40 protein-coding genes, 4 tRNA genes and 1 riboswitch are annotated in these 42,063 nt (G+C 59.8%); of the genes, 14 read left to right on the top strand and 30 right to left on the bottom strand.

Annotated elements, in window-relative coordinates; translation table 11 throughout:
* Positions 1–151: 151 nt before the first annotated feature.
* From J2Y56_RS26765 to J2Y56_RS26750, 4 genes are all read right to left on the bottom strand, one after another.
* Positions 152–228: transfer RNA gene (locus J2Y56_RS26765), tRNA-Asp, on the bottom strand.
* A gap of 15 nt (positions 229–243) precedes the next feature.
* Positions 244–319: transfer RNA gene (locus J2Y56_RS26760), tRNA-Val, on the bottom strand.
* A gap of 199 nt (positions 320–518) precedes the next feature.
* Positions 519–595: transfer RNA gene (locus tag J2Y56_RS26755), tRNA-Asp, on the bottom strand.
* A 19-nt stretch (positions 596–614) separates the two neighbouring features.
* Positions 615–690: transfer RNA gene (locus J2Y56_RS26750), tRNA-Val, on the bottom strand.
* 161 nt (positions 691–851) lie between these two features.
* Here J2Y56_RS26750 and rdgC point away from each other — a divergent pair.
* The 3 genes from rdgC (at position 852) to sugE (ending at position 3,329) form a co-directional block, all read left to right on the top strand.
* Positions 852–1,772 carry a recombination-associated protein RdgC gene (gene rdgC, locus J2Y56_RS26745; protein ID WP_007945202.1) on the top strand — a complete coding sequence of 307 codons (921 nt, stop codon included), beginning with the start codon at positions 852–854 and terminating at the stop codon, positions 1,770–1,772.
* A 157-nt stretch (positions 1,773–1,929) separates the two neighbouring features.
* Entirely contained in the window at positions 1,930–2,895 is a 966-nt protein-coding gene (locus tag J2Y56_RS26740) for a bile acid:sodium symporter family protein (RefSeq protein ID WP_310339027.1), read from the top strand.
* 119 nt (positions 2,896–3,014) lie between these two features.
* On the top strand, positions 3,015–3,329 hold the full coding sequence (gene sugE, locus J2Y56_RS26735) for a quaternary ammonium compound efflux SMR transporter SugE (protein ID WP_027922462.1): 315 nt from the start codon (positions 3,015–3,017) through the stop codon (positions 3,327–3,329).
* 108 nt (positions 3,330–3,437) lie between these two features.
* Here sugE and J2Y56_RS26730 read toward each other — a convergent pair whose 3' ends face one another.
* The 3 genes from J2Y56_RS26730 to J2Y56_RS26720 form a co-directional block, all read right to left on the bottom strand.
* Positions 3,438–5,312 carry an MFS transporter gene (locus tag J2Y56_RS26730; RefSeq protein ID WP_310353737.1) on the bottom strand — a complete coding sequence of 625 codons (1,875 nt, stop codon included), beginning with the start codon at positions 5,310–5,312 and terminating at the stop codon, positions 3,438–3,440.
* Between the two features lie 98 nt (positions 5,313–5,410).
* Positions 5,411–6,562 carry a TDT family transporter gene (locus J2Y56_RS26725; RefSeq protein WP_310353734.1) on the bottom strand — a complete coding sequence of 384 codons (1,152 nt, stop codon included), beginning with the start codon at positions 6,560–6,562 and terminating at the stop codon, positions 5,411–5,413.
* Between the two features lie 106 nt (positions 6,563–6,668).
* A complete protein-coding gene (locus J2Y56_RS26720; protein ID WP_310353732.1) occupies positions 6,669–6,980 on the bottom strand; it encodes a cupin in 312 nt (103 codons plus the stop codon).
* 219 nt (positions 6,981–7,199) lie between these two features.
* Between J2Y56_RS26720 and J2Y56_RS26715 the strand changes: the two genes are divergently transcribed.
* Entirely contained in the window at positions 7,200–10,670 is a 3,471-nt protein-coding gene (locus tag J2Y56_RS26715) for a PAS domain-containing hybrid sensor histidine kinase/response regulator (protein WP_007945194.1), read from the top strand.
* Positions 10,671–10,784: 114 nt separating this feature from the next.
* Here J2Y56_RS26715 and rmuC read toward each other — a convergent pair whose 3' ends face one another.
* Positions 10,785–12,149, bottom strand: a complete 1,365-nt coding sequence (rmuC, locus tag J2Y56_RS26710; protein WP_162830876.1) for a DNA recombination protein RmuC — start codon at positions 12,147–12,149, stop codon at positions 10,785–10,787.
* A gap of 175 nt (positions 12,150–12,324) precedes the next feature.
* Positions 12,325–12,648: a sel1 repeat family protein gene (locus tag J2Y56_RS26705; protein WP_310353729.1), complete on the bottom strand. Its 324-nt coding sequence runs from the start codon at positions 12,646–12,648 to the stop codon at positions 12,325–12,327.
* Positions 12,649–13,600: 952 nt separating this feature from the next.
* Here J2Y56_RS26705 and J2Y56_RS26700 point away from each other — a divergent pair.
* From J2Y56_RS26700 to J2Y56_RS26690, 3 genes are all read left to right on the top strand, one after another.
* Positions 13,601–13,825, top strand: a complete 225-nt coding sequence (locus J2Y56_RS26700; protein WP_007945191.1) for a hypothetical protein — start codon at positions 13,601–13,603, stop codon at positions 13,823–13,825.
* 276 nt (positions 13,826–14,101) lie between these two features.
* The gene (locus tag J2Y56_RS26695) at positions 14,102–14,584 is read left to right on the top strand and encodes a hypothetical protein (RefSeq protein ID WP_007945189.1); all 483 of its coding nucleotides are present in this window, start codon (positions 14,102–14,104) and stop codon (positions 14,582–14,584) included.
* A 146-nt stretch (positions 14,585–14,730) separates the two neighbouring features.
* Positions 14,731–16,002, top strand: a complete 1,272-nt coding sequence (locus J2Y56_RS26690) for an OmpP1/FadL family transporter (protein WP_007945187.1) — start codon at positions 14,731–14,733, stop codon at positions 16,000–16,002.
* Between the two features lie 89 nt (positions 16,003–16,091).
* On the opposite strand, the gene J2Y56_RS26685 is transcribed toward J2Y56_RS26690, so the two are convergent.
* The 14 genes from J2Y56_RS26685 to cobO form a co-directional block, all read right to left on the bottom strand.
* Positions 16,092–16,643 carry a glutathione peroxidase gene (locus J2Y56_RS26685; RefSeq protein ID WP_007945186.1) on the bottom strand — a complete coding sequence of 184 codons (552 nt, stop codon included), beginning with the start codon at positions 16,641–16,643 and terminating at the stop codon, positions 16,092–16,094.
* A 55-nt stretch (positions 16,644–16,698) separates the two neighbouring features.
* Positions 16,699–16,821 (bottom strand): hypothetical protein, encoded by a 123-nt coding sequence (locus tag J2Y56_RS26680; protein WP_007945185.1) that lies wholly within the window; start codon positions 16,819–16,821, stop codon positions 16,699–16,701.
* Positions 16,818–18,026, bottom strand: coding sequence for an MFS transporter (locus J2Y56_RS26675; RefSeq protein WP_310353724.1), 1,209 nt, complete (start codon positions 18,024–18,026; stop codon positions 16,818–16,820). The genes J2Y56_RS26680 and J2Y56_RS26675 overlap by 4 nt, the downstream gene beginning before the upstream one ends.
* Before the next feature lie 53 nt (positions 18,027–18,079).
* Entirely contained in the window at positions 18,080–18,484 is a 405-nt protein-coding gene (locus J2Y56_RS26670) for a MarR family winged helix-turn-helix transcriptional regulator (RefSeq protein WP_007945183.1), read from the bottom strand.
* Positions 18,485–18,592: 108 nt separating this feature from the next.
* A complete protein-coding gene (locus tag J2Y56_RS26665; protein ID WP_310353722.1) occupies positions 18,593–19,324 on the bottom strand; it encodes an adenosylcobinamide-GDP ribazoletransferase in 732 nt (243 codons plus the stop codon).
* Between the two features lie 2 nt (positions 19,325–19,326).
* A complete protein-coding gene (gene cobC / locus J2Y56_RS26660; RefSeq protein ID WP_007945181.1) occupies positions 19,327–19,902 on the bottom strand; it encodes an alpha-ribazole phosphatase family protein in 576 nt (191 codons plus the stop codon).
* The gene (cobT, locus tag J2Y56_RS26655) at positions 19,899–20,954 is read right to left on the bottom strand and encodes a nicotinate-nucleotide--dimethylbenzimidazole phosphoribosyltransferase (protein WP_310353720.1); all 1,056 of its coding nucleotides are present in this window, start codon (positions 20,952–20,954) and stop codon (positions 19,899–19,901) included. Before cobT ends, cobC begins: the two co-directional genes overlap by 4 nt.
* The gene (gene cobU / locus J2Y56_RS26650; RefSeq protein ID WP_150778607.1) at positions 20,951–21,472 is read right to left on the bottom strand and encodes a bifunctional adenosylcobinamide kinase/adenosylcobinamide-phosphate guanylyltransferase; all 522 of its coding nucleotides are present in this window, start codon (positions 21,470–21,472) and stop codon (positions 20,951–20,953) included. Before cobU ends, cobT begins: the two co-directional genes overlap by 4 nt.
* Before the next feature lie 150 nt (positions 21,473–21,622).
* On the bottom strand, positions 21,623–23,074 hold the full coding sequence (locus J2Y56_RS26645) for a cobyric acid synthase (protein WP_310353718.1): 1,452 nt from the start codon (positions 23,072–23,074) through the stop codon (positions 21,623–21,625).
* The gene (gene cobD / locus J2Y56_RS26640) at positions 23,071–24,063 is read right to left on the bottom strand and encodes a threonine-phosphate decarboxylase CobD (protein ID WP_310353716.1); all 993 of its coding nucleotides are present in this window, start codon (positions 24,061–24,063) and stop codon (positions 23,071–23,073) included. The genes J2Y56_RS26645 and cobD overlap by 4 nt, the downstream gene beginning before the upstream one ends.
* A complete protein-coding gene (cbiB, locus tag J2Y56_RS26635; RefSeq protein WP_310353711.1) occupies positions 24,056–24,964 on the bottom strand; it encodes an adenosylcobinamide-phosphate synthase CbiB in 909 nt (302 codons plus the stop codon). Before cbiB ends, cobD begins: the two co-directional genes overlap by 8 nt.
* On the bottom strand, positions 24,961–25,611 hold the full coding sequence (bluB, locus tag J2Y56_RS26630; protein WP_310353709.1) for a 5,6-dimethylbenzimidazole synthase: 651 nt from the start codon (positions 25,609–25,611) through the stop codon (positions 24,961–24,963). The genes cbiB and bluB overlap by 4 nt, the downstream gene beginning before the upstream one ends.
* A complete protein-coding gene (locus J2Y56_RS26625; protein ID WP_310353707.1) occupies positions 25,608–26,990 on the bottom strand; it encodes a cobyrinate a,c-diamide synthase in 1,383 nt (460 codons plus the stop codon). The genes bluB and J2Y56_RS26625 overlap by 4 nt, the downstream gene beginning before the upstream one ends.
* Positions 26,987–27,598 (bottom strand): cob(I)yrinic acid a,c-diamide adenosyltransferase, encoded by a 612-nt coding sequence (gene cobO, locus J2Y56_RS26620; RefSeq protein ID WP_310353706.1) that lies wholly within the window; start codon positions 27,596–27,598, stop codon positions 26,987–26,989. The genes J2Y56_RS26625 and cobO overlap by 4 nt, the downstream gene beginning before the upstream one ends.
* Positions 27,599–27,678: 80 nt before the next feature.
* Positions 27,679–27,914: riboswitch (cobalamin riboswitch) on the bottom strand.
* 157 nt (positions 27,915–28,071) lie between these two features.
* Here cobO and J2Y56_RS26615 point away from each other — a divergent pair.
* On the top strand, positions 28,072–28,656 hold the full coding sequence (locus J2Y56_RS26615) for a hypothetical protein (protein ID WP_310353705.1): 585 nt from the start codon (positions 28,072–28,074) through the stop codon (positions 28,654–28,656).
* Between the two features lie 67 nt (positions 28,657–28,723).
* Complete coding sequence (locus J2Y56_RS26610; protein WP_310353703.1) at positions 28,724–30,037, top strand: sorbosone dehydrogenase family protein; 1,314 nt, start codon at positions 28,724–28,726, stop codon at positions 30,035–30,037.
* Positions 30,038–30,160: 123 nt separating this feature from the next.
* On the opposite strand, the gene J2Y56_RS26605 is transcribed toward J2Y56_RS26610, so the two are convergent.
* The 5 genes from J2Y56_RS26605 to J2Y56_RS26585 form a co-directional block, all read right to left on the bottom strand.
* Positions 30,161–30,694 (bottom strand): C40 family peptidase, encoded by a 534-nt coding sequence (locus J2Y56_RS26605; RefSeq protein ID WP_007945167.1) that lies wholly within the window; start codon positions 30,692–30,694, stop codon positions 30,161–30,163.
* A 165-nt stretch (positions 30,695–30,859) separates the two neighbouring features.
* Positions 30,860–31,486 carry a C40 family peptidase gene (locus tag J2Y56_RS26600; RefSeq protein WP_007945166.1) on the bottom strand — a complete coding sequence of 209 codons (627 nt, stop codon included), beginning with the start codon at positions 31,484–31,486 and terminating at the stop codon, positions 30,860–30,862.
* Between the two features lie 226 nt (positions 31,487–31,712).
* Positions 31,713–32,417: a DnaA regulatory inactivator Hda gene (hda, locus tag J2Y56_RS26595; protein WP_150778598.1), complete on the bottom strand. Its 705-nt coding sequence runs from the start codon at positions 32,415–32,417 to the stop codon at positions 31,713–31,715.
* Positions 32,418–32,645: 228 nt separating this feature from the next.
* Positions 32,646–33,719 (bottom strand): AI-2E family transporter, encoded by a 1,074-nt coding sequence (locus J2Y56_RS26590; protein WP_007945164.1) that lies wholly within the window; start codon positions 33,717–33,719, stop codon positions 32,646–32,648.
* Positions 33,720–33,757: 38 nt separating this feature from the next.
* Complete coding sequence (locus J2Y56_RS26585; protein ID WP_310338992.1) at positions 33,758–34,831, bottom strand: DUF2066 domain-containing protein; 1,074 nt, start codon at positions 34,829–34,831, stop codon at positions 33,758–33,760.
* A 371-nt stretch (positions 34,832–35,202) separates the two neighbouring features.
* Here J2Y56_RS26585 and purM point away from each other — a divergent pair, with 371 nt between their 5' ends.
* Genes purM through J2Y56_RS26570 form a run of 3 tightly spaced genes read left to right on the top strand, consistent with a single transcriptional unit; the run spans position 35,203 to position 37,633 of the window.
* A complete protein-coding gene (gene purM, locus J2Y56_RS26580) occupies positions 35,203–36,261 on the top strand; it encodes a phosphoribosylformylglycinamidine cyclo-ligase (protein ID WP_007945162.1) in 1,059 nt (352 codons plus the stop codon).
* Positions 36,261–36,911, top strand: a complete 651-nt coding sequence (purN, locus tag J2Y56_RS26575) for a phosphoribosylglycinamide formyltransferase (protein ID WP_007945161.1) — start codon at positions 36,261–36,263, stop codon at positions 36,909–36,911. The genes purM and purN overlap by 1 nt, the downstream gene beginning before the upstream one ends.
* Positions 36,912–36,919: 8 nt before the next feature.
* Positions 36,920–37,633 (top strand): DUF3108 domain-containing protein, encoded by a 714-nt coding sequence (locus tag J2Y56_RS26570; protein ID WP_310353697.1) that lies wholly within the window; start codon positions 36,920–36,922, stop codon positions 37,631–37,633.
* 64 nt (positions 37,634–37,697) lie between these two features.
* On the opposite strand, the gene J2Y56_RS26565 is transcribed toward J2Y56_RS26570, so the two are convergent.
* Both J2Y56_RS26565 and J2Y56_RS26560 read right to left on the bottom strand, forming a co-directional pair.
* Entirely contained in the window at positions 37,698–38,873 is a 1,176-nt protein-coding gene (locus tag J2Y56_RS26565; protein ID WP_150778594.1) for a PLP-dependent aspartate aminotransferase family protein, read from the bottom strand.
* Positions 38,870–40,246, bottom strand: a complete 1,377-nt coding sequence (locus J2Y56_RS26560; protein ID WP_150778593.1) for a cystathionine beta-synthase — start codon at positions 40,244–40,246, stop codon at positions 38,870–38,872. The genes J2Y56_RS26565 and J2Y56_RS26560 overlap by 4 nt, the downstream gene beginning before the upstream one ends.
* A gap of 260 nt (positions 40,247–40,506) precedes the next feature.
* On the opposite strand from J2Y56_RS26560, the gene J2Y56_RS26555 reads away from it, so the two are divergent.
* Both J2Y56_RS26555 and J2Y56_RS26550 read left to right on the top strand, forming a co-directional pair.
* Entirely contained in the window at positions 40,507–40,923 is a 417-nt protein-coding gene (locus J2Y56_RS26555; protein WP_007945157.1) for an OsmC family protein, read from the top strand.
* A 61-nt stretch (positions 40,924–40,984) separates the two neighbouring features.
* A complete protein-coding gene (locus J2Y56_RS26550) occupies positions 40,985–41,851 on the top strand; it encodes a pirin family protein (protein WP_007945156.1) in 867 nt (288 codons plus the stop codon).
* The last annotated feature ends 212 nt before the right edge of the window (positions 41,852–42,063 follow it).

Raw genomic sequence — 42,063 nt, 5'->3', positions numbered from 1 at the left:
GATGTAAGCCATAACAAAGAAAATGCCCCGTATCTTTCGATTACGGGGCATTTTCTTAAACCGCGATGCAGATTGCTAGGTTTTCACACAGTCTGATTAAGCGGGCTTTCTGTGTGGTGACCTGGCGTTCAGCGTTCCAGGTGACCGAATATGGCGCAGCGGACGGGACTCGAACCCGCGACCCCCGGCGTGACAGGCCGGTATTCTAACCGACTGAACTACCGCTGCGCGTAGCGTTGAAAGTGGTGGGTGATGACGGGATCGAACCGCCGACATTCTGCTTGTAAGGCAGACGCTCTCCCAGCTGAGCTAATCACCCTTTACCTTCGTTGCGGGGCACATTATGCCACATGTTTTCGTAAAGTGTTGATTTAATTGAATTATTTTTCAAATAAATCCGAAAACCGGTGAAACGATGCAACCTGCAGGAACAACGAACAATCTACAGACAGAAAAAAACCCGCGTTAGCGGGCTTTTCCGTGGTGACCTGGCGTTCAGCGTTCCAGGTTACCGAATATGGCGCAGCGGACGGGACTCGAACCCGCGACCCCCGGCGTGACAGGCCGGTATTCTAACCGACTGAACTACCGCTGCGCGTAACACTGAATGCGAATGGTGGGTGATGACGGGATCGAACCGCCGACATTCTGCTTGTAAGGCAGACGCTCTCCCAGCTGAGCTAATCACCCTTCACGTTCGGTGTGGCGCGCATTCTACGGAGCGACCTCACCTCTGGCAAGCACTTTTTTAAATAATTTTCTCAGGCCTTCCAAAGGCTTAGCGAAGGGTTGGCCTATGGCGCCGCTAAGAGAATAATGCCCCCCTTTGTATATAAGGAGAGACTTACCCCATGTGGTTCAAAAACCTGCTTATCTATCGCCTGACCCAAGATCTGCCTGTTGATGCCGAGGCGTTGGAAACTGCACTGGCCACCAAACTGGCGCGTCCATGTGCAAGCCAGGAGTTGACCACCTACGGTTTCGTCGCGCCATTCGGTAAGGGCGAAGATGCGCCGCTGGTCCATGTCAGCGGCGACTTCCTGCTGATCTCTGCGCGTAAAGAAGAACGCATTCTGCCGGGCAGCGTCGTGCGCGACGCCGTGAAGGAAAAGGTCGATGAGATCGAAGCCGAGCAAATGCGTAAGGTCTATAAAAAGGAACGCGATCAGATCAAGGATGAAATCATCCAGGCGTTCCTGCCGCGCGCCTTTATTCGTCGCTCCTCGACATTTGCCGCCATTGCGCCGAAACAGGGCCTGATCCTGGTCAACTCGGCCAGCCCGAAACGTGCCGAAGACTTGCTGTCGACCCTGCGTGAAGTGATCGGCACCCTCCCAGTACGCCCATTGACCGTAAAAATGTCGCCGACCGCCACCATGACGGAATGGGTCACCACCCAGAAAGCTGCGGACGATTTCTTTGTGCTGGACGAATGCGAGCTGCGTGACACCCACGAAGACGGCGGCATCGTGCGCTGCAAACGTCAGGACCTGACCAGCGAAGAAATCCAGCTGCACCTGAGCACCGGCAAAGTGGTCACTCAGTTGTCGCTGGCCTGGCAAGACAAGCTGTCTTTCGTGCTCGACGACAAGATGGTGGTCAAGCGCCTGAAGTTCGAAGACCTCCTGCAAGACCAGGCGGAACAGGACGGTGGCGAAGAAGCCCTTGGCCAGTTGGACGCCAGCTTTACCCTGATGATGCTGACTTTCGGCGATTTCCTGCCGGCGCTGGTTGAAGCACTGGGTGGCGAAGAGACCCCGCAAGGAATCTGATCACCTGATTCTGCAGTCTTTATAAAAAGATCGCAGCCTGTGGCAGCTCTTATATTGGAAGGTATTTCCTTAATAGGAGCTGTCACAAGTTGCGATCTTTTTTTGCGAGCGGCGTATGCTTAGCTCCCTAACGCTTTCACATAATAAGGATCAAGCCATGCGCGCACTGGCTGCATTGAGTCGTTTTGTCGGCAACACCTTCGCTTACTGGGTACTGATTTTCGCGGTCGTGGCCTTCCTGCAACCGGCATGGTTCATCGGCCTCAAAAGCGCGATCGTGCCGTTGCTGGGTCTGGTGATGTTCGGCATGGGCCTGACCCTCAAACTTGAAGACTTCGCCGAAGTTGCCCGCCATCCATGGCGCGTGGCCTTGGGCGTGGTTGCGCATTTCGTGATCATGCCCGGAGTGGCGTGGTTGCTCTGCCAGGTATTTCATCTGCCGCCGGAAATCGCCGTCGGCGTCATTTTGGTCGGTTGCTGCCCAAGTGGCACCTCCTCGAACGTGATGACCTGGCTGGCGCGCGGCGATCTGGCACTGTCGGTGGCCATTGCCGCTGTCACCACCCTCCTCGCCCCGCTGCTGACCCCGGCGCTGATCTGGCTGCTGGCTTCGGCCTGGTTGCCGGTGTCCTTCATGGAGCTGTTCTGGTCAATCCTGCAAGTGGTGCTGTTGCCGATCATCCTCGGTGTGGTGGCTCAACGCGTACTGGGCGCCAAGGTTCGCCACGCGGTGGAAGTGTTGCCGCTGATCTCGGTGGTGAGCATCGTGATCATCGTCACCGCCGTGGTGGCCGCCAGCCAGGCGAAGATTGCCGAGTCCGGCCTGCTGATCATGGCGGTAGTGATGCTGCACAACAGCTTCGGTTATCTGCTGGGCTACTTCACCGGGCGCCTGTTTAAGCTGCCGTTGGCCCAACGCAAATCGCTGGCGCTGGAAGTCGGCATGCAAAACTCCGGGCTGGGTGCCGCGCTGGCCAGTGCACACTTTTCGCCGCTGGCGGCAGTGCCGAGTGCTTTGTTCAGTGTGTGGCACAACATTTCCGGGGCGCTGCTCTCGACGTATTTCCGTCGAATGAGCGAGAAAGAAGACCGTGAAATCGCTGCGCGGCAGGTAACCGAATAAGCCGAAAACTTGATCCCCAGGTTAATGATGGGCACTCTATCGCGCAACGCGAGGACGACCTCGCGGCTCGATCGAGTCATTAATCTGGGGACGACCCCGTCAATCGATGGAGGTCTTTCATGTCCTGGATCATCCTGTTTTTCGCCGGCCTGTTCGAAGTCGGCTGGGCCGTTGGCCTGAAGTACACCGACGGTTTCAGCCGCCCTCTTCCCACCGCGTTGACCGTTGCGGCCATGGCCATCAGCCTTGGCTTGCTGGGCCTTGCCATGAAAGAATTGCCGCTGGGCACAGCCTATGCGATCTGGACGGGTGTGGGTGCGGTCGGCACGGTGATTGCCGGGATCATTCTGTTTGGTGAATCGATGGCGCTGTTTCGGCTGGCCAGTGTGGCGTTGATTATTGCCGGGTTGGTTGGGCTCAAGGTCAGCGCTTAGCTTTTAGACCGCCATCGCGAGCAGGCTCACTCCTACAGGGGATTTGTGACCGACACAGATCACCTGTAGGAGCGAGCCTGCTCGCGATGGGGCCAGAACAGTCACCAACTATTTAACGGTGCCGCGCAAATCCCCCACCATCGCCTGCAACGCTGCAGGCTGCGCCGCCTCAACGGTCACTGCCGGCCCCGCCACCAACGTCACCCGCGACCACAACCGACGAAACAACCCCTTGCCCGGATCGCGGCTGAAAAAACTCCCCCACAACCCCTGCAACGCCAGCGGAATGACCGGCACCGGTGTTTCTTCAAGAATCCGCGTCACCCCGCTCCTGAATTCGTTTATCTCTCCGTCGGCGGTCAACTTGCCTTCCGGGAAGATGCACACCAACTCGCCTTCCTTCAGATACTGCGCAATACGCTTGAAGGCTCTTTCGTAGATTTGAATGTCTTCCTGACGCCCCGCGATCGGAATCGTCCCCGCCGTGCGAAAGATAAAGTTCAGCACGGGCAGGTTGTAGATTTTGTAGTACATCACAAAGCGAATCGGCCGACGCACTGCGCCGCCGATCAGCAGGGCGTCGACAAAGGACACGTGATTGCACACCAGCAGCGCCGCGCCTTCATCAGGTATCAAATCAAGATTGCGATGCTCCACGCGGTACATGGAGTGGCTGAGCAGCCAGATCATGAAACGCATGCTGAATTCGGGGACGATTTTGAAGATGTAGGCGTTGACACCGATGTTCAGCAGCGACACCACCAGGAACAACTGCGGAATCGACAGCTTGACCAGGCTCAACAAGATGATCGAGACAATCGCCGACACCACCATGAACAGCGCGTTGAGAATGTTGTTGGCGGCAATCACCCGCGCCCGCTCGTTCTCGGCGGTGCGCGACTGGATCAGCGCATACAGCGGCACGATGTAGAAACCACCAAAGATCCCCAGGCCAAGGATGTCGATCAACACCAGCCAGGTGTGAGCAAACCCAAGGACTTCAACCCAGCCATGGCCCGTCACACTGTCTGGAATCCCACCGGAATGCCACCACAGCAGCAAGCCAAACACGGTCAGCCCGAACGAGCCAAACGGCACCAGGCCGATCTCGACTTTGCGCCCGGAGAGTTTTTCGCACAGCAGCGAACCGAGCGCGATGCCCACCGAGAACACCGTCAGAATCAGCGTCACCACGGTTTCGTCGCCGTGCATCCACTCTTTGGCATAAGCCGGGATCTGCGTCAGATAAATCGCCCCGACAAACCAGAACCACGAGTTGCCGACAATAGAGCGCGATACGGCAGGCGTCTGTCCGAGGCCCAACTTCAAGGTGACCCAGGACTGGCTGAAAATATTCCAGTTCAGGCGCATTTGCGGCGAAGATGCCGCCGCCCGTGGAATGCTGCAACTGGCCAGGTAGCCGAGCACGGCAACACCGATGATCGCGCAAGAGACGATGGGCGCGTAGTGACTGGACGACATCATGATCCCGGCGCCGATGGTCCCGGCGAGAATCGCCAGGAAGGTGCCCATCTCCACCAGTCCGTTGCCGCCGACCAGTTCTTCTTCACGCAGGGCCTGAGGCAGGATCGAGTATTTCACCGGCCCGAACAGCGCCGAGTGGGTGCCCATCGCAAAGAGCGCCACCAGCATCAACGACAGATGATCAAAGATGAAACCGACGGCGCCGACCGCCATGATGACGATTTCGCCGAGCTTGATCAGACGGATCAGACGGTCCTTGGCGAACTTCTCGCCGAATTGCCCGGCCAGTGCCGAGAACAAAAAGAACGGCAGGATGAACAGCAGCGCGCAGAGGTTGACCCAGATCGAGCGGTCACCGTCGAGGGTCAGTTTGTACAGAATGGCGAGGATCAACGACTGCTTGAAGAGGTTGTCGTTGAACGCCCCGAGGGACTGGGTCACGAAAAACGGCAGGAAGCGCCGGGTGCGGAGCAAGGTGAACTGTGAGGGGTGACTCATCTTCCATGTGTCCCTGATGTTGGGTTGCGAGTGGCGTGGATACCCGTATTGGAATGTCGAACGGCGATCCAGGCCACACACTACCTAATCTTTGCAGGTTATTTCTTTAATCCTGCAATGCACGGCGACACAAACAGTTCGCCCCGCCATGCGCCTTGCAGCGTCCGCCGGGCAACGATCAGCCACATCACCGACAGTAGCGCCACCAGCACACAGCCGAAGATGCTGAAAAAAGTCAGGCTCAAGATGCTGGCCAGTTTCAATGTCGCCAGTGAGTACACCCCCAACGGAAAGGTAAACCCCCACCAGCCGAGGTTGAACGGGATGCCGCCGCGCAGGTAACGCAAGGTAATCAACACCGCGACCATCATCCACCACAAGCCAAAACCCCACAGCGTAATCCCGGCCACCAGCCCCAGGCCAGCGGCGATTTCACCGATACCCGGCAGGCCGTTGGCGGCGAAGATGGCCGGCGCATCCGCCCCCAGCAGCAACATGCCCAACGCCCCGGTGCCAATCGGGCCCAAAGCCAGCCAGCTGGAGGCCGCCATGTTTTCGTGGGGCAGTTTATGCAGTGCCATGCGCAGCAACAGGATCGTCAGAATGCTGAAAGCCACCGGCAGAGAAAAGGCCCACAGCACGTAACTGGTCACCAGCATCACCAGTTGCGAATGGGCATCCGCCAAGTGCGGCGCCAGCAGGCCACCGCTGGCAGCCGCGACTTCTGCGGCCACCACCGGCAACAGCCAAACGGCCGTCATTTGGTCGATGCTGTGCTCCTGAAGGGTGAACATCATGAAGGGAATCAGCACACCGCACGCCAGCGACATCGCCACATCCAGCCACCAGAGCACTTCAGCGACATGAATCACACCGTCGCCCCAGCGTGGCAGGCCAAACACCAGGAAGCCGTTAATGATGGTCGTGAGGCCCATGGGAATGGTGCCGAAGAACATCGACACCGTCGAATGGCCGAAAATCCGCCGGGCTTCGTCAAAGAACAGCACCCAGCGCGCCGCGTACAGGGCGGTGAACACCACGAACAGGAAAATATTCAACAGCCATAACCCTTCGGCGAGCACACGCAAGCCGGGCATGGCGAGGGGCAATTGCGCCAGCGCCAGTGCCAGCACTCCGGTGCCCATGGTCGCGGCGAACCAGTTGGGCGTGAATTGACGGATGACTTCACGCGGGTGCTGCAAGTGGCTGAACGGTTTGATACCGGTTTTGACGCTGTGGGTGCATGTCATGGCGAACTCCTGGTCCTCTGGTGAGGTAGAGCCCATGGTAGAAGCAAATCGAATATCTATATAACGGGTAATATCTCTATAAGTTATCTGTTTCGCAGATATAGCGTCACACGCTGCCTTCCGATTCGATCACCAGAATCCGCACAGCTCCCTGTGGATGCGCCACATGCTCGGTGCCAACGGACGCATAAAAGATGTCGCCGACCTCCAGCAACGCCTGCTTCTCAATGCCCGCTTCGCGATACCGCATCTGCACTTGCCCATCCAGCACCACGAACACTTCCTGGCCATCGTTGACGTGCCATTTATACGGCTGGTCCGTCCAGTGCAAACGCGTGGTGATGCCATTCATACTGGCAATGTCCAGCGCGCCCCAGGCACGCTCAGCGGTGAAGGATTTGCTGCGGATGATCTTCAAGGGGGGCGGTCCGTCGAATGAATGGCGACACCAAGGCTAGCGATCAACGCACATTAGCGCTACAGACTTTCAATGATCGCTGACGCACCACTGGAGGTTGACACACAACCTGCGACACACCACCAGGCCACGACCTTGGTCGACACTGACTAACCGCGGCGGTCGTGCGAGACTGTCTGACCGGGCGGGAGTCCCGGGTGTCTTTTGTCTGGAGTTCCCATGTCGCTGTCCAGCGGGCTGATCGCCGCCGTCGCCCTGGCCTATATGGCCATCATGTTCGCCATCGCCTTTTACGGTGACCGTCGCAGCACGCCGTTGCCGCCGCGTGTGCGCGCGTGGGTGTACAGCCTGTCGCTGGCGGTCTATTGCACCAGCTGGACGTTCTTTGGGGCCGTGGGCCAGGCGGCGGAACAGCTCTGGTCTTTCCTGCCGATCTACCTCGGGCCGATCCTGCTGCTGGTGGGCGCGCCGTGGGTCCTGCAAAAAATGGTGATGATCAGCAAGCAGGAAAACATCACCTCCATCGCCGACTTTATCGCCGCCCGTTACGGCAAATCCCAGTCGCTGGCCGTGGTGGTGGCACTGATTTGCCTGGTCGGTGTGTTGCCCTACATCGCCTTGCAGCTCAAAGGCATCGTGCTCGGGGTGAACTTGCTGATTGGCGCGGGTGCCGACGCCATGGGGGTTCGCGCCCAGGACACGGCATTGATTGTGTCGCTGGTGCTGGCGCTGTTCACCATCGTCTTCGGTACCCGCAACCTCGATGCCACGGAACACCACCGTGGCATGGTGCTGGCGATTGCGTTTGAGTCACTGGTCAAGCTGTTTGCGTTTCTCGCCGTCGGCGCGTTCGTCACGTTCGGTCTGTACGACGGGTTCGACGATTTGTTCAACCAAGCCATGCTCGCCCCCCGCCTCGAGCAATACTGGAAGGAAACCATCAACTGGCCCTCGATGGTGGTGCAAACGGGCGTAGCGATGATGGCGATCATCTGCTTGCCTCGGCAGTTCCATGTGACGGTGGTGGAAAACATTGACCCTCAGGATTTGCGCCTGGCCAAATGGGTGTTCCCGGCGTACCTGGCGTTGGCGGCGTTGTTTGTCGTACCCATCGCCCTCGCCGGTCAGATGATGCTGCCCAGTTCGGTTTTGCCGGACTCGTTTGTCATCAGTTTGCCGCTGGCGCAGTCCCACCCTGCCCTCGCCTTGCTGGCGTTCATCGGCGGCGCCTCGGCGGCGACCGGCATGGTGATTGTCGCCAGCGTGGCGCTATCGACCATGGTCTCCAACGACATGCTGTTGCCGTGGTTGCTGCGACGCAACAACGCCGAGCGGCCGTTCGAAGTGTTTCGTCAATGGATGCTCTCGGTGCGCCGCGTGAGCATCGTGGTGATTTTGTTGTTGGCCTACGTCAGTTATCGCCTGCTGGGTTCGACCGCCAGCCTGGCCACCATCGGCCAGATCGCCTTCGCCGCCGTGACGCAACTGGCCCCGGCCATGCTCGGCGCGCTGTATTGGAAGCAGGCCAACCGTCGCGGCGTATTTGCCGGCCTCGCCGCCGGGACATTCCTGTGGTTTTACACGCTGGTCTTGCCGATTGCAGCCCGCGGCCTCGGCTTGTCGCTGGGCACCTTCCCAGGTTTGGAATGGTTGCACAGCAACCCGTTGAACCTGCCGATCACCCCGCTGACCCAAGGCGTGGTGCTATCGCTGGCGGGCAACTTCACGTTGTTTGCCTGGGTGTCGGTGTTGTCGCGCACACGGGTGTCGGAGCACTGGCAGGCGGGCCGTTTCATCGGTCAGGAAATCAGCGCACGCCCCAGCGCCCGTTCGATGCTGGCGGTGCAAATCGACGATCTGCTGCAACTGGCGGCGCGATTCGTCGGTGAAGAACGCGCGCGTCAGAGTTTCATCCGTTTCGCCTACCGCCAGGGCAAAGGCTTCAACCCGAATCAAAACGCCGATGGCGAATGGATTGCCCACACTGAACGCTTGCTCGCGGGTGTGCTCGGCGCGTCTTCGACGCGTGCGGTGGTAAAAGCGGCCATCGAAGGTCGGGAAATGCAGCTGGAGGATGTCGTGCGAATCGCCGACGAGGCCTCGGAAGTGTTGCAGTTCAACCGCGCGCTGCTGCAAGGCGCTATTGAAAACATCACCCAGGGCATCAGCGTGGTCGACCAGTCGCTGAAGCTGGTGGCCTGGAACCGGCGTTATCTGGAGCTGTTCAACTACCCGGACGGTCTGATCAGCGTCGGACGACCAATTGCCGACATCATTCGCTACAACGCCGAACGCGGTCTGTGTGGACCTGGCGAGGCGGAAGTCCACGTTGCCCGGCGTTTGCACTGGATGCGTCAGGGCCGCGCCCACACCTCCGAACGACTGTTTCCCAACGGGCGGGTGATCGAGCTGATCGGCAATCCGATGCCTGGTGGTGGTTTCGTCATGAGCTTCACCGACATCACCGCGTTCCGCGAAGCCGAACAAGCACTGACCGAAGCCAACGAAGGCCTGGAGCAGCGGGTGGCCGAGCGCACCCGAGAATTGTCGCAACTCAACGTTGCGCTGACGGAAGCCAAGGGCACCGCCGAGTCCGCCAACCAATCGAAAACCCGCTTTCTCGCGGCCGTCAGCCATGACTTGATGCAACCGCTAAACGCCGCTCGCCTGTTCTCCGCAGCGTTGTCCCACCAGGACGATGGCTTGTCCGGCGAGGCGCAGAAACTGGTCCATCACCTGGACAGCTCGTTGCGCTCGGCCGAAGACTTGATCAGCGACCTGCTGGACATTTCCCGCTTGGAAAACGGCAAGATCAACCCCGATCCCAAGCCCTTCGCGCTCAACGAACTGTTCGACACCCTCGGTGCCGAGTTCAAGGCGCAGGCTCAGGAACAAGGGCTGACCTTCCGTGTTCGGGGCAGCACGTTACGGGTCGACAGCGACATCAAACTGCTGCGACGGATCCTGCAAAACTTTCTGACCAATGCTTTCCGCTATGCCAAAGGGCCGGTGCTGCTCGGCGTTCGACGACGCAAGGGTGAGTTGTGCCTGGAGGTCTGGGACCGGGGACCGGGCATTGCACAGGACAAACTGCAGGTGATTTTCGAAGAGTTCAAGCGCCTCGACAGCCACCAGACTCGCGCCGAGAAAGGTCTGGGGTTGGGCCTGGCGATTGCCGATGGTTTGTGTCGCGTACTGGGTCATACCTTACGCGTACGTTCCTGGCCGGGGCGCGGCAGTGTGTTCAGCGTCAGTGTGCCGCTGGCCCATGCACAAACCGTGGCGCCAACCCAGCCCACCGAACTCAACGGCCATGTGGCGAGCGGCGCGCAGGTGCTGTGCATCGATAACGAAGACAGCATTTTGATCGGCATGAACAGCCTGCTGACGCGCTGGGGATGCCAGGTCTGGACGGCGCGTAACCGCGAGGAGTGTGCAGCGCTGCTCAATAACGGAATGCGTCCGCAATTGGCACTGGTGGATTACCACCTCGACCATGGCGAAACCGGGACCGAGCTGATGGCGTGGTTGCGCACTCAACTGGGCGAGCCGGTGCCAGGGGTGGTGATCAGCGCCGATGGCCGGCCGGAGACGGTGGCGCAAGTGCATGCGGCGGGGCTGGATTATTTGACCAAACCGGTGAAGCCGGCGGCGTTAAGGGCGTTGTTGAGCCGGCATTTGCCGTTGTAGCGCGCCGGGTTTTAGTCTTGCAGGGCAGAAAATTCCGCCATCGCGAGCAGGCTCGCTCCCACAGGGTTTTGCGCAGTTCATGTGGGAGCGAGCCTGCTCACGATGCTTTTCGGATTACTCCGGCAACTCGACCAAGCCATCCACATCGGTCATCGCCCGCTCCAGCAAGTCTGCCGGCAAGCTCTTGCTCGCGCGCGCGCCGAGCAACTTCAGCTGTTCGCTGCGGCTGACGAGATTGCCGCGGCCCTCTGTCAGCTTGTTGCGCGCAGAGCTGTAGGCTTTGTCCAGTTGCTGCAAGCGATTGCCGACTTCGTCCAGATCCTGAATGAACAACACGAATTTGTCGTACAGCCACCCGGCGCGCTCGGCGATTTCCCGGGCATTCTGGCTCTGCCGTTCCTGCTTCCACAGGCTGTCGATGACCCGCAGCGTGGCCAATAACGTGGTGGGGCTGACGATCACAATGTTGCGGTCGAACGCCTCCTGGAACAGCGTCGGCTCCGCCTGCAAGGCGGCGGAAAACGCCGCTTCGATTGGCACGAAGAGCAACACGAAATCCAGGCTGTGCAAGCCGTCGAGCCGTTTGTAATCCTTGCCGGCCAGGCCTTTCACGTGATTGCGCAGCGACAGGACGTGCTGTTTGATGGCGATCTGGCCGATGGCATCGTCTTCGGCCGCCACGTACTGCTGATAGGCCGTCAGGCTGACCTTGGAGTCGACCACCACCTGCTTGTCGCCCGGCAGGTAAATAATCACATCCGGCTGGAAGCGTTCACCGTCCGGGCCTTTGAGATTGACCTGGGTCTGGTATTCACGGCCCTTCTCCAGACCGGCGTGTTCAAGCACTCGCTCGAGAATCAGCTCGCCCCAATTGCCCTGGGTTTTCTGCCCTTTGAGGGCGCGCGTCAGGTTGGTGGCTTCATCGCTCAGGCGCAGGTTCAGCTGTTGCAGGCGCTCCAGTTCCTTGGCCAGCGAGAAACGCTCGCGGGCTTCGGCCTGATAACTTTCCTCGACGCGTTTTTCGAAGGATTGAATGCGCTCCTTCAAAGGATCGAGCAACTGACCCAGTCGCTGCTGACTGGTTTCGGCAAAGCGTTGCTCACGCTCATCGAAAATCTTGCCCGCCAGTTCGGCGAACTGCGCTCGCAGCTCGTCTCGTGAACCTTGCAGATCGCTGAGACGCTGCTGATGGCTTTCCTGCTGCTCACGCAACTCGGCGTTGAGTGAAGCCGCCTGCGTGTCCAGGCGACGCAGCTCAGCCTCTTTACCCGCGCGCTCAATATTCCAGGCGTGAGCCGCATCGCGGGCGTCGTCGCGTTCGATTTGCAGCAGTTCAACTTCACGGCGCGCGGCGGCGAGGTCTGCCTGCCGGGCGGCGTTAGCCTGGCTCAGGTCACCGATTTCATCGCGACAGGCGTCCAGTTGGGCATTCAGGCCGTCCTGCGCCAATTGCGCCATCGCCAGACGCTCTTCCAACAGTGCCGCCCCGGCTTGCGAGACGCTCGCACGACGCTGAATTTGCCAGGCCAGTACCAGCAACGGCAGACCAGCGCCCGCCAGACCGAGTAATAGGCTGGTCAAGTCCATAGCCATAGGGATTCCTGCCGATGAGATAAAGCTTGAAGGTTAACCAAGGCCGCCAGACTTGGACAGCTCAGTCTTCGATCAGCCCCAGTTCCTGTTGGGCGCGCGCGTCCCCTGCTCGCGCGGCCTGGCGCAACAGGTCCTGACCAATGCGCCGATCCCGGGCATTGCCGCATTCGCGACACATCAGCTGCCCAAGTCGACTTTGCGCGGCCACGACGCCTTCACGGGCGGGCTGTTTGAGCAAACGTCCGGCGAAGTGTTTGATGTTGGGGTGTTCCCCAAGACGCGGACTGTCCAGCAGCCACTCAGCCACGCGCATCGAAAAGCGCTTGGGCGGGGCCACATTGGGAGGTGTGGAGGTAGGAGCGATTGGTACTGAGCGAAACTTCATAAAGCACTGTGGGACAGATCGGAAGGCGCGCAACTCTACTCTTTTTTTCTTACAGGTAAAGCCCAAAAAAACCCAGCACGCCCGTCCTAGAGCAAGCGCTCGGGACAATCCACAGAAGCTGTGGATAACTCAGTGGACAACCGCCCTTGAACTCGCGCAAAGCCCTGTGGGACGGGGCTCGCAGTCAAACTGACGATTTTTTCACCAGTAAAAAAAAGCGATGTTTTTCATTGACTTAAATTTTCAATACAGGCACCCACTACGTCCCGGACCTGAATGACAGTGGGGTTACAGTCTGCGCGAGTAATGTGCACAACTACCTTCGAGACAGTTATATCGACGCACTTTTTCGGCGCGTTTTTGCGCCGGTTTTGGGGATAACCCGGGAAAACCCTTGATCCAGGCAGATCACGGTCCGATGAACGACAGCAACCACCGGTCGGAATGTGAGGCACTGCAGGGCGCGCAGCCCAAGCTGATTTATCTTTTTTGCTAACACACTTCCATTCTCAAATTCAATCCGTTAGTATCCGCGGCGTTAGTACCAAGCTGAAAGTCAATTCTGGTCGAACAAATCCTCGCGGTCAGCCTTCCCTCAAGAGAAGCCTCCACCGACAAAAGAGGAGCGACCACCTCGATGGTTTCCAGGTAAACCTTGCGCCAACACAGCCTTCGAACAAATGCGAAGGGTGTTGCGAAGTTAACTTACTCTGACCGAACCAGCCTGCAAATTGATCAGGATCTTCACCCCGGGCCCAGAACCTTTGCCCTTGATGTGTTGCCTGCCCTCCTAAGTACCTACCTGCCAGCCCAAGCGCGCCAATTATCAGCGCTTCAAACTGGCTGCTTTGTTCCAGTCGGGTTCTTCGTTCGACCAATGGTGGTCGTCGTCACTGGAACGTTTTAACTTTGCACGGCTCTTATTCCGTGTCGCTTGTAGGAACACCCAATAATGACTACTCAAATCCATACCCAGGATGCAATCCGCACCCTAACCAATGCTTTTGCACCAATGAACTGCCTGATCATGGCCGCCCGCAAAGGCTGCTTCAGCTTCACTCTGGTCAACGAACACGGCATCGCTCGTCACAGCGAACGCCTGTACCCCGATCAATACTCCAGTGCAGAACCGCTGCAGGCCGTGATCGAGCGTACCCGTCAGGCATTGATTGCCTGAGACGCCAGAAAGACTGAAAAACCAGAAAGCCCTGCTCAAAAAGCGGGGCTTTTTATTGCCCGTTATTTCTCTTTTTCCAGACAGCCGCTAAGCACTAACCGATATAACGGTTATAACTCGAAGCCGGAAATATTTTAAAAACAGGCCTTTACAGCGCGAATATGACACTACACTTCAACTCAAGCGGCTTGTTCCGCTTTCGGCGAGCCTGATTCGATCCACCGCTGCCAACGCTACCTTCAGGTTTCGCCGCCTACTTCACGTTTCGAGGGCTTTATGGGTATCGCTGCCAGCGAACTGTGCCGTTATGTGATTCGTCCGACATTGATTTACCTCGGACGCCATAGCGCAACTGCCGAATCCTTGCTGCTGGGCATCGCCGCCAGTCAGTCAGCCCTTGGCTCCGCCCTGCACGACCGCCGCGGACACGGCCTGTACCGAATTGCCGAGCTTCGCCACCAGGCACTTTGGGATCACTACCTGGCACTGGACCCCGAACGGGCGAGCCTTGTCCGCGGACTGGCCAGCCAACATGCCTTTCTCAGCGGGCCGCACCTGGAATTGACCGTTAACCTGCGTTACGCCACTGCCATCGCCTGGCTGCTGGTAGAAGAACAGAACACTCCCCTTCCCGCCGCCGATGACTTGTTGGGCATGGCCCGCATCTGGCGTCAGACCTTTCAGCCTCAAGGACGCCTGCGCGATTTCACCAGCGCCTGGCAAACCTGTGTTTCACCCCTGAATCAGGTCGCTTGCTGACCCACCAGTTTCACAAGATTGTGCAATCGGTCGTCAACCTGGTCGGATTGTCCTACAAAACCGCTCTAAATCAAGGCATACAGCCTATAGCGCCGGGACGAAAATGTTGGTAATTTTCGCCCCGGTGATCACCTCGAGTTCGAACAATGAAAAAAGTAATGCTCAAAACCACCCTTAGCCTCGCCGTTACCCTGGCTTCCACCCAGATCTTTGCAAGTGGCTTTGCCGTTAACGAACAAAGCATCAGCGGTATGGGTACGGGTTTTGCCGGGCGATCTTCCTCTGCCGATGACGCAAGTACAGTTTTTGGCAACCCCGCCGGCATGTCCCGCATCAAGCGCGAACAAGTCACCGGCGGTGTTGCGCTGATCGACGCGCACACTGACATCAGCGACGCAAGCTCCTTCCCGAACGGCGGCAGCAACGACGGCGACATGGTTCCGTCTATCGCCGTGCCTATGGGCTACTACGTCAAGCCAATCGACGACCAGTGGGCTTTCGGGTTTGGCGTGTACGCACCGTTCGGCCTGGTCACCGACTACGAAAACGGCTTTGCCGGCCGTTACTTCGGCAGCAAGAGCGAAGTAACAATCGTCACCCTGCAACCGACTGTCAGCTATGCCTTCAACGATAAGGTTTCCATCGGTTTCGGTCCGACCATCAACCGCATCGACGGCACCTTGGAATCGAACCTGTCGATCACCCAGGCCGCGCCAGACGGCAAGGTCAAGATCACCGGTGACGATACCGCGCTGGGCTACAACATCGGCTTGCTGGTTCAAGCGACCGACAGCACTCGCGTCGGCCTGACCTACCACTCGAAAGTTGACTACAAGCTCGATGGCAACACCAAGGTCAACTACAACGTACTGGGCCTGATCGGTCAGAACCCGAATCAGAAATACGACGCTTCGCTGGACCTGACCACACCTGAGTCGGTGGACTTCTCGGTCACTCACCAGCTCAACGACCAGTGGACTCTTTACGCAGGCAGCACCTGGACTCGCTGGAGCCGCCTGAAAGACATCACCGTTGAAAACAGTGGTGTTCCGGGTGCTCTGAACGGCCAGTTCGGCACCATCACCGAAGAACAGAACTGGCATGACACCTGGGCTCACGCCATCGGCGCGTCCTACCAGCTGAACAAGCAATGGGTACTGCGTGGCGGTCTGTCCGTTGACCAGGCACCGACCAACAACGTCGACCGCTCCCCGCGCATCCCGACGGGCGATCGCAAGGCGTTCAGCCTGGGCGCTGGCTGGAGCCCGACCGACGACCTGACCATCGACGTGGCGTATTCGTACCTGCGTGAAGATTCGGTCAAGGTCAACAACGAAAACAACCGTGGCCAGACCTACAACGCCAAGTATGAAAACTCGGCGAACGGTTTTGGTCTCGGCGCGACCTACCGCTTCTGATGATTCACGGCGAGCCTGAACCGCTCGCTGACCGAATCAAAAAAGCCCCGCTCTCTGGTACAGAGGCGGGGCTTTTTAGTGGGCGCTGATCAGGGTTGGGAAGCCAGGGCTTGCTCCACTGCGGCAATGAACTCGGGATCATCGGGTTTGGTCAGGCTGGAAAAACTGGCGATGACCTGACCCTTGCGATCGACCACGTATTTGTAGAAATTCCACTTCGGCGCGCTGGTCTGTTTGGCGAGAACCTTGAACAGGTGCGTTGCATCGTCGCCTCGCACAGCCTGCGGCTCGGTCATGGTGAAGGTCACGCCGTAATTCACGTAACAGACTTTGGCCGTCTCGGCGGTGTCCTTGGACTCTTGCTTGAAATCGTTGGACGGAACGCCAATCACCTCCAGCCCCTGCCCCTTGAAGCGCTGATTGAGCGCCTCAAGGCTTTTGAACTGCGGGGCGAAACCGCAGTGGCTCGCGGTATTGACCACCACCAGCGGTTTACCCTCAAACCGCTGGCACAGGTCGATGGATTCCTTGGCGCGCAGCTTCTGCAATGAGCCTTGCAACAGCTCCGGGCACTCGCCCGCCTGGGCGAGCCCGGTAAACGTCATCAACAACGCGGAGACTGCAATCCAGCGCATCAGCATGTCGGTGCATCCTTGATAGGTAGTCAACAACGAAGTTACTCGCCCTCGCCGCTCGCTAGCAAGCACCCATGCCCAACTGCATCAGCGCCAGCCCGCCCTGATGCCAGCCCCACCACGACAACGCCAGCAGCAAGACGCCGACAGCCGTTACAGCGATACGCGGCCACAGACGGCTCATATCGCACTCATCTGCGATTGCAGGCGCGCTACCGGCCGCTCACGCACCGGCCAGTTCAGGGCGGCAGCCAACAGGCTCAACAGAATTGCCACTTGCCAGATCAAGTCATAGCTCCCGGTTCGGTCATACACCACCCCGCCCAACCAGCCACCCAGAAACGAGCCGAGTTGGTGAAACAGGAAAACAATCCCACCGAGCATGGACAGGTTTCGCACGCCGAACAAGGTCGCTACGGTGCCGTTGGTCAATGGCACCGTCGACAGCCACAGAAACCCCATGGCCATGCCGAACAGGTATGCCGTGGTCGTCGTCACCGGCGCCCACAGGAACAGCGCAATTACCACCGCCCGCAGCAAGTACAAACCGGTCAGCAAGCGCGGTTTCGACATACGCCCGCCCAGCCAGCCGGCGGTGTACGTACCAAAGATGTTGAACAACCCGATCAGCGCCAGCACCGTGGTGCCGACGGATGCCGGAAGGTGCTGATCCACCATGTAAGCCGGCAAATGCACGCCAATGAACACCACCTGAAAACCGCACACGAAGAAGCCGAACGCCAACAGCCAAAACCCCGAGTGAGAGCAAGCTTCACGTAGCGCTTCGGAGAGGGTTTGTTCATGGCCGAGGACCGGCAGCGGCTTGTCCTTGAGCATGCTCACCAGCGGCACGATCAACGCCACCAACAGGCCCAGCACCAGCAACGCGGCGGACCAGCCCAGCCAACCGATCAAGCCCAACGTGCCCGGCAACATCGCGAACTGACCGAACGAACCGGCCGCACTGGCGATGCCCATGCCCATGCTGCGCTTCTCGGGTGGCACCGCACGGCCGACCACGCCGAGGATCACCGAGAACGAGGTGCCGGACAGGCCGATGCCAATCAACAGGCCTGCGCTCAGGGACAGTGTCACGGCGGAATCAGACAGCCCCATGCACACCAGACCCAAGGCGTACAGTACGCCACCGACCAGCACCACTTTCGCCGCACCGAAGCGGTCGGCCAATGCGCCAGTAAAGGGCTGCGCCAGCCCCCAGATCAGATTCTGCAAGGCGATGGCAAACGCAAACGTCTCACGCCCCCAGCCGAACTCGGCACTCATCGGCGCCAGAAACAGCCCGAAGCCGTGGCGCACGCCCAAAGACAACGCAAGGATCAGCGCACTCCCCAACAACACCCAACCGCAGGTACGCCACATCGATGTCATGTCTTATTCTCCGGTAGCGGGTATATACCCGCTTAAGATCGGAAAAACCGGCTTCATGCCAGTTCGTCCAGCAGTCGCAGCAAGGTTTCGCGTTTCTCGGCGCCCAGTCGGTCAATCAACCCCTGCTGCGCCGCTTCCCAGGCCGGCAAGGCGGCCTTCAGACGTTCGGCACCGGCTTCGGTCAGTCGGACGATGCGATTACGCATGTCTTCGCCCTCGACCAGCTTCACCAGCCCCTCGCCTTCCAGCACTCGCAAATTGCGCCCGAGGGTGCTGCGGTCCAGCCCCATGGCTTCGGCAAGGGTGGAAATACTCGGTTGATCCAGACGCTGCAAATTGCACAGCAAAGAATACTGGGCAACGTTGATCCCGAAGCCGTCCAGAGCGCCGTCGTAATGCCTGCTGACGCCACGGGCGGCGCGACGCAGGTTGATGCATAAACATTGAGAGTCGAGCATGGTGCGTGTATATACCCGTGGTTGTGTTAAATCAAGTTATGTATTGCCTGATAGACCGCTATCGCCGGCAAGCCGGCGATGAGGCCAGCACATCCGACACACAACCCTTCAAATCAACGCCAAACCTGCCAACACCGCTATCTCCAGCAACTCCAGCATCGCGCCTGCTGTATCGCCCGTCGTCCCGCCCAATCGCCGTAGCATGAGCTGCCGCAACCACAGGAAAATGACCGCTGCCACAGCAACGGCCAGAACACCGCTAAAACCCGCGATCAAAACACAACCCGCCGCGCTGACCGCCAACACCTGCCAGCCAGCCATTCGCGGCAGATGATCCGCCAGCGCCTGCCCCAAACCGCCAGCACGCACATAGGGCGTGGTCAGGAACAACCCCAGCATAGCGCTGCGACCGATCAGCGGAACGATGATCAGGAAAATACTGTGCTGCTGCTCGATCAACGCCAGTAACGCAGCGAACTTCAGCAACAACACCAGCACCAGCGTCACCACGGCAATCGGTCCGCTGCGCGGGTCTTTCATGATCGTCAGCGTACGTTCCCGGTCGCCAAATCCGCCAAGCCACGCGTCGGCGCTATCGGCCAGGCCATCCAGGTGCAACGCGCCGCTGAGCAAGACCCAAACCGTCAGCAACAACGCGGCATGCAGCAACAAAGGCGTGCCCAGCAAGAGCCAGTTCAGCGCCCACAGAATCGCGCCGAACAGCAGTCCCACCAGCGGATAAAACAGCAGCGAGCGGCCCAGTTCCTGAGGCGTCGGCATGCCGGGCAGGCGAATCGGCAGACTGCTCAGGAATTGCAGGGCGATCCAGAAGGGCAACATGGTCAGATCGATTCCTTGAGAAGGACGCCAGGTTCGACGCTCAACGAAAACAACGAGCCATGAGCGACTTCGACATTGAGCAACTGCTCACGCGGCAACCCCCGCGCTTGAGCCAGCAATAAACGCATGACGCCACCATGACTGATCAGCAGGACCCGTTCGCCAGCGCAAACTACTGACAGACGTTCGATCGCCGCCACTACCCGTTTGGAAAAGTCCGCCACCCGCTCCCCGTCCGGAGGCGTAAACGAATAAGGATCAGCCCAGAACAGACCCAATCCCTCGGCATCAACTTCCATCAACGCCGCTGCGCTCTGCCCTTCCCAGGCACCAAAGTGCAGTTCTTGCAGATCTTTATCCAGGTGCACCGGCAACCCCAGTTGCGCGCCAAGCTCTTCAGCAAACCGCGCGCAACGCTGCAAGGGCGAGCTGATCAATCGATCCCACGGCCCCTGGTCCAAAACCGCCGCGCGCATCTGCTCCCAGCCTTTGGCGGTCAACGCGTCGTCGAGGCTGCCGCGCAACCCGCCACCGAGTTCGGTCTCTCCGTGTCGTAGCAGGTCCAGACGCAACGTCATGCCGGGCGGTCCGCAACGGCGGCTTCGGCGAAGGTTGCCATCTGCCCGTGAAGATCACAGGCCAGACGCAACACCGGCACGGCCAACGCCGCACCACTGCCCTCGCCCAAACGCAGCCCCAGATCCAGCAACGGTTCAGCGTTCAAGGTTTCCAGCACATGACGATGGCCAGGCTCGGCACCGCGATGACCGAACAGTAGCCACGGGCGGCAATCAGGGTTCAAGCGCACCGCCACCAATGCCGCGACGCTGCAAATGAACCCGTCGACCAACACCGCCACGCCGTGTTGCGCACACGCCAGGTACGCGCCAACGAGCGCGGCAATTTCAAAGCCGCCAAGATTGAACAGCGTTTGCAAAGCGTCCCCGCGCTGAGCACGGTGCAGCGCCAACGCACGCTCGATGACCTGAGCTTTGTGGTTGACGCCCGCCACGTCCAGACCGGTGCCCGGCCCGGCCAGATGCACCACCGGGCAATCGAGCAAGGCACAGGCCAATGCACTGGCTGCCGTGGTGTTGCCGATGCCCATTTCTCCACCGATAAACAACTGAGCACCGGCGGCGATGGCGCGCTGCACGCTGTCACCACCGGCCTGCAAGGCGAGTGCGCCCTGCGCTGTCGTCATGGCCGGGCCTTTGACGAAATTCGCCGTGCCGGGACCAACGTTCAAGTGGCGCACCCCGGGCAAATTCAAGGTCGGCGTCACTGTGCCCAAATCAACCACTTCAAGCGAAGCGCCCAACTGTCGCGCCAACACGCTGATCGCAGCACCACCGTTGACGAAGTTGTGCAACATCTGCCCGGTCACTTCCTGAGGAAACACCGACACGCCTTCAGCCACGACACCATGGTCACCGGCAAAAATCGCGATCCACAGGTGATCAAGACTCGGCTTGACCTGCCCCTGCAACCCGGCCAACTGTACCGCCACCGACTCCAGTCGACCGAGCGAGCCAGCCGGTTTGGTCAGTTGTTGTTGCCGCGCCTGCGCCTGTTCGAGGGCTTGCACATCGATTGGCTTGCACGGGTTCAGCCACCAGGATTGAGTCATGATGCAGTTCCTTTCAAAGTCAGGGGCAGGCCAGCGACCGTCAAGACGACACGCTGGCAACGCTCGGCCAGCGCTTGATGCAGCCAACCGGCTTCATCGACGTAGCGGCGAGTCAATTCGCCGAGCGGCACGACACCCATTCCGGTCTCGTTGCTGACAAAAATGATTTCACCCGGCAACGAGGCCAGGCAGCCCAACAGCGCTTCGCGTTCGGCGCTGAGGCGTTCGGCGTCGTCGAGCATCAGCAGATTGGTCATCCACAGCGTCAGGCAATCCACCAGCAGGCAACGGTTGGCACGGGCGGTTTCGCGCAGGACACGGGCGAGCTCGACCGGTTCTTCGATCAATGCCCATTCGGCGGGACGCCGGGCACGGTGATGGGCGACACGATCATTCATTTCACCGTCCAGTGGTTGGCTGGTGGCAATGTAGGTCACGGCCAATTGGCTATCGGTGGCGAGTTTTTCCGCCAAACGACTTTTGCCGGAGCGGGCGCCGCCGAGGATGAGTTGCAGCATGGTTTATTCCTTAAAATCATCGGTGAGGCGACTGCCGCCTTCGCGAGCAAGCCCGCTCCAACATTAGATCTCCAGTGAACATGGATTTTGTGTTCAACGCCGATCAAATGTGGGAGCGGGCTTGCTCGCGAAGAGGCCAGCAAAACCACCCTATATCCCGCAGAGCTGACGCAACAGCCGCGTATCCAAATGCTGCTCCACCAAATCCGCCAGCCGCTCGATATCGCGCTCGCGCAATGCGTGGTAATCAACCTCCTGCACCGCCTGCAACCCCGCCCAGCGCAGCAGCGCACTGCACGCCGCCGGCGACTCGAACAGACCATGCAGATAAGTGCCGAATATCTGCCCATCCACACTTTGCGCACCATCGCAGCGACCATCGTCCAGCTGCACGGCGGCGTTTTCCAGTGCCGGCCCGGAGGTCACGCCCGCATGGATTTCATAGCCGCTGACGGCGGCATCTTCCAGAGCCAGACGACCGCGCACATTGCGCAACTGCTTCTCTTCTTCGAGCTGCGTTTCGAACGCCAGCAACCCCAGCCCCGTACTGGAACCCGGTGCGCCTTCCAGACCCAACGGGTCATGCACTTGTTCACCGAGCATTTGCAAACCACCGCAAATCCCCAGCACTTTGCCGCCATAGCGCAGATGGCGACTGATCGCCGAATCCCAGCCATTGGCGCGCAAATACGCGAGGTCGCTGCGCACGCTTTTCGAGCCAGGCAGGATGATCAGGTCGGCCGGCGGGATCGGCTGGCCGGGGCCGATGAATTGCAGATCGACTTGCGGGTGCAGGCGCAACGGATCGAAGTCGGTGTGGTTGCTGATGCGCGGCAGCACCGGCACCAACACTTTCAGCACCTGGTCGGCCTTGTCGGCCTGACGCTGATCGATGCCGTCTTCGGCTTCCAGGTGCAGGTCCATCACGTATGGCAAAACACCGATCACTGGCTTTCCCGTGCGCTCTTCGAGCCAGTCGAGGCCGGGCTGCAGCAAGGCGATGTCGCCGCGGAAACGATTGATGATGAAGCCTTTGATGCGCGCCTGCTCGGTCGGCGACAGCAACTCCAGCGTGCCCACCAGATGCGCGAAAACACCGCCGCGATTGATGTCGGCAATCAGCACCACCGGGCAATCCACCGATTCGGCAAAGCCCATGTTGGCGATGTCGCCGGCTCGCAGATTGATCTCGGCTGGCGAGCCCGCACCTTCGACCATCACCACCGGATACGCCGCACTCAAGCGCTCGTGGGAGGCCAGTACCGCTTGCATGGCGATGGTTTTGTAGTCGTGATAGGCGACGGCGTTCATTGTCGTGACCGCGCGACCATGAATGATCACCTGGGCGCCGGTGTCGCTGTTGGGTTTGAGCAGCACCGGGTTCATGTCGGTGTGCGGTTCAAGATTGGCGGCCTGGGCCTGCACCGCTTGAGCCCGACCGATTTCACCACCGTCAGCGGTTACCGCGCTGTTGAGCGCCATGTTCTGCGGCTTGAACGGCACGACGCGCACGCCCTGGCGCACCACCCAACGACACAGCGCCGTCACCAGTGTGCTTTTACCGGCGTCAGACGTGGTGCCCTGCACCATTAACGTGGTCATTGGGCTTCCTTGGTGTAGGTTTCAAAGGCTTGGGCCAAGCGTGTCCAGTCCGCTTCGTCGGCAGGCAAGCCAAAGCGAAGGCTGCTGTTGTGTGGGAACAAGCGCAGCAAAATACCCTGCCGAGCCATGAACACATGCAATCGCTCCGCTTGCTCGGTGATCAGCCATTGGAACAAGGCGCATCCGCCCTGCGGCTTGAAACCGAACTGCTCAAGCAGTCGTGCCAGACGCTCGCTGGCTTCTTCGCTGCGCTGGCGCTGGCGGGCGTGACCCTCGGTGTCCAGCAGACAGGCCTGGCCAATCACACGGGTCGGCCCGCTGACCGCCCACGGCCCGACTTGCTCGGCAAGCAAGTTGAGCAGCTTGCGCTCGGCGAGCACAAAACCCAACCGCACACCGGCCAAACCGAAAAACTTGCCGAACGAACGCAATACGATCAAGCCGACCAGATGGGTAAACGGCGCCACACTCAATTGCGGCGTGTTGTCCATGAACGCCTCGTCCACCACCAGCCAGCCACCACGCGAGGCCAGTCGGGTGTGCCAGTCGAGCAGACGATTCGGGGTCAGGCTCAGGCCGGTCGGGTTGTTCGGGTTGACCACCACTAGCACGTCGAGGCTGTCGATAAAGAAGTCGACTTCCTGTTCCAGCACCTCGCGCACGATGTAGCCACAGCGTCGCCAGGCTTCGGCATGTTCGGCGTAGCACGGCGACAGCACACCGACCTTGCCGGCACGCCGTAAACGCGGGAGTAGCTGGATGGCCATTTGCGATCCGGCCACCGGCAGCACTTGAGCCGCGCTGTAATAGTCGCAGGCCGCCTGCTCCAGGCCGTCTCCGGTTTCCGGCAAGCGTGCCCAGGCACGGAGCGGGATGTCCGGAACCGGAAATGGCCAGGGCGCCAAGCCGCTGGACAAGTCGAGCCAATCGGCTTCGGCGATACCATATTCGCGCGCCGCCTTGCGCAATCGGCCACCGTGCTCAAGCATAGATTTCAGCTCCCACGCAGAGAATCAGCAACCATAACCATACCCCGCGTTGAACCAATTGCCAGCCACGGTCAATGGAATCGGCATCCGCCGGCACGCCTTCGCCCAGTTGTGGACGTTGATGCAATTCACCGTGATAAATCGCCGCCCCGCCCAACTCGACGCCCAATGCACCTGCGCCCGCCGCCATCACCGGGCCGGCATTCGGGCTGTCCCAGGTGGGGCCTTGGGTGCGCCAGCATTTCAACGCCAGACGGGTTTTTCCCAGCAGCGCGTAGGTCAACGCCACCAAGCGTGCGGGAATGTAGTTCAGGACGTCGTCGATTTTCGCCGCCGCCCAGCCGAATCGTTCGAAGCGTTCGTTGCGATAACCCCACATCGCATCCAGTGTGTTGCTCAATCGGTAGAGCACCACACCGGGCGCCCCCGCCACGGCAAACCAGAACAGCGCGGCAAACACCGCATCGCTGCCGTTCTCCAGCACTGATTCGGTGGCCGCACGGGCGACTTCGGTTTTATCCAGTTCACTGGTCTGGCGACTGACCAGATAGCCCACACGCGTGCGCGCTTCTTCCAGATCATCACTGCGCAGCGCCTTGGCCACCGGCTCGACGTGCTCACCGAGGCTGCGCATGCCGAGGGCGCAGTACAGCGCGAGAATCTCGACGACCCAGCCCACATAAGGCGCCCAGGACAATGCCGTGGCAAGCAAGGTCAGCGGCAGCACTGTAAGAACCCACGCGGTAACGCCATGGCTGCGCCAGCCGCGACCACCGCCGTTGAAACGTTGCTCGATGCGCTCGGCAAAACGGCCGAACGCCACCAGCGGATGCCAGCGTTTGGGCTCACCCAGCAGCGCGTCCAGCGCAACTGCGGCGACACTCAATAACGCCACACTCATTGACTCACTCCCCAATAATTTTCATACAGCAACTCACTGAGCGGACGCGCTTGCGCCCAGCCTTCGAGTACCAGCATCGGTGCTGGATAGAATGCCTTGACCGGCCCCAGGCAAAGAATCGCCAACGGCTTGGCCCCGAGTGGTAAACCCAGCAGGTCCGCCAACGCTTGCGGCTCGAACAGCGAAACCCAGCCCATGCCCAGCCCTTCGACGCGCGAGGCCAGCCAGAGGTTCTGGATCGCACAGGACAACGAAGCCATGTCCATCTCCGGCAAGGTGCGCCTGCCGAAGATGTGGCGCTCGCGATCGTCCATCAGTGCGGCAACCAACACCTCGGCGCAGTCGTTGATGCCTTCGACCTTGAGCTTCATGAATTCGTCGGTGCGCTCGCCGAGCGCTTCAGCGGTGCGGATGCGTTCTTCTTCAACCAGCGACTGGATCTTGCCGCGCAGGACTCGATCACTGATGCGGATGAAGCGCCAGGGCTGCATCAGGCCGACACTCGGCGCTTGATGCGCGGCTTCGAGCAGGCGCCGCAATAATTCGGGCTCGACGGTACCGCCGCTGAAATGACGCATGTCGCGGCGTTCGGCGATGGCTCGATAGACTGCCGCGCGTTCGGCTTCGGAGAAAGCGTTGTCGCTCATGGCCTCTTCGCGAGCAAGCTCGCTCCCACAGAGGTTAGATGATCCATTGTGGGAGCGAGCCTGCTCGCGATGGCGGCCTCAAGGTCAGGCACAAACAACGCGGCTACAGCGGCGGGATTGGACGGAAAATAAAAGTGCACATAGGAAGCCGTCATCCGCCCCTCACGATAAACCGCCTCCGCCCCCCGCCCGCCATTCGGGCTCAGGCCCCGCGCAATCGGTTCAAGTTCGGTACTGGTCAGCGAATGGTGATACGTGTGCCCGCGCAACGCACCTTCCGGCAGTTCGACCGCTTGCAGGGCCAACGCCGCCAGACGCTTTTGCATCACCGCATCGCCTTTGAGCAAACCCGCCAGTTCGGCGCGAGTGCCCTCGACATCAGTCAACGAATCGAGCAAATACAACATGCCGCCACATTCAGCCAACAGCGGTTTGCCCGCCGCATGATGTCCGCGAATCGCATTCAGCATCGAGGTGTTTTGTGACAGCGCCACATGGTGCAATTCCGGATAACCGCCTGGTAGATAAAGGCTGTCGGCTGCCGGTAATTCGCTGTCACGGATCGGTGAAAAAAACGACAGCTCGGCGCCCATGGCTCGCAGCAAATCCAGGCTCGCGCCGTAGGTGAACGCAAACGCTTCATCACGGGCCACAGCAATTCGCACACCACCGAGCAACGGTTCGGCAGCGATCACATCCGGGGCTGCAAATTCTACCGCCGGCGGCAATGCCACTTCACAACTGCCGGCCAACGCATCGGCTGCCGCATCAAGACGCAGATCGAGATCATTCAACTCACTGGCCTGGACCAGTCCTAAATGCCGACTCGGCAATTCGATCCCGGTTTCCCGCGACAAAGCACCGTACCAGCGCAAACCTTCGGTCAAACTGCCTTCGAGCAATTGCGCGTGCCGCAAGGTGCCCACACGGTTGGCCAACACGCCGGCAAACGGCAAGTCCGGCTGATACTTCGCCAAGCCCAACGCCAATGCACCAAAGGTCTGGGCCATGGCGGTGCCGTCAATCACCGCAAGCACCGGCACGCCAAAGTGCCGCGCCAGGTCGGCGCTGGACGGCGTGCCGTCGAACAGCCCCATGACACCTTCGATGAGGATCAGGTCCGCATCAGCGGCCGCTTCCCACAACAGTCGGCGACTTTCCTGCTCGCCGACCATCCACATATCCAACTGATACACCGGCGCACCGCTGGCACGCTCGAGAATCATCGGGTCGAGAAAGTCCGGCCCGCATTTGAACACACGCACCTTGCGCCCCTGATTGCGATGCAAACGGGCCAGCGCGGCGGTGACGGTGGTCTTGCCCTGACCGGAAGCCGGCGCGGCAATCAGTACCGCCGGGCAATGACGTGGTTGATTCACAGCTCGACGCCTTTTTGCGCTTTGATCCCGGCCTGGAACGCGTGCTTGATCACGCCCATTTCAGTGACGGTGTCGGCCAATTCGATCATTTCCGGCTTGGCGCCGCGACCGGTCACTACAACGTGCTGCATGGGCGGACGCGCCTGCAAATCACTGAGCACCTGATCGAGATCGAGGTAGCCATGCTTGAGGGCGATGTTCAACTCATCCAGCACCACCAGACCGATGGACGGGTCAATGAGTAATTCACGGGACACTGCCCAGGCGGCTTCGGCGGCGGCGATGTCACGCTGGCGGTCCTGGGTTTCCCAAGTAAAACCCTCGCCCATGACATGGAAACGCACTTGCTCCGGGAAGCGACGGAAAAACAGTTCTTCGCCGGTGCTGTTGCGGCCCTTGATGAATTGCACCACACCGCACTGCATGCCGTGGCCCATGGACCGGGCGAGCATGCCGAACGCCGAACTGCTTTTGCCTTTGCCGTTTCCGGTCAGCACCAGCAGCAAGCCGCATTCATTCGGGGAATTGGCGATGCGTTCGTCGATCACGGCTTTTTTGCGCTGCATGCGCGCCAAATGACGTTCGTCACGATCAGGGGTATCGGTCATGGGGGAGCTCTCCGTTGAGGCTGGATAACGGCGGGCAGGCACAAGAATAGACGGCAAGAAGCCTGGCATCGCCCACCGTGATGCCGCTGGATGAATCAGGCCGGTCTCCGGGCTCATGAGCGGCGTTCGGCCAGACTGCGCGCCTTCCCATGTCATTTCTCGACACAGTGGCTCAAGGCGCAGTCTTCACTCATTTACCGTTGCGGGGGCAGCGCCGGGATCGTGAGGATTCGTCATTTGACGATAGCCACTCACCGGCTTCCCTGTTTCACTCTGTCGGCCACTGCCACAGAGCACCTGAAACAAGCCGCGAAGGTTAGAGGGTTGGGGGTGGAGCGTCAAATGAAGACAAAGCCGCGGCTAGCGATATACTGCCGCCGATCAATTTACTGACGCCAATCTTGCAGCGCACGGCCAGCAGTGATATCAAAGAGCCACAACCCAACAACTACACAATTACAAGGGTGAGCAACATGCAAGGCATGATTATCAGCAATCCGAAGCTGGAATTCCTGCGACCGGTGCTGGAACGCTGGTTTGACTGTGTCGACCGCTACAATTCGATTCGCGGCGATAACGAAGCGCCCTACTGGCATGACGAAAAGGCCAACCTTGGCTTGCTCTCTACCGCGGCGTACATGGCGGAAATGGTCACACTGCAAAACACTCCCACGCGCAAACAGATTGAAGAAGACGAGCGCAACGCCCGCGCCGACCTGTTTATCGCGACCGCCGAAGAACGCGCCTACCTTCAGGCCACTCAACGCTGGCCCAAGGTCAACCGCCTGAACCTGACGCAGGCGTTGCAAGACATCACCGGCGAGGCCAAGCGCATCAGCTACGCCAGCGACCTGAAACTTGGCTGCCTGTTTGTTGCCCCGCAAAAAGCCCAGCAGAGTGCGACCCCGGAAGAACTCCAGGACATGGTCGACGACCTGCAAAAGGAGCACTGCTGTGCGGTAGCCTGGTATTTCCCTTACGCCTACCGCAAGTTGCGTAACGAAGCCGGTAACTATCACCCAGGCATCGCCGTCTTGTTCAAGGAAGCTCGCGGCTAAGTGGTTGAACCATCGCGCCACTATTCTTCTCTATGAATAAGACACTGCATTCATAGGGAAGACCCGCATGCGCAAGTCCCCGCTCGTTATCGCCATTGTGCTCGCCGGAGGGCTCGCCGCCTGTGGTGAAACCTCCCGCCTGCAAGTCTCCGACGGCACCGGCCCGTCACCCAAGTTGCCCGAACCGAATAAAACCCTGATCCCGACGGTGAACATCGCCCCGGCGATCGGCTGGCCGGACGGTGCGAAACCCACCGCTGCCGCTGGGACACAAGTGGCGGCCTTTGCTGAAGGCCTCGATCACCCGCGCTGGCTCTATGTGCTGCCCAACGGCGACGTGCTGGTGGCCGAAACCAGTGCACCACCCAAACCCGATGACGGCAAAGGCATTCGGGGCTGGGTCATGGGTAAAGCCATGGGCCGCGCCGGTGCCGCAGTCCCCAGCCCTAACCGCATCACATTGCTGCGTGACACGAACCACGACGGCATCGCTGAAACCCGTACGGTATTTCTGGAAAACCTCAATTCACCCTTTGGCATGACGCTGGTCGGCAATGACCTGTACGTGGCCGACACTGACCGCTTGTTGCGTTTCCACTATGAAAGCGGTGCCACGGCGATCAAGTCGCCGCCGATCAAAGTAATTGATCTGCCGGGGGGCACGCTGAATCATCACTGGACCAAAAACGTCATCGCCAGCAAGGACGGCAGCAAGCTGTACGTCACAGTCGGATCCAACAGCAACGTCGGTGAAAACGGAATGGACCAGGAAGAAGGCCGCGCGGCGATCTGGGAAGTGGACCGCGCCACCGGCAATCACCGGATATTCGCTTCGGGGATTCGCAATCCCAACGGCTTGGCCTGGGAGCCCCGCAGTGGTGCGTTGTGGACGGCGGTCAACGAGCGGGACGAAATCGGCAGCGACCTGGTCCCGGATTACATCACCTCGGTCAAGGATGGCGGGTTCTATGGCTGGCCATTCAGCTACTACGGTCAACACGTCGACATTCGCGTCGAGCCGCAAAATCCGGACCTGGTGGCCAAGGCCATCAAGCCTGACTACGCAGTGGGTCCGCACACGGCATCACTGGGCCTGACGTTCGCTGAAGGCAACACCTTGCCTGCGCAATTCAAGGAAGGCGCTTTCATCGGCCAGCACGGCTCGTGGAACCGTAAACCGCACAGTGGCTACAAAGTCATTTTCGTGCCGTTTACGGGCGGCAAACCGAACGGGCAACCAGTGGATGTACTGACGGGTTTTCTCAACGAAGACGAAGAGGCCAGGGGCCGGCCGGTGGGCGTGGTGATCGATCAGCAGGGTGGCTTGCTGGTGGCGGATGATGTGGGGAACAAGGTGTGGCGCGTGTCCGCAGCCAAATAATTGCCCTCTTGTGGGAGCGAGACCGGCTTGCCGGCGATGGCGGTTTGTCAGTCAACATTGATGTCGCAGATCCAACGCTAACGCCGGCAAGCCGGTCTCACTCCTGCAGGATTCGGCGCCTTACTAAGGATTGCGTGCGAGATGCTCGGAGCGCAGAACGCGCTTGGCGCTTAGGTATGCCCTCTGCCAATAGGCTTTGGACAGGCTGTCGAGCTTCACCGTGCCGCCCGTCGCGGGCGCATGCACGAAGCGACCTTCACCGACGTAAATCCCCGCATGGCTGACCTGAGAGCCGCCATTGGTGGCGAAGAAAATCAGGTCACCGGTTTGCAGGCCTTCCTTGCCCACATTGGCGGCTTGCATGCTGATCATCTCGCGCGTTGTACGCGGCAGGGAAATGCCGGCAACATCACGGTAGACGTAGCCGATCAACCCGCTGCAATCGAAGCCCGAATCCGGCGTGTTGCCACCCCACCGATACGGCGTCCCCACCAGGCCGAGCGCGCGGAACAGCACATCTTCTGCCTCGGGGGAAAAGGACTGCGGGTTACCGAAGATAATGGGCGCGCGAACCACCGGGGCTGGCGGGGGGCGGCTGGCGCAGGCGCTGAGCAGCGCTGCGAAGAACAGGAGTGCGAGGCGGGCCGACATCGTCATAAGCAGAACATCCTGATCTGGCTGCGGCTTTTTCTGCCGGGAATGCAGAAAAGAAAACCGCCTGCGCGGGGCGCAGGCGGTTTGCCATCATTAATAGATCAGAATTCTAGCGGCTATGCGGCAAACTTCAAGTAAGACTTTAACTTAACCTTGCAACTTGTACGTTTACTTGCGAGCGGTGACCACGGTCGGGGCCATCGCGAGAGCGCGTTTGGCTTCGATGAAGGTCTTGTTCCAGTAGCTGTCGCCCAGGCTATCGACCCGAACACCACCGCTTTTGCGGCTGCTGGAGTGGATGAACTGGTTGTCACCGAGGTAGATCCCGGCGTGACTGACGCGGCCGCGACGGCCATTGGTGGCGAAGAACAGCAGATCACCTGGCTTCAGCGCGCTGCGAGCTACCAGCGGTGCGTCTACGTTGATCATTTCGCGAGTGGAGCGTGGCAGGTTCATGCCCGCTTCTTCACGGAACAGATAACCGATGAAGCCGCTGCAATCGAAACCGGCTTCAGAGGTACCGCCGAAACGGTAACGGGTACCGATCAGGGACATGCCACGTTCGAGAATGCTGTCGGCCAGCCCCGGAAGCTTGTACGACTTGCCGTCGGCGAAGTCGGCCAGTTCTTTATCGGTGGCCAGATCTTCCTGAAAAAGAACGGAAGTAGATTGTGCAGTGACCGAATTTTTAACCTGCTGTTGTTGCTCTTGCTGGGACACTGGAGAGTGAGCAGCGCAACCGATCAACAGGGTGACGAGTGCGAGAGGCACGAGGGGTGCGAAGCGCTTTAGCATGGGCACGACCGTGGCTGTTAGTTATAAAGAAGCCGAGACTATGCCCACAATCATCCTCATTTGCAAATTCAATCGAACTTTATGTGACTTATCGGTTTCTCGTTTACATCTAAGCGCTTAAGCCCGTTTTAGACGCTCGCGCAGCCTGCAGCCCTGTAGGAAAGCGGATTCCTGACGCCTGAAATATGCCAAAACCCCTGCCAGGCTTTGGTTTACCGAGCCTCTGTTACCAGCCCAGGGTTTCTTTCAGGAAGGGAATGGTCAGCTTGCGCTGAGCTTGAAGAGAGGCCTGATCGAGACGCTCAAGCAACTCGAACAGCGCACTCATGCTGCGAGTTCCGCGGGTCAAAATAAAATGCCCGACTTCATCGGTCAGGTGCAAACCGCGACGCGATGCACGCAATTGCAAAGCACGCAATTTGTCTTCATCGGAAAGCGGGCGCATCTGGAAAATCAGTGCCAGGGTCAAACGCGACTTCAAGTCCGCCAGCTTCACCGGCAATTCACGCGGCGAGGTCGATGCGGCGATCAGCAGACGACGACCGCTGTCTCGCAGACGATTGAACAGATGGAATAGCGCCTCTTCCCAGTCCGCCCGACCGGCCACCGCCTGCAAATCATCCAGACAGACCAGTTCGTATTGTTCGAGGTTATCGAGAATAGTGATGCCACGATCAAGCAGCTCGGCCAATGGCAAGTACACCGCCGGCTCCCCCAACTGCTCGAAGCGCAGGCAGGCCGCCTGCAACAGATGCGTACGCCCTACCCCGTCTTTGCCCCAGAGATAAATCAGGCTTTCGGTCCACCCGGCGTCGGCTTCGCAGAGTCGCTCGACATAGCCGAGTGCTGCGGCATTGGCGCCTGGGTAGTAATTGATAAAGGTAGCGTCATCTCGCAGACGCACACCTAGGGGCAGCTGAATCGGTTTCATGCTGACTGAACAGTTCCAAAGGAACCGTTAGTGGCCTCTGTGTAAAGTTTGCGAAGTTTATACCCGTGACGCTGGTCGCACAATGCGACAGACCATAAGCAAAATCAAAGGTTTGCGTTAACGCTCTGGTTTCATGACAGTTTTGTTGGCGGTGCATGTGACAGCCACGCGAGGATGCAGGCCAACCCGGCGAGATCGGGGTTGGCCGTGACGGCCTTTCAACCGACCTTACTGCTTCGGCTCTTCTGCACCGCTGTACATATCAGAATCTTTGTATAAATCATTTACATGGCGCACCAGCACCATGATCACCGCCGCCACCGGCAACGCCAGCAACACCCCTGTGAAACCGAACAGCTCGCCGCCCGCCAGAACGGCAAAAATCACTGCCACCGGGTGCAGACCGATCCGGTCCCCTACCAACATGGGTGTCAGTACCATGCCTTCGAGCGCCTGCCCGACCATGAACACCGCGACGATGCCCAACATGGGATAGAGGTCGCCACCGAACTGGAACAGTCCGGCAATCAACGCCGCGCCAATCCCGACGACAAAGCCCATGTACGGCACGATTGCGGCCAGCCCGGCGATAACACCGATCAGCAGCCCCAACTCCAACCCCACCAGCATCAAGCCCGCAGAATAGATCACCCCCAGCGCTACCATCACCAGCAATTGCCCGCGAACGAACGCCCCCAGCACTTCGTGGCATTCGGCAGCGAGCATGACAGCGCGCTCTTCGCGATCACGCGGTAACAGGCTTCGGACCTTCCCCATCATCAGGTCCCAGTCCCGCAGCAGGTAAAAACTCACCACCGGGATCAACACCAGATTGGCCAACCAGCCAATCAACGCGAGACCGGACGCCGTGGCCTGACTCAACACAACTCCTACGATGTCACTGGTCTGCGTCACGTGCTCGCTGATCGCAGCCTTGAGCCGGTCAAATTTCCAGAAGCCTTCCGACAACCCAAACTTCGATTGCGCCCACGGCAGCGCAGTGTGCTGCAGCCAGTCGAGCATTTGCGGCGCCAGCTCATACAAACGAAACAGTTGCTTGGCCAGCAGCGGCACCAACACCAGCAGCAGCGTGGTGAATATCAGGGTGAACAGCGCGAACACCGCTATCACGCCCCACGTCCTTGAAAGCCCGACCTTCTCCAGTCGATCCACCAGCGGATCGAACAGATAGGCCAGCAACAGCGCCACCAGAAAGGGAGTCAGAATCGGATGCAACAGCCAGACAAACGCGCAGAGCAGAACCACCCCACCCAACCAGAACCAACGGCGCGTATCGGCCATGTACCACTCCATATGCATCTATATAAAGAAAGAAAACCTTACCAGCGAAAGCGCAATTGCGGCGTAGGGGCCGGGGCTGGCGCCACAGCAGGCGTCGAACCCGGCACCACGGGCTGAACCTGCGCTACGGGTGCTACGGGCGCGGCAGCTTCACCGGCCGGTACTTCTTGCAACTTCGCCAGCGACAACTGCGAGCGCAGTTGCTCAGCGCTGCCACTAACCCGATAAAGAATGCGATCAGCGTTAACACTTTGCAGACGCGCGCCAAACGGGTCGAGCAATCGCCCCAGCGACGCATAACGCTCCAGATTCATGCCCTGCACTTCCAGCAATTGTTCACCCGAGGCACCTGGCCTGACGACAAACCGTGGCGCCAGTCGCTGGGTGACCGCCAGCATCACCGCATCGGCCACCGCGGCCTGATCCGCCCCTTGCACGCTGCCCGCTTCTTTCTTGTCGCCCATCCACAAATTCCATTTGGCCTGCCACTGACCACCCTCTTCTTCCTTGGCATGCACCGCGAGCAAGGCGTCTGCGTTGTACCGCTCCGATGCATTGCGCAGAGGCGTCGCATCCGTGCCTTCCAGCGTCGGCGCTGTCGCCACCAGTTGCTCACTCAGGTCCGCCAGCGGCAAGCGCAATGGCAAGCCGCGGTGTTGCGCCGCTCGACGCAGAGGCGCGGCGCTGGCCTGACCATCGCCCACCAGGCTCGAACCTTCGGTGGAGTCATTCAACCACCAGCCAAGAATCGACGGCCGATTCGCCCCCCACAACGACAGCCCCGCACGGCGCAGCGCCTGCTCGGTGGAGGCCGGGTCGAAATCGACCTTCAACACTTCCGGCGGCCCCGCCTCGAAGCCGTATTGACTGATGATTTGTTGTGGATCCTTGCGCAGGGCCGCCAAACCCGGACTTTGCGCGGCCTTGGGATCGCCGGTCAGACGCAATACCAGCGTGTCCAGTGCACGCTGGGTCGCTTGATCACGCTCTTCGGGCGCCTGACTGGTGACAGGCTCGCGCACTTGATAAAGACCTTTTACGTTTTCGGCATGACTGGCGAGGCTGAAAAGGGAAAAACAGCTCAAACACAAGAGTTTTGAAAGAAAACGCATGGAAGATTCCTGACGACAAGAGCGGCTGGAACTGACCGCATGAAGGCATTGAGCAAGCTGTGACCATCGCCTCGCACAAAACATTCACCCGACCCCGATAAGTTTTTGACGCTGCCATAACGATAGACGGTTAATCGCGATACCTTATACAGGCCACCAACAGGCTCAATATCAATTTTTTTAATGGGATATGCCCCTGCTGTCGGCGTGAGGATGGCCGCTGCCCCTCAAGCCTGATAAAATCGCGCGCCTTCGCAGACCGGCAACAGCCGGGTAGCCCGAATTTCGCGTGAGGCAATCGCCCCCCGTTGAATTCGGCGTCCCCGCTGGACTCGGTCGTTACCCCTGAATCCCCCCTAAAGGCCTGGATCATGAGCAAGCAACCCTCCCTGAGCTACAAGGACGCCGGTGTAGACATCGACGCCGGTGAAGCATTGGTCGAACGCATCAAGAGCGTCGCCAAGCGCACTGCGCGCCCGGAAGTCATGGGCGGCCTGGGCGGTTTCGGCGCCCTCTGCGAAATCCCGGCCGGCTACAAGCAGCCCGTGCTGGTTTCCGGCACTGACGGCGTTGGCACCAAGCTGCGCCTGGCACTGAACCTGAACAAGCACGACAGCATCGGCATCGACCTCGTCGCAATGTGCGTGAACGACCTGGTGGTCTGCGGTGCCGAGCCACTGTTTTTCCTCGACTACTACGCCACCGGCAAACTCAATGTCGAAACCGCGACCCAAGTCGTGACCGGCATCGGCGCAGGCTGCGAACTGTCCGGCTGCTCCCTGGTCGGCGGCGAAACCGCTGAAATGCCTGGCATGTACGAAGGCGAAGACTACGACCTGGCTGGCTTCTGCGTCGGCGTCGTGGAGAAATCCGAAATCATCGACGGCTCGAAAGTCGCTGCCGGTGACGCCCTGCTCGCCCTGCCGTCTTCCGGCCCGCACTCCAACGGCTACTCGCTGATCCGCAAGATCATCGAAGTGTCGGGTGCCGACATCGAAAACATCCAGCTCGACGGCAAACCGCTGACCGACCTGCTGATGGCCCCGACCCGTATCTACGTGAAGCCGCTGCTCAAGCTGATCAAGGAAACCGGCGCTGTCAAAGCCATGGCCCACATCACCGGTGGCGGCCTGCTGGACAACATCCCGCGCGTGCTGCCAAAAGGCGCACAAGCCGTGGTTGATGTAGCGAGCTGGACCCGTCCTGCCGTGTTCGACTGGCTGCAAGAGAAAGGCAACGTCGACGAAAACGAAATGCACCGCGTGCTGAACTGCGGCGTCGGCATGGTCATCTGCGTCGCTCAAGAGCACGTTGAAACGGCGCTGAGCGTTTTGCGTGAAGCCGGCGAGCAGCCTTGGGTCATCGGCCAGATCTCCACCGCTGCCGAAGGCGCGGCTCAGGTTGAACTGAAGAACCTCAAGGCTCACTGATGTCAAAGACCTGTGATGTCGTGGTGCTGCTCTCCGGCACCGGCAGTAACTTGCAGGCCTTGATCGACAGCACGCGGACCGGCGACAGCCCGGTCCGTATCGCTGCGGTGATTTCCAACCGCGCCGATGCTTATGGCCTGCAACGCGCCAAGGACGCGGGTATCGACACCCGCGCCCTGGATCACAAGGCTTTCGAAGGCCGCGAGGCCTTCGATGCCGCATTGATCGAACTGATCGACGCGTTCAACCCCAAACTCGTGGTACTGGCCGGCTTCATGCGCATTCTCAGCGCTGACTTCGTGCGCCATTACGCGGGTCGCCTGCTCAACATCCATCCGTCGCTGCTACCCAAATACAAAGGATTACACACTCATCAGCGCGCGCTGGAGGCCGGCGACACTGAGCACGGCTGCTCCGTCCACTTCGTCACCGAGGAACTCGATGGCGGACCACTGGTCGTACAAGCAGTAATACCAGTAGAGTTGCAGGATTCGCCGCAGAGTCTGGCGCAGCGAGTCCATGCCCAGGAACACCTGATCTACCCGTTGGCTGTACGCTGGTTTGCCGAAGGTCGACTCTCACTCGGCGAACAAGGTGCTTTACTGGATGGAAAGCTACTCGCGGCCAGCGGCCACCTGATTCGTACCTAGGAGATATTATGCGTCGCGCCCTGCTCTTCGCTTGCGCTCTGCTTGCCTTGCCTCTGGCACAGGCTGCGGAACTTCAACCTTTCTCCGCCAGCTATACCGCCGACTGGAAACAGCTCCCCATGAGCGGCACGGCTGAACGCAGCCTGACCAAGGAAGCCAACGGCGTCTGGAAGCTCAGCTTCAAGGCATCGATGATGATCGCCAGCCTGACGGAAGAAAGCACCCTGACCGTGGACAAGGACACCCTGCTGCCTCAGTCCTACCGCTTTGAGCGTGGCGGACTGGGTAAAGCCAAAAAGGTTGATCTGGATTTCGACTGGGCCGCCAAAATGGTCACCGGCACCGATCGTGGCGACCCGGTCAAGGTTCCACTGAACCGTGGCATGCTCGACAAGTCCACGTATCAGCTGGCCCTGCAGGAAGACGTCGCCGCCGGCAAAAAGAGCATGAACTATCAGGTCATCGATGGTGGCGAAGTCGATACCTATGACTTCCGCGTACTGGGTTCGGAAAAAGTCGACACCAAGGCCGGCCAGATCGATGCGATCAAAGTCGAACGCGTGCGCGACCCGACACAAAACAAGCGCATTACCGTCATGTGGTTCGCCAAGGAGTGGGATTACCTGCTGGTGCGCCTGCAACAAGTTGAAACCGACGGCAAGGAGTACAACATCATGCTCCTCGACGGCAAGGTCAACGGTAAAGCAGTCAAAGGCAGCTAAACCGGGCTCGACACGAAAATCCGGAATCCGCTAAGGATTCCGGATTTTTTTTGCCTGCTGGAACTTAAATCCGCGCCAACGCTTGCGCCAGATCAGCGCGCAGGTCTTCGACGTCCTCGACCCCCACGGACAATCGCACCAGCGCATCGCCGATGCCAAGTTGGGCACGGGTGTCGGCGGGGATGGTCGCGTGGGTCATGATCGCCGGGTGCTCGATCAGGCTTTCCACCCCGCCCAGGCTCTCCGCCAGCGCAAAGAGTTGCACGCTCTCCAGAAAGCGTTTAGTGCCTGCGAGGTCACTGTTCAGATCAAGTGAAATCATTCCGCCGAAACCGTGCATCTGCTGTCGCGCCAGTTCGTGCTGCGGATGTGATGGCAATCCCGGGTAGTAGACGCGCGCCACCTGCGGCTGTTGTTCCAGCCATTGCGCCAACGCCAGGGCGTTGCTGCAGTGGCGCTCCATGCGCAGTGCCAGGGTTTTCACGCCGCGCAGGGTAAGAAAGGCGTCGAATGGACCGGCGATGGCGCCCACAGCGTTTTGCAGAAAGCCCAGTCGCTCGCGCAGCTGCGCGTTCTGCCCCACCACCGCGATGCCGCCGATCACGTCGGAGTGACCATTCAAATACTTGGTGGTCGAATGCACCACGACATCGAAGCCCAATTCCAGCGGGCGCTGGGTCCAAGGACTCGCGAAGGTGTTGTCGGCCACGCAAATGATCCCGCGCTGGCGGCAGATGCGTGCGATGGCGGCGAGATCAGAGAGGCGCAACAACGGATTGCTCGGCGTCTCGACACAGACCATTCGCGTGTCGTCCTGCAGCGCGGCTTCAAAGGCCGCAAGGTCTGTCAAATCGACGAAGCTGAAACGATGCCCGGCACTGCGCCGCCGCACCTTGTCGAACAGGCGAAACGTACCGCCATACAAATCATTGCCCGAAACAATATGCGAATCGGCATCGAGCAATTCGAGCACTGTGGAAATCGCTGCCAGCCCGGACGCGAACGCAAAGGCCTGGGTGCCCCCTTCGAGATCCGCCACGCAGCGCTCCAGCGCCCAGCGCGTCGGGTTGTGCGAGCGCCCGTAGTCGAGGCCCTTGTGCACACCAGGGCTTTGCTGCAAATAAGTAGAGTTGGCGTAAATCGGCGGCATCAGCGCCCCGGTGGAAGGGTCCGGCGCCTGCCCCGCATGGATCACACGCGTGGCGAATCCATGCGGCGCAGCCTCTTTATCGTGACTCATGTCAGGGATCTCCGTAGATGATTGAGTAAGTCGAAGCGGGTAATCAGTCCGTGAAAGCCCGATGCATCGGCAATGATCGCCACCAGCCCACGGTCGAGTTCCGCCTGCAGCTGCGCCAGACTGGCAGCGGCAGGCAGGGTTTGCAGCTTGTCCGTCATTGCGCTGGCCACCGTCAAACGGAAGTGCGAGGCGTCCTGATGCACTCCCAGCAGAATGTCGGACTCGTCGATGACACCGACCAGCCGCTGGCCATCCACCAGCACCGGCAGTTGTGACACGTCCGCCAGACGCATGCGCTGAAAAGCAGTCAGCAGCGTGTCGTCAGGGCCCACGCTGATCACTCGACCATCCTCGAAACGGCGCGAGATCAGGTCGCGAAGGTCGCCATAGTGCTTGTACTGCAACAGGCCTTGATCGTTCATCCACTGATCGTTGTAGACCTTCGACAGGTAGCGTGTACCGGTGTCGCAGACGAAACTCACGACCCGTTTCGGCTCGGTTTGCTCTCGGCAATAACGCAGCGCCGCCGCCAGCAATGTGCCAGTCGACGAGCCACCGAGAATGCCTTCGGCGCGCAACAGTTGGCGGGCATGATCGAAGCTTTCTTCGTCGCTGATCGAATACGCGTGGCGCACGCTGGACAGGTCGGCAATCGAGGGAATGAAATCTTCGCCGATGCCTTCCACCGCCCAGGAACCGGGGGTACCGAGGGTGCCGCTGCGGCTGTATTCGGCCATCACCGAGCCGACCGGGTCGGCCAACACCATGACCAGGTCCGGCTGCACGCGGTTAAAGAAACGGGTCAGGCCGGTCAGCGTGCCGGCCGAGCCGACGCCGACGACGATGGCATCCACATCATGCTGGGTTTGCGCCCAGATCTCTGGAGCGGTGCTGCATTCGTGGGCCAGGGGGTTGGCCGGGTTGTTGAATTGATCGGCAAAGAAGGCGTCGGGAATTTCCTTTGCCAGCCGCGCGGCCACATCCTGGTAGTACTCGGGATGGCCCTTGCCGACATCGGAGCGGGTTATGTGCACCTCGGCGCCCATTGCCTTGAGGTGCAAGACTTTCTCGGTGGACATCTTGTCGGGCACCACCAACACCACTCGATACCCCTTGGCACGACCGACAAGGGCCAGACCCAGGCCAGTGTTGCCGGCAGTGGCCTCGACGATGGTGCCTCCGGGTTGCAGGCGACCATCGCGCTCGGCGGCGTCGATCATCGCCAGACCGATGCGATCCTTGATCGATCCGCCGGGGTTTTGTGATTCGAGTTTGAGGAACAGCGTACAGGGGCCGGTATCGAAGCGACTGACACGCACCAGCGGCGTGTTACCAATCAATTCAAGGACGGCAGGGCGGGATTCGTTGGGCATGTCTTCACCTTGCTATGGTTTTCGCACTGGATGGACACCAACCTGCGGCGCGTCATTGTGTGACGCTCGCAAGCATTACCTCGCTTGGACCATAGGCCGCGATAGCGTCATTCGCAACCGTGCGCGGCTAGCCGGTCGCCGGGTATTCAGTCAGCGAACAGGCACGCACCCGCAAGAAAGTGGAACGCTCCGATTGAGGAATGCTCTATAACTTCAAGGTCTTTTTGACCGAACGATTTTTCCAGCCTGGGAGGCTTTCCATGACCGTTACCGTCAATACCGTTTCCGCCGAAGGTTTTCGCCACAGTGTTCAGATCGACGACCACGAACTGTTTGCCGACGTGCCGACCTCGTCAGGCGGTGAAGGCTCGGCGCCAGAACCCCACGATTACTTCGATGCGGCCTTGGGGGCGTGCAAAGCCTTGACCCTGAAGATGTATGCCAGGAAGAAGGACATCCCGCTGACCGGTGTCACGGTCGAGGTCAAACGCGACAACAGCGAAGAACAGAAAGGCAAATACGCCCTGCACGTCAAGCTGACCCTCAAGGGCGTGCTCACCGACGCTCAGCGCGATGAATTGCACCGCGTGGCCGACCGTTGCCCTGTCCACAAGCTGATGACCACCACCGATGTCAGCATCGAAACCCACCTCTCCGAAGGTGCGTTCAGCCAGTAGCGGCAACGGCTGCGCAAGCGGGTTATGCTCCACGCATCACCCGCTCAGCCTGGAATGCAGCATGAACTCTCCGCTCGTGATCCGCCCCCGCATCGAAGATGTCGAAGGCCAGCCGATTCTTCGCCCGCTGCCGTCAGCCAAGTGCCGCAGCGTCGGGCCTTTCGTGTTTTTCGACCACATGCTGCAAACCCGGTATCCCGCGGGAAAAGGCATGAACATCCGCCAGCATCCGCATATCGGCCTGTCGACCCTCACCTATCTGTTTGAAGGGCAAATCCAGCACAAGGACAGCCTCGGTTCCGATCAAGTGGTCGATGCCGGTGATGTGAGCTGGATGACCGCCGGCAGCGCGATTGCCCACGTCGAACGCACCCCCGAGGCGTTGAAGAGCAGCGGTTTCACAATGCACGGCCTGCAGATCTGGCTGGCATCGCCCAAAGAGCATGAACAAGGCCCGGGGCACTACAGCCATCATCCGGCCGCCACCTTGCCGGTCAGCGATAACCTTGGGGTAAAGATCCGGATGATTGCCGGGTCAGGCTTTTGTCTGGAATCCCCAGTCCCGGTGCTCTCTCCTACGTTGTACGCGGAATTAAACCTGCAAACGGCGACCACGCTGCTGATTCCCACCGAGCATGAAGAGCGAGCGTTGTATGTCTTGAGCGGCGAGGCGCAGCTGGATGGCGAAGCACTGGAACTGAATTCGCTGGTGGTGTTGCCGGCGGGGGAAGCGATGACACTGTTTGCCGAGAGCGACTGTCATGCCGTGTTGTTTGGTGGCGCGCCAATGGACGGCCCCAGGAGGATCAATTGGAATTTTGTCTCGAGCGATCCGGCGGCCATCGATGAAGCACGGCGGCGCTGGGCGGCCGGGGATTGGCCGACGGTGCCGGGGGAAAGTGAACGGATCGAACTGCCTCTTCGGTGAACGCCTGATCGTTCCCACGCTCCGCGTGGGAATGCAGCCCGTGACGCTCCGCGTCACTGGACGCGGAGCGTCCCTAGAGGCATTCCCACGCGGAGCGTGGGAACGATCAGCCAGAACAAAAAAACCCGCCGAACAGACTGTGTGAAAACACGCTGAAGGCGATCCAAGCAAACGCCCCGACTTGTTCGGGGCGTTTGCTTTTGTGCAGGTAA

Source organism: Pseudomonas sp. BE134 (genome assembly GCF_031456105.1).
Classification (GTDB): Bacteria; Pseudomonadota; Gammaproteobacteria; order Pseudomonadales; family Pseudomonadaceae; genus Aquipseudomonas.
The sequence above is the reverse complement of the archived record's forward strand: the minus strand, read 5'-3'. Positions and strand labels throughout refer to the sequence as shown.

What these genes read in the sequence shown, in the direction of transcription:
- rdgC (WP_007945202.1), top strand. Translation starts at nt 852, where the DNA reads ATGTGGTTCAAAAACCTGCTTATCTATCGCCTGACCCAAGATCTGCCT.
- J2Y56_RS26740 (WP_310339027.1), top strand. Translation starts at nt 1,930, where the DNA reads ATGCGCGCACTGGCTGCATTGAGTCGTTTTGTCGGCAACACCTTCGCT.
- sugE (WP_027922462.1), top strand. Translation starts at nt 3,015, where the DNA reads ATGTCCTGGATCATCCTGTTTTTCGCCGGCCTGTTCGAAGTCGGCTGG.
- J2Y56_RS26730 (WP_310353737.1), bottom strand. Translation starts at nt 5,312, where the DNA reads ATGAGTCACCCCTCACAGTTCACCTTGCTCCGCACCCGGCGCTTCCTG.
- J2Y56_RS26725 (WP_310353734.1), bottom strand. Translation starts at nt 6,562, where the DNA reads ATGACATGCACCCACAGCGTCAAAACCGGTATCAAACCGTTCAGCCAC.
- J2Y56_RS26715 (WP_007945194.1), top strand. Translation starts at nt 7,200, where the DNA reads ATGTCGCTGTCCAGCGGGCTGATCGCCGCCGTCGCCCTGGCCTATATG.
- J2Y56_RS26705 (WP_310353729.1), bottom strand. Translation starts at nt 12,648, where the DNA reads ATGAAGTTTCGCTCAGTACCAATCGCTCCTACCTCCACACCTCCCAAT.
- J2Y56_RS26700 (WP_007945191.1), top strand. Translation starts at nt 13,601, where the DNA reads ATGACTACTCAAATCCATACCCAGGATGCAATCCGCACCCTAACCAAT.
- J2Y56_RS26695 (WP_007945189.1), top strand. Translation starts at nt 14,102, where the DNA reads ATGGGTATCGCTGCCAGCGAACTGTGCCGTTATGTGATTCGTCCGACA.
- J2Y56_RS26690 (WP_007945187.1), top strand. Translation starts at nt 14,731, where the DNA reads ATGAAAAAAGTAATGCTCAAAACCACCCTTAGCCTCGCCGTTACCCTG.
- J2Y56_RS26685 (WP_007945186.1), bottom strand. Translation starts at nt 16,643, where the DNA reads ATGCTGATGCGCTGGATTGCAGTCTCCGCGTTGTTGATGACGTTTACC.
- J2Y56_RS26680 (WP_007945185.1), bottom strand. Translation starts at nt 16,821, where the DNA reads ATGAGCCGTCTGTGGCCGCGTATCGCTGTAACGGCTGTCGGCGTCTTG.
- J2Y56_RS26675 (WP_310353724.1), bottom strand. Translation starts at nt 18,026, where the DNA reads ATGACATCGATGTGGCGTACCTGCGGTTGGGTGTTGTTGGGGAGTGCG.
- J2Y56_RS26670 (WP_007945183.1), bottom strand. Translation starts at nt 18,484, where the DNA reads ATGCTCGACTCTCAATGTTTATGCATCAACCTGCGTCGCGCCGCCCGT.
- J2Y56_RS26665 (WP_310353722.1), bottom strand. Translation starts at nt 19,324, where the DNA reads ATGTTGCCCTTCTGGATCGCCCTGCAATTCCTGAGCAGTCTGCCGATT.
- cobC (WP_007945181.1), bottom strand. Translation starts at nt 19,902, where the DNA reads ATGACGTTGCGTCTGGACCTGCTACGACACGGAGAGACCGAACTCGGT.
- cobT (WP_310353720.1), bottom strand. Translation starts at nt 20,954, where the DNA reads ATGACTCAATCCTGGTGGCTGAACCCGTGCAAGCCAATCGATGTGCAA.
- cobU (WP_150778607.1), bottom strand. Translation starts at nt 21,472, where the DNA reads ATGCTGCAACTCATCCTCGGCGGCGCCCGCTCCGGCAAAAGTCGTTTG.
- J2Y56_RS26645 (WP_310353718.1), bottom strand. Translation starts at nt 23,074, where the DNA reads ATGACCACGTTAATGGTGCAGGGCACCACGTCTGACGCCGGTAAAAGC.
- cobD (WP_310353716.1), bottom strand. Translation starts at nt 24,063, where the DNA reads ATGCTTGAGCACGGTGGCCGATTGCGCAAGGCGGCGCGCGAATATGGT.
- cbiB (WP_310353711.1), bottom strand. Translation starts at nt 24,964, where the DNA reads ATGAGTGTGGCGTTATTGAGTGTCGCCGCAGTTGCGCTGGACGCGCTG.
- bluB (WP_310353709.1), bottom strand. Translation starts at nt 25,611, where the DNA reads ATGAGCGACAACGCTTTCTCCGAAGCCGAACGCGCGGCAGTCTATCGA.
- cobO (WP_310353706.1), bottom strand. Translation starts at nt 27,598, where the DNA reads ATGACCGATACCCCTGATCGTGACGAACGTCATTTGGCGCGCATGCAG.
- J2Y56_RS26615 (WP_310353705.1), top strand. Translation starts at nt 28,072, where the DNA reads ATGCAAGGCATGATTATCAGCAATCCGAAGCTGGAATTCCTGCGACCG.
- J2Y56_RS26610 (WP_310353703.1), top strand. Translation starts at nt 28,724, where the DNA reads ATGCGCAAGTCCCCGCTCGTTATCGCCATTGTGCTCGCCGGAGGGCTC.
- J2Y56_RS26605 (WP_007945167.1), bottom strand. Translation starts at nt 30,694, where the DNA reads ATGACGATGTCGGCCCGCCTCGCACTCCTGTTCTTCGCAGCGCTGCTC.
- J2Y56_RS26600 (WP_007945166.1), bottom strand. Translation starts at nt 31,486, where the DNA reads ATGCTAAAGCGCTTCGCACCCCTCGTGCCTCTCGCACTCGTCACCCTG.
- hda (WP_150778598.1), bottom strand. Translation starts at nt 32,417, where the DNA reads ATGAAACCGATTCAGCTGCCCCTAGGTGTGCGTCTGCGAGATGACGCT.
- J2Y56_RS26590 (WP_007945164.1), bottom strand. Translation starts at nt 33,719, where the DNA reads ATGGCCGATACGCGCCGTTGGTTCTGGTTGGGTGGGGTGGTTCTGCTC.
- J2Y56_RS26585 (WP_310338992.1), bottom strand. Translation starts at nt 34,831, where the DNA reads ATGCGTTTTCTTTCAAAACTCTTGTGTTTGAGCTGTTTTTCCCTTTTC.
- purM (WP_007945162.1), top strand. Translation starts at nt 35,203, where the DNA reads ATGAGCAAGCAACCCTCCCTGAGCTACAAGGACGCCGGTGTAGACATC.
- purN (WP_007945161.1), top strand. Translation starts at nt 36,261, where the DNA reads ATGTCAAAGACCTGTGATGTCGTGGTGCTGCTCTCCGGCACCGGCAGT.
- J2Y56_RS26570 (WP_310353697.1), top strand. Translation starts at nt 36,920, where the DNA reads ATGCGTCGCGCCCTGCTCTTCGCTTGCGCTCTGCTTGCCTTGCCTCTG.
- J2Y56_RS26565 (WP_150778594.1), bottom strand. Translation starts at nt 38,873, where the DNA reads ATGAGTCACGATAAAGAGGCTGCGCCGCATGGATTCGCCACGCGTGTG.
- J2Y56_RS26560 (WP_150778593.1), bottom strand. Translation starts at nt 40,246, where the DNA reads ATGCCCAACGAATCCCGCCCTGCCGTCCTTGAATTGATTGGTAACACG.
- J2Y56_RS26555 (WP_007945157.1), top strand. Translation starts at nt 40,507, where the DNA reads ATGACCGTTACCGTCAATACCGTTTCCGCCGAAGGTTTTCGCCACAGT.
- J2Y56_RS26550 (WP_007945156.1), top strand. Translation starts at nt 40,985, where the DNA reads ATGAACTCTCCGCTCGTGATCCGCCCCCGCATCGAAGATGTCGAAGGC.